This is a genomic window from Thermoproteus sp. CP80 (assembly GCF_002077075.2).
Taxonomy (GTDB): Archaea; Thermoproteota; Thermoprotei; order Thermoproteales; family Thermoproteaceae; genus Thermoproteus.
On the sequence record NZ_LCWM02000008.1, the window covers coordinates 1 to 46375 of the forward strand.

Below are 46375 nucleotides of genomic sequence, written 5' to 3' on the forward strand. Positions count from 1 at the left end.
GCGTTGCGCCTTTATGCCGAACTGGACTTGGTACTTCGTGCCCCAGCGCGTCTGGCGGTATCTGGTCTCCGGGATTATCACGGCGTGGGACATGCCGGCGATTATGCGGTTCCTGGCGGCGAGGCGTCGCCTCGTCGCGGCGGGATCCCTCAGGAGGTGCTCGGCCACCACGGCGGCCTCCTCCGCCAGATCGAAGAGCAGATGGGCGTCGCGGCTGAGCGCGCTCGGTCCGTCGAGTAGATGCGGCAGCACTCCCACCACGGCTCCGCCAGCCCTAGCGGCAGCCTCCGCGGCCTCTCTGTCCACGCCGGCCGCAAGCCCCGTCACCACCGTATGTCCGCGCCCGGCGAGCAAGGCTGCGATACTCCGTGTGGCCTCCCTCCCTTGGTCAGTGGGATCCCTCGTGCCGACCACCGCGATGGGGCTCCTCAACACTTTGTCCAACGGCTTGCCTGCGCGGAAGAGGACTAGGGGCGGGTAGACCTCGCCGTATCCGTAGCTCAATAGGTTGGGCGGATACTCCGGGGCGTCCATGGGCACGGGAACTATGCCCAGCCTCTCGGCCTTGGCATACGGACGTACCTCGTTTACTGCATTCAGCTCCTCAGCGAGTATTTCGACCAGCTTTCTGCCTTCTCTGACCGACCGGGCTATCCCTAGGGTGGTGGCCCCCCGCCTCGTTAGGATCTGCCGCTCCCAGAGCGCGGCCAGCCGCGCGGCTTCTCGCGGATGCGCGTCGTCGTAATTGCCGTGATCCTCCCAGATCTTGGGCACAGCGCACGTGAAGGCCCTCCTCAGAGCGTCTCTGGCCACGACGGCCGCGTAGATCCTCTTGGCGCCGGCGCCTCTGAGGGTTCTGGCCAGCGCCTCGATGGTCGTGCCTGTGGTCCTGACGTCGTCTATTATCACCACCAGCGAGTCTGGAGGGAGCCGGACCCTCGCCCTAAGGAATTTCATATATTCGGCCGATCTGCTTTCGAGGTCGCGCCCCGCGCGTATGGCTCCAGCCTTGACTGGCGCCGTCTTCTCCACCGCCTCTTCCAGCTTTACGTCGTACAGCCCTCTGAGCCTTGCGCGTACGGCTTCGGCAAGCTCCAAGGCTTGGTTGTGGCCGGCCTTCTCCTCTGGATGCTTGGGCACCGGCACGAGCAGAACCTCGCCAGCCCGGCGGAGGTCGCCATCCCACTCCCTCTTGATGGCCTCTGCCAAGAGACATCCCAGCGGCTCTGCGTACTGTGGATCCCTCTTCAGATTGAGTATCCACTCTGTGAGCGTATTGCGGAATTTCCCCCAGGCGTCTACGCCGTAGTAGAGGCCCGCCGCTAGGAAGCCATCCACAGACTTGAGGCCGTTGAAGGGATCGCTCGCACATGGGTGGTAGGGCTCCTCCCTTATCCAGCCGATGTATCTGCCCAGCACGACGGAATCGCCTCTCCACTTGACGTGGAGGAAATACCAGCGGCAGATCCAACACTCGGCGGGCTCCACAACTATCCATGCGCCTTAAAATTAGCTGAGGCGGCCACTAAACTCATGTTATTTATCGGTATTACGCGGCGCATGCAGACGTTTCTGGCAGATGCGCGGGGCTGAAAAGCTTATCTAGGCCGTCGTTCCGTGGTCTATGGACTGCATATTCTGCAAGATAGTCAAGGGCGAGGCTCCCGCGTGGCGTGTGTATGAAGACGACGACGTGGTGGTGGTGCTCGACAGATATCCGGCGTCCTACGGACACCTCCTCGTGGTGACCAAGGCCCACCACGAGAGCGTGATAGATACCCCCGACGATCTAGTCGTCAAGTCGTTCTCGGTGGCCGCCCGATTCGCGAGGATCTGGAAGGGGCTGGGCGCCAAGGGCGTCAACATAGTGACGAACGCAGGGAGGGAGGCCGGCCAAGTCATATTCCACTACCACGTCCACGTGATACCTAGGTGGGGCGACAAGCTGCTGTGGCACGGGAGGGATGAGATCAGGGAGGAGACCGCGAGGGAGGTAGTCGAAAAGCTGAAATCGGCCTTGGGGGCTCAAAAATAGGCGGGCGGAGGCTACGGCTTCTGTCCCTCCTTCTTCTTGCTCTTACACGGCATGTACAGATCTCGGCGGCTCTTTTTAAGGACGGACCTCGAAACAGATATAATTTCGGGCACACAGGACGGCAGATTTTATATTTGCGCCCAGTTAGGCATGTGGAGGAGTGGATCCAGCTCCTCGAGGAGGCCCGGGAGATCAGAAGGAGGGGGGCCGATTGGCACTTCATAAATAGCCTGCCGCCTAAGTTGAGGCTCGCCTTGACGTACTTCGTGGAGGTCGGCGATATCTATGTCGCCTCCAGGATAGCCGGGATGAAGGTGGGCGAGTTCGACGAGCTCCGGAGAAAGGCTAAGGTGCCGATGGTGTGACCGAGGCGATAGCCGACACCTCCTTCCTGATAGACTGGGCCAGATACAGCAGGCGGGATCTTCTGTGGAGGCTTTTCGACGTCGTGCACCTCCCCGAGTCTGTCCTGGCGGAGATCTACAGCGAGGGGACGCTCGCCTGGATAGTCGACGGCCTAGCCTCGCGGAGGATGGCGCTTTTCACCGAGACGGAGGACGTGGTCGATCTAGCCAGAAGGATCGTTTCGCTGTCTCGAGCTCTGCCCGCCAGAGGCGTCGATCTGCCGGAGGCCGTCTGCCTCGCCGCCGGGCTGAAGTTCGGATACGTCGTCTTGACGGAGAACGGGGGAGCCGTCATGGCGCCCAGCTTCCTCAACGAGCTCAGCCCGGTTAAAGTCATGAGGGCGCTCGACGTGCTTCACGCCCTCGCGCAGGCGGGCCATATAGGACTGAGGGAGGAGGTGGCTAGGTACCAGGTCGAGACTGGACATAGATTTGCCAAAAGGGATTTAAGGAGGCTGGGGCTCGAGTGATGTGGATAGGGAGTTCTGGATGGAGCTCCTCGAGGAGGCCCGGGAGATCAGAAGGAGGGAGGCGGACTGGGCCTATATAGATATGCAGCCGCCTCGCCTAAGGGCTGCGTTGAGGTACTACGTAGAGACCGGCGACTTCAGAACCGCGGCGAGGCTGGCCGGGCTAGGCGTCGAGGAGTTCCTCGAGAGGGCGAGGGAGGCCAAGATACCGCTGGTCTTATAGCGGCGTTGTTGCGGCCGAAAGCCCCGCATCCGGGGCGGGGAGGGATCTTTAAATCGAGCATACACGCGGTTGGCCCCCGACGGGGCGTAGGGCCCGCGGCGTCGGTCGGGCGGCTCCATGACCCGGCCCGAGCCGTTGAAGGCAGGGCGAAGGCCCGACGGGGCGCCTTGGAGAGCCCTTCGGGACGGGGAGGGGGTCAGTCGAGGCCGCTGCCGGCGAATATCTCGTCGAACACGGCGGCGACCATCCTCTGGACCTTTCTTGAGGCCCTCCCGGCGTTTCGGAAGGTCTCCGCCATCTCGTTCAGCACGGCGACCTGCAGGGGTAGCTTGTCGGCGAACTGGGGCGCCATCCTCACCACGTACTGGCCCTCCCACTGGAGTAGGAGGGCCGCCTGGACCACCTCGGAGTAGTTTATGACGCCGTCTACGTCGAAGGGCGGGAGCCTCGGGCCGCGCCGCCCCTTCCTGTTGGAGAGATACATCAGGGCTATGTACCCCTGCAGAGCCACCAAGGTCTTGACTATCTCCTTGCTGGACGCGGCCGAGACCACGTCGTAGACGATCCTCGCGGCCCTCGGGCCGACCGCCTCCGCGACCGCCTCCACGTCGCCGGGCCTAGCCAGAGGGGGCCTTCCGTACAGCCAGACCACCTCGACGCCGTACGTGGCGGCCTCCTCGTGGAGGCGGGCCAGGTCCTCGACCGTGGGCGGCGGGGGCAGCACTATCCTCCTCACGTTCAGCAGGTCCGCTACCAACACGGGCCTGTAGATGTCGTCGGGAAGCGGCAGGACCAGGGCGGAGGGCGGCTCCGCCAGCTCTAGGTCCAGCTCCGCCGCGTGGAGATACGGCGATTTGTCCAGCCGGAGCCTGCTCAGATCCAGGACGTGGGGGATGCCGAGGCCCCGCGCGGCCTCCAGCACGGCCCCCGCCTTGGCGCCCCTCCTCACATATACGGCTATATCCACGACAACGCCGTCCCCCATATATAAATTGGTTCGCGGCGGCGCGCCGGGGGCTACACCTCGTGCGGGAACACCACCTCGTCGCCCTCCATGAAGGCGAGGACGTCCTGCCCTCCGGCCCTCCTCGCGAGGAATTTGTACACGTTGTGTGTTGGGTACGGGAGCGCGACCGCAAGCGCCTTGGCCCTCGCGCCGACATCTAGAGGCGCCCCGCACCTCAGCTTCTCCCAGGGCCACGTGGTCGCCATCCTGAGGAGGTCCCTCTCGTCCAGATCCCACCCCCTGGTCCTCCCGTAGGCGTGGAGGAACTTGACCTCGGCCCACACGTCGGGCTCGTTGACGAAGGCGTTGTCGGTGCCCAGCAGGGGCTTCAGCGGCATCAACGACGGGACGTCGGGGAGCCTCCCCACGAAGTACGCGTTGGCCCTCGGGTTTATCACCACGGCCTTCTCCCTAGGTATCCTCTCCACCTCGTCGGCCGTGGCGTACACCAGATGCACCAGCACGTCGGCGTCCAGCACCCTCAGCGCCAGGTCCAGGTCGCCCGCCTCGTGGCAGTCCTCGGTCTCCGAGACGTGGGTCGAGACCAGCCGGTGTCTCCTCCTCAGCTCTCTGAGGTACTCCGGCGGGTGGTCCAGAGGCGAGGCCACCTGCACGTAGGGGTGGTCCGGCATGTCGCCGTGGGCCTCCTGGAACACCAAGGCGTCCACGCCGTACCTCCTGAAGGCCGCCTCCACGTCCCCCGCGGCGTATTCGGCGTAGGCCACGACGCAACCGACGCCGTACCTCCTCGCCCTCCTCGCGAAGGCCTCCAGCGGCCTTATGTGCCTCCCCCTCGCGACCAGCCTCCTCAGGAGGTGGTACTTCACGCCATGGGGCCAGCCGACCAGGTCGTCTATGTAGTAGTCGTCGCGGTCCGCCATGGCGACGTCGAGAGGATGGACATGCGCGTCGACCAGCTGGGGCATCAAGACCGCGTTGCCTAGATTGAGCGAGACCTGGCCCGAGTACCTCCCGATGCCCACGATCTTCCCCTCGTCGTTCAGCTCCACCACGCCGTCCTCCACCACGTCCAGATCGACCCCCCAAAGGACGTACCTAGCCCTCACGACCACCACAGAGCCTTGCCCAGAGGCCCTTTAAAGCAGTTTGCGTCGAGCGGCTCGATCGATGGGCGGCGCCCTATCGAGGACGATCGGGCGTGGGGCCGAGCCGCGACCTCGATCGACGGCCGGATGGCCGGCGGCCTCGGCCGGCAGCGCGTGAAAGAATTTAAGCGGGGAGCTACGGCCGTCGATGATCGCGTATCTCGTCGCCTACGACGGGGCCCTGTTCCACGGCTTCACCGGCCACGAGCGGTCCGTGGAGCCGGCTCTGGCCAAGGCCCTGGGCCCTCTGGCCGGCAGAGGCTCTCGCACGGACCCCGGCGTGTCAGCCCTCGGCAACGTCGTGGCGGCTAGATGCTCGAAGCCTCTGGGCCAGATAAACGCCGAGCTGCCGAGGGGGGTGTGGGTCTGGGGACGGGCCGAGGTGCCCGAGGACTTCAACCCCAGGAGGGCGCGCGCCAGGACCTACGTCTACTTCGCTCCCTATAGGGGGGAGGACGTCGGGCTCGTGAGGGAGGCGGCCGCCCTCTTCGTGGGCACCCGCAACTACCGGAATTTCGCCAAGGGGGTTCGCGACGCCGTGACGACCATATACTCCGTGGACGTGGAGGACAGGGGGACGTACATAGAGATCACGTTCAGGGGGAGGGGCTTCAGGAACAAGATGCTGCGGAAGATAGCCTGGGCCCTGCTGGCCGTAGGCCGCGGCGTCTTGAACATGGACGACGTGCGCCGTCTGCTCGAGGGGGCTGGCGGCGGCCCCGTCCCCAGCGCGCCCGCCGAAGGCCTCGTGCTGCTCTCCATAGACTACGGCATAGATTTCTCCATCGACCGGAGCATCTTGACCAAAATATATAGGTATTTCTTGAATAAGTATTATATATACCTCTCATTGAGTAGAGTATATGAAAAAATTACTGAAGAGACCTTGAAGTGGTTGTAGCGCGGGAAGATAGCTTTTAAATATACATCGCATATCAGTGGCGTGGAGCCCTACTGCAACTTCGACGTGGCTGTGGAGAACGCGAGGGAGCTTCTGGAGGGCGCCCTCTCGGAGTACTACTGGGATATGCCCAGGCGGGAGCTGGATGCCGTTGTGGACATAGCCCTCAGGGACTTCCTCCACTACCTCGCCTACAAGTCGGGCATCTATACGGCGCAGAGGTTCAGGGAGGACAAGGCGCGCCTGAGGCTCTGCGTCTATATAACCGACCGTTGGCCCAAAATTGCCGAGCTGGCCTCCGAGTGGGTGGTGATGTGGTCGGCCAAGTGGCGCCAGAGAGTCCGCTTGGTCTTCAGCGACGAGGAGTTCAAGAGGGCCACCGCCGAGGGCGAGCCCTTCAAGCCCCACAAGAACCTGGACGAGTTCCTCTCCAAGGTGGACCGCCTCGACCTCCAGCTCTTCACGGTCTCCAGCCTGATCAGAGCCGGCGAGCTGGCCGGGCTGGACCAGATAGCGGACTACATAATCAGGGAGGAGGCGAACTACCTACTGGATCTCTACGGGCCCGAGAAGGCCCTCGAGAAATACAGAGAGGGCGCGTTGGCCGAGAGGATCCTCAAGAGAGTGAGGGGACTCGGCAAGACGTCGGAACCTCTCCTGGTGATACGGGTGGACCTAAGGGCTTGGTAGCAAGCCCGCCGGAGGCCGGCGCCGGACATCCGCGGAGCTCCTCGCCGCGGTTCTGTCAAGCCCCGGCAACCGCCGCCATCGACGCCTATTCGCCGGGTCGGAGACGCGGGGGCGGGTCCGACTCGACCCCGTTGGGGATCAGCCCACCGAGATGGCCGTGGAGTGGTATATATAGGCCGGCTCCCTGGGCTCCACCGCCTTAACGACCATCTTGATCCACCCGCCCCCCGTGTAGATGAACCCGGCGAAGCTGGTGAAGACGGGGACTCTGGCCGCGGCTACGGCCGAGACCGCCGCCCTCAACTCCTCGGCCGAGATGGGCGCCTCCGACGATACGGCGAGCCTCACCCTGCGGGCCTCGTACGCCCTGTCGATCCTCCTCAGCAGCACTGCTCTGGCCCTCCCCCCGAGGGCGGGGTAGACGTCGGCCGTCACCGACACGCCGGACCTCATGGATCTATCCACCTCGACTATCCTGGCGCCGCTGGCGCCATCCGGGCTCTCGATCCTCACGGCGTCGCCCACCTTGAGGCCCAACGCCTGAGCCACGTCGCCGGACACCGCCGCCCTAAACCCAACTCCCTCCATCTCGCCGCGCAATCTCACGAGGGCGTACACGCCGTGCTTTACTCATGTATATATAAGTTTAATGCATATGGGAGAGGCCCATAAGTTTTTAACCACACATGATAGCCGTGGTTTCAGTCAGGACAGAGAAACTGACCAAAAGGTATGGCGATATATACGCCGTCAGAGACGTGGATCTGGAGGTGAGGGACGGCGAGATATTCGCCGTGCTGGGGCCCTCGGGATGCGGAAAGACGACGCTCCTCCGCCTAATCGCCGGCTTGGAGGAGCCGAGCAGCGGCAGAATATACTTCGACGGAAGGGACGTGACGGATCTGCCGACGCAGAAGAGGAACACGGCCGTCGTGCCCCAGACCTGGGCCCTCTGGCCCCATATGACGGTCTTCGACAACGTGGCCTACGGCCTCAAGCTCAGAAAACTGCCTAGGGCCGAGATAGGGGCCCGCGTAAGGCGGATGCTCGAACTGGTCGGCTTGTCCGGACTGGAGAGGAGGAGGCCCTACGAGCTTTCTGGAGGTCAGCAACAGCGCGTGGCGCTCGCCAGAGCCCTCGTGGTGGAGCCCTCGCTGCTTCTCCTCGACGAGCCTCTGGCCAACCTAGACGCGAAGCTCAGGCTGGAGTTGCGGGGGGAGGTCAGGAGGATCGCGAAGGAGCTCTCGATAACGACCATATACGTGACTCACGACCAGGAGGAGGCGTTCGCCGTGGCGGACAGAGTCGCCGTGATGAACGCAGGCTCCGTGAGGCAAGTCGGATCGCCCGAGGAGATCTACAGAAGACCTGCCGACGTGTTCGTCGCATCCTTCATAGGGAGGGCCAGGGCGGTGCACGGCGTTGTGGTCGACCGCAGCGGGGCGATGGTGACCGTCGACGTGGGGTTCCCCATCAACGCCGAGGCGGTTCAAGATCTGGCCGTGGGCGAGCGCGCCGTGGTTGTGGTCAGGCAAGGCTCTATACACATGGTGCAGGACGGAGGGATAGCTTGCAGGGTCGTCGACGCTAGGTTCCTGGGCGGCACGTACCACGTGGACCTCGACTGCGGAGGGGTGAGGTTGCCGGCGGAGTCCGACTCAGCGCCGAGGCCGGGCGAGCTCGTGAGGGTGGCCATAAAGGGGGCCCTCGCGTATAGACCATGAGGCAGAGGTTCGTCTCCGCGGCGCTGGCCGCGGGCTTGGCCTTCCTCCTGGCCTTTCTGGTATCGCCCATCGCCTACATCTTCTACTATATCTACACCCAGCTGGCGGCTGTCGCGCCTCTGCTGGCAAGCCCCTATTACTTCGACGTATCTCCAGCCGCGTTCCAGAACGCCTTCCAGATAGAGAGGGCCGGCTCCGTCTACCGCCTGGTGCTAAACGGCCCCGATATGGGCGTCATAGCGAACAGCTTGTGGGTGGGGCTCACGGTGGCTCTGGCCGACACGTTGCTGGGGCTCGCCATAGCGTTCGCCCTGGCCAAGTACGAGTTCAGGGGGAGGACGGCGCTGGGGATCGTCGCGGCCGCCCCGTTGATAGTTGTGCCGTTCGTCACCGCCTACGTGATACGCATATTCCTCAACCCGCTCTGGGGCACCTTAAACTGGGCGATCTCGTCTCTCGGCATCCCTCTGAGAGTCGAGATAAGAGGCCTCGCCGCGGTGGCCCTCGCCCAGATGTTCCTGTATCTGCCCATAGCATATCTAAACATATACACGGCCGTATCGAGGGTGGACCCCACCTTGGAGGAGGTGGCGAACAACCTCGGCGCCAGCGGGTCGAGGGCCGCCAGAGATATAGTCCTGCGCCTCGCTACGCCCGGCATAGCCGCCGCGTTCACCCTAGTATTCATTATGTCTATAGACGATATAGCCGCACCTATAATATTTCAGGACTATCCAGAAGCCCGCAAACTGATGTCATACCAAATATATCAGTATTTCATTAGCTCTATAAGCGGCCAGATAAGCCCGGCGACGGCGTTGCTCGCCTTGATACTGCTCGCGGTGTCCCTCGCGGCTTTCCTCGCGGTCAGGCGCTACGTGGGATTGAGCCAATACGCCATGCTCGTAAGGCAACTGAGACCTAGATCCTATAGGCCAGGCCCGGGCGGATACGCCTTGATAGCTCTATCCTTCCTGGTGGTGATCGCGGCCGCCGCACCTCTGGCGGGAGCGCTCGTGCTGGTCTTCGCAGATAGGTGGGCCAGCTCCCCGTTGCCCTCGGGCCTCTCGCCGTCGCTCGGCCTCGACAGGCTAGAGACCGTGTTGACAAACCCGTACTACGTTAGAGGCATAGAGAACACCGTAGTGTACTCCTTGACGGCCACTGCGGCCGTCGTCGTGATGGGAATACTGATATCGGTGGCGGCCGCCAGATTCCGCGGCAGGGCAGCCGGCGTCTTGGACGCCTTGGCCACAGCGCCGATAGCCATACCGGGTCTCGTGGTCGCGTACTCCTACTTCTTGGCTTTGCTTCCGCTCTCCGGCTGGCTGGCGGGCTGCTGTCCGGATATAGCACATATAATAAACCCGCTCGACAACCCCGCGACAGCCATAGTGATTGGGTACTCCGTCAGGAAGCTCCCCTTCGCCGTGAGGAGCATGTACGCCGGCTTGCAGCAACTGCATATATCTACCGAGGAGGTTTCTCTAAACCTAGGCGCAAGCTACGGCAGAACTCTTGCGAGCGTAGTCCTCCCCTTGATTAGGAATAACGTAATAAGCGGCGCCCTAATCGCCTTTGTGTATATGACCAGCGAGGTCTCTCTAGGCGTCACGCTGGGGTCCCTGAAGGGTCTAGGATACGACCACGCGATGCCCATAACCGCCGTGATGAGCGTCGACATACAGGGAAGCGTGAACGGCCTATTCTACGCCGCCGCGCTCGGCCTCATACTGGCGCTCATACAGATAGCTGCTATCCTCCTCGTCACTAGAGTGCTCAAGACGAGATACGGCTTTATAGTCTAGCCTCAGACACTGCTTAAGCACAATATTTAAAAACTCGGGTATTTCATTTAATTATGTCGAAAACCCTCTATATCACGATAGCCATAGTAATTATCATAATAGCGGCCATAGCTGTCTATTACAGCCAGACGGCCGGACGGCCGCAGCCGAGCCAGCCCACGTCCCAGCCGCCCCCGACGACCGCCACGGCGACCGCCCAGCCGACGTCCACGACAGTCCAGCAATGCCCCCAGCTGGTCATCTTGACGCGCCACCCCACCGCCATCCTCAACGTGACGAGGACCCTATTCCTCAGTAGCGATGTGGCCAAGAGGTACGGCATAAAGGACCTCGTCTTCAAGAACCCGCCTGCCTCCCAGTGGGAGGCCTTGATCAAACAGGGCGGGGTGGACGTGGCCTGGGGAGGCGGCCCCACGCTCTTCAACGTGTTGTACCAAGACGGATTCCTACTGCCCCTACAGGGCAGCGAGGTGAAGGCCGCGTTGTCCCAAGTGCCGGACACCGTGGCGGGCATGCCGCTGAAGCTCAAGGGGCCGGACGGGAGCGTGTACTGGGTTGCCTGGGCCATATCCAGCTTCGGGATAACCGTCAATTTGGACTTCCTCAACAAGACCGGCTTGCCCATCCCCCGCGATTGGTCCGACCTGGCATCCTTCACGTTCGGGAAGGCCCTCCTGCAGGGCTATCCGGCCACCTCCATAGGCGATATATCTAGGTCCACCAGCTCCACCAGGATGGCCGAGATAATACTACAGGCATACGGCTGGGATAGAGGGTGGCGCATCATCACGTTGACCGCCGCCAACGGCAAGGTCTGGAGCTCCAGCGAGGACGCCAGGGACGCCATAATACGCGGCGACTCCGGCGCTGGTTGGACCATAGACTTCTACGGCTACATAGCCCAGCTACAGAACCCCCACACCAGGTACATAATCCCGCCCAACACGACGGTCAACGGAGACCCCATAGCCGTGGTTAACGCCACTAAGTGCAGACAAGCCGCCGAGGCCTTCGTGGCTTGGGTCATCACGGACGGCCAGCGCATGGTCTTCGACAAAAGCATAAACAGACTGCCCTCGAACCCCAACGCGTTCAACACCCCCGAGGGTCAAGGCAGGCCCGACTTGAAGGCGGTCTACCAGCAGCTACAGGGACTCCACGCCATGGCCTTCAACGACTCCCTGGCCATGAGCTACGAACAGGCCATAATATATTACTTCGTGGCGACCATAGTCCAGGAGCAGGGCGATCTGCAGAACGCGTGGAAGGCCCTTCTGCAGGCCTACTACAGCGGAAAGATAAATGCAACCACGGCGCAGAGGCTGGCGGCCGAGTTGGGGGCCCCGCTCCAGTTCAAGGTGAACGGCACCACCTACGTCTTTACGCAAGAATACGCCCAGAGCATAAACAGCCGTATAGCTAAGGACGCGGCGTTCAGGGACCAGATGATCGCCATATGGCGCGACGCGGCCCGCGATAAATACCTGGCTGTCCTGAACGAGATAAATTCCTTATCCTAGTTTTTCATAAAACTTAAAAGACGTACGTATCGCGTATTTCATGAAGACCTCAACAATAATAGCGGTCGTGGTCGTCGTGGTCGTGCTGATCGCGGCCATCGCCTATCTAGCCTATTCCGGAGGGGGAGGCGCCGCGACTACTACTTCCCCGCCCACGGCCTCCACGGCGACTTCCTCCTCCACGTCGCCCGCCGCCTCGGCCACATCGACGGCGGGAGGCCCCACGTTGACCATAGGGGTTACCGACAAGGTCACCGAGCTGGATCCCGCGATGGCCTACGACTTCTTCACGTGGGAGATCTTCTACAACACCATGTCGGGCCTCGTCATGTATAAGCCAGGCACCACCGAGCTGGTCCCTGCCCTAGCCACAAGCTGGGAGGTGAGGGACAACGGCACCGTGTGGATATTCCACCTGAGGCACGACGCCAAGTTCTGCGACGGCACCCCCGTGACGGCCCAGAACGTTGTATGGTCCATACAGAGAGTCATGAAGATAAACGGCGATCCCGCCTGGCTTGTCACGTACTTCGTGATGAACGTTACAGCGCTCGACAACTACACGGTCGAGTTCGTCCTGAAGAGGCCGGTGGCGTACTTCCTGGCGCTTCTCGCGACTCCGCCGTATTTCCCCGTCAGTCCTAGATACAACCCCAGCCAAGTCGACGCAGATCAGACGGCGGGCGGCGCCGGGCCCTACTGCATCTCCAAGTTCGTGAGGGACCAGACCATAGTGCTGACGGCCAATCCCTACTGGTACGGCCCCCAGCCCTACTACAAGACCGTGGTCATTAGATTCTACAGCGACTCCTCGGCGCTGAGGCTTGCGCTCCAGAGCGGCGAGATCGACATAGCTTGGCGCACCCTCAGCCCGCCCGACCTCCAGGCCCTGAAGTCGAGCGGCAAGTTCCAAGTGATAGAGGTCCCGAGCATGTTCATCCGCTACATGGTGATAAACACCAAGATGATAAACAGCACCTTGGTCAGACAGGCGCTGGCCGCGGCGGTGTGCAGATCCCAGATAATCAACGTGGTGTTCAACGGCACCATGTCGCCGCTCTATACCATGATACCGGCCGGCATGTGGGGCGCCGTCCCCGTCTTCAAGCAGATGTACGGCGACTGCAACACCACCTTGGCCCAACAGCTGCTGCAGAAGGCCGGCTACTCTCCCTCCAACAAGCTCGTCATAGATCTCTGGTACACCCCGTCCCATTACGGCAGCACCGAGCAGGACGTGGCCGCCTTGTTGAAGCAACAGCTGGAGGCCACGGGCATGATGGCGGTCAATATAAGATCCGCCGAGTGGAGCACCTACACCGACTACGCCAGGAAGGGCGCCATGGAGGTCTATCTGCTCGGCTGGTATCCGGACTACCTGGACCCCGACGACTACATGGTGCCTTTCTTCAGGACGGGCGCCAACTCGTGGCTGGGCAACGGCTACTCCAACCCGACTCTAGACAAGTTGCTCGACGAGGCGTCCGTGCTCGTGAACCAGACCGCGAGGGCGCAGATATACGCCGAGGCCCAGAACATCGTGGCGCAGGACGCCCCCATAGTGCCGTTGTTCCAAGGCAAGCTGTTCATAGTGGCCAAGCCCGGCATCAAGGTGACGGTGGACCCCACGATGATATTGAGGTACTGGCTGATCTCCGCCTCCTAAAATCAAAGTTTTTTCCTCAGCCCGAACCTATCCGCAAGGCCTTCCCCCAGCAGGGAGAAGCCCAGGGCTGCTAGCACTATCATCAAGCCGGGCGTCAAGAGCCACCAGGCCCCGTTCAATATATACGACTTCGCGGCCGATAGGTCGGCCCCCCAGTCCGGGGTCGGCGGCACGACGGTGTAGCCGAAGAAGGCCAGAGCCGCCTCGGTGAGGATTGCGTCGGCTAGGTTTATGGTGGCTATCACGACTATGGTCAACGTCAATACAGGCAACACATGCCTCACCACTATATGCGTCGTCGAGGCGCCCAAGGCCCGCGCGGCCTCTATGTACTGGAACGTCTTGATTACCTGCGTCTCGTTGCGGGCGAGTCTGTAGTACGTGGGGATGTAGACGAAGCCTATGGCCAGGGCTGCGTTCAGCGGGCTAGGGCCGAGCACGGCGGCGATGGCCATGGCCATGAGGAGGCCCGGAAAGGCGTATAGGCTGTCCATGGTCATCGTCAGAAGTCTGTCCAGCCACCTCCCCGTATAGCCGGAGAACATCCCCAGTAGGACCCCCGCGATGGACGAGATCAAGGTGGCCAGGAGGGCCACCCCCAACGGAACTCTCCCTCCGTACATCAGCCTCGCGAGCACGTCTCTGCCGAGGTAGTCGGTCCCCAGCGGGTGTGCGGGGCTGGGCGGCAGCAACGGCCTGTCTGTCGACAGGGTGGGGCTGGTTCCTATCAGGAGCGGCGGTATCGCTATGAATATCAAGATGGCGGCCACCACGGCGGCTCCTACGTACAGCTTCACTGCCATACCCCCCTCCGCAATCTGGGATCCACCGCCAGGTTCACTAGATCCACCGCTATGTTGATGAAGACCACTATAAGGACGTAGAATATCACCACGCCCTGCACGGTCGGGTAGTCCAGATACTGGATCCTTTCCAGCAATAGAGTGCCGAGGCCTGGCCACGAGAAGGTGGTCTCCGTCAACACGGCGCCCTGTAGGAGCAACGCCAGCTGGAGGCCCATCATGGTTATCGTCGGGACCAACGCCGCTCTGTACGCCCTCATGAGCACGCGCCAGCGGGGCAACCCGGCCGCCCTGTACGTCGTTATGAAGTCCTCCTCCAACGTCTTGACCATGTTGTTCCTTATGAACCTCGTGAAGACCCCGGATATAACTATCCCCAGCGTTATCGAGGGGAGCGCTAGATGCTTCAATGCGCTGACCAGCGCGGGCCAGTCGCCCGAGATGGCGGCGTCGACGACGTAGAGGCCGGTGATGTGAGGCGGCTCTAGGCCCGGCGTAATTCTGCCGCCTATGGGGAGCCACCTCAGATATACGCCGAAGATCAGCTGAAGGGCCAGCCCGAAGAATGGGATGAACAATATATACGCTATTATGGCGTATAGGCGCACCGCCTCGTCCACATTGCGTCTGAAATAGGCGGCTAGGAACGCCAGCGCGTGGCCGATCGCTATGCTGACCAGAAAGGAAAACACGGCCAGCTCGACTGTGGCGGGGAACCTATCCATTATGTCTGCTATCACAGGCCTGTTGTCTATGAAGCTCCTGCCGAGATCTCCCGTGAAGACTCCCCTTATATAGTCCAGATACTGCACGTATAGAGGCTTGTTGAGGCCGGTCTGCTCCATCAGCTGCTGGATATATTCGGGCGGCGCCTTCTGGCCCACCATCGCCTCTATCGGGTTGCCCGGTATGACCCTCAATATCAAGAACACGACGGTCAGCAGAATCAACATGGTCGGCAGGGCTAAGGCCAGCCTCAGCAAGATATACCTCAACGGGCTCATGTCCTCAAGAGCCAACAAGCCGCTCTATGGCCCGGCCCCACATCGACCATCGGCGGCTCCTCCCTCCTGCATATATCCATGGCGTGTCCACATCTGGGGTGGAAGCGGCAGCCGGGAGGCGGCCTTATCAGGCTGGGCACCCTCCCGGGTATAGAGCTGAGGGCTCTATCTTGTCTCAACGTGGGGGTCGATTCGAGCAGGGCGCCTGTGTACGGATGTCTCGGCGAGGTCAAGACCGCGTCGGAAGGCCCTATCTCCACGATCTTGCCTGCGTACATGACGGCGATCCTATCCGCTATCTCGGAGGCCAGAGCTAGGTCGTGGGTGATCAATATCATGGAGACATCCCCCCTCAGGCTCTTCAACAGGGAGATCACGTTGGCTTGGGTTATCACGTCCAGGGCCGACGTAGGCTCGTCGAGAATTACTACTAAAGGCCGCAGTATCAATGCCAGCGCGATCATGACCCTCTGCTTCATCCCGCCGGAAAGCTCGAAGGGATACATGTCCAGGACCGAGACGGGGAGACCCACGGACTTTATCGCCTCGGCGGCCGCCGCAAGCCCCCTCCTCTTGTCGAGATCCGGCCTATGTTCTCTGACTATCCTGTATATGAAGTCCCCTATGGTCGAGACGGGGTCGATGGCGTTCATCGAGGCTTGGAAAACCATGGATATGCGCTTCCACCTCACGTCGCGCCTCAACGCCTCCTCGTCCATGGAGACGATGTCGAACTCGGCGCCGCCGTCATGTAGCAATATCCTCCCGTCGTAGAGGACGGCGTTTTCGGGCAGTAGGCGCATAATGGCGTAGCCCAGGGAGGACTTGCCGCTGCCCGACTCCCCCACGACGGCCAAGACCTCCCCCCTATCCAGCTCGAGGGAGACCCCGTCGACTGCCTTGACCACGTCCTTGCCCATGCCGTAATAGAGCCTGAGCCCCTCCACGACCAACACCGGAGGCATAGGTCTAGACCGCCAGCCTTTTTATAAGCTTGGGCGGAGGATGTTCTATATTTATAGGCGCAAGATCGTACATGGACTTCTCGGTGCCCGTGGGGAGATTCCGCGATTTGGAGGACGCCACTTTAATAATCAGGCCGGAGGGAGCCACAGCGGTGGGCAGGGGGCCGGGCGGATACGACGAGGTCCCCGTCGGCCTCGAGGAGGCGCGGGCCTACGCGGCGCCGTACGTCGAGGCCTACGACGAGTTCCTGAGGAAGGTGGCCGAGGCTCTGGGGACGAGCTACGAGCCGCCGGATAGGTCGAACATAGCCAAGTGGCTCGAGGGCCACGTGAAGGCGGTCGAGGCTCTGGGGGCCAGATGGGCCAAGGTCGTGGACTCGGTGGGGCCCTTCGCGTTCAGGAGAGCGGTCCCCAAGGTCTATATACCCTACATGGGCTCAAGCATAACCGCCACCTACCTCCTCTACCCCTTCGAGGGCGCGGTGGTGGCCGCCGACAATAAGGGGAGGACCATGGCTATAGGCAGCGTGGTGGTGGAGTGGGGCGGCGTGGCCGTCTACAGAGGCGGACTTAGGACTCTGCCCGGCGCCGTGGTGCTGGCCCAGGCCGAGCCGCGCCTCGCGCCTCCCCTAGAGGCTATCGCGAGGGCCGTCTCCAAGCTCGTGGAGTCCGCCGCGGCCGTAAGGCCTCAGCCCTAGCGAGTATATGGCCGCGAGAAGCCTAAAGACGGGCGTCCCGCAGGGCGCCCGGCCTACTTTAACGGCGACGCTACGCCTCTCTGTATCTTATAGATGACGTGGGCGAACTTGACGTAGTCAGGGTTCGACTCGGCCATCAGTACGGCCGCCCCCGCGGTCTCGATAAACTCTCGCACTATTAGAGATACGTCGTCCCTCATCTTCGGCGAAAGTCCCTCGAACACCTCATCCAACAGAGCCGCCTTCGTGCCCACGGCCATGGCCCTGGCCAGCGCCACCAGCTTCTGCTGTCCGCCCGACAGCTCGCCCGCCCTGCGCCTCGCCAGCTCCTTGAGGATCGGCATCAGGCCGTAGACCAGCTCCAACCTGTCCCTGGGGAGCCCGAGCGCCGACACCGCGAGCTCTAAATTCTCGGCTACGGTCAGGCTGGGGAAGAGCCTTCTGTCCTCGGGGCTGTAGCCGAGCCCCAGCATGGCCCGCTCCCGTGGGCCCATGGCCGTAGCGTCCACGCCGCCTACCTGGACCCTTCCGCCGTGCCTCAGGAGGCCCATGATGGCCCTCAGAGTCGTCGTCTTGCCCGCACCGTTGGGCCCCACGAGAGCCGCTGCAGATTTCGCCGGAACCTCTAGGGTCACGTCCCTCACCACCTGCGACCCGGCCAGAGACACCGAGAGCCTTTCCGTCTTGATCATACCGCCATCCTCCTCACCTCGCCTGGGGGAACCACGGCGGTTATTCTGCCCGAATGCATGACGGCGACTCTGTCGGCGAACGCCTCGACGATGTCCAGATCGTGTTCTACGATGACCAGCGACACTCCCTTGAGCCGCCCCACTACGAACTCCATGAGCTCGAACTTGTTCTCCTCGGCAACAGAGCTGGTGGGCTCGTCCAACAGGAGCACCTTCGGCCTGGCGACCACCGCCAGAGCTATATCGAGTATCTTCTTCTCGCCCTCGGACAACGAGCCGACGGGCAAGTCCCTCTTCTCCCAGAGGCCGAACCGCTCTAGGGCGTCCCTCACGTCCTCCTCGTCCACGGGCCTTAGGCTGAAGCCCCTCAGGGCCGAAACCGCTATGGCCGCGTTCTGGCGCACCGTGAGGCCTTGATATAGCGAAGGCAACTGGAACGACCTCGCGATGCCTAGCTTAACCCTGGCGTGGAGCGGCTTGTTCGTCACGCGGATGCCCTTGAAGTATATATCGCCCGAGTCCGGCTTGAGAAGGCCCGAGAGGAGGTTTATCAACGTGGTCTTCCCCGATCCGTTGGGCCCCACCACGGCCAGCCTCTCGCCCTCCTCCACGTCCATGGAGACCCCGTCGACGGCCTTGACGCCTCCGAAGCTCTTGCGGAGGCTCACCGCCGATAGTATAGACGCCATGCCGCCAGTATCGCCAGAAGGAGGCCTCCGACTACGAGCTCCGGATAGGCGAACTGCAGGGAGTAGAGCTCCACCGCTTGATACAGGGCGGCCGAGGCGACGAAGCCCCACGTCCAGGGCAGAAAAGACGCAATCAGTCCGCCTACCACCATCTTGCCCGAGGTGACCCAATAGGCGAAGTCGGGCGACACGTGGCTTGTGGAGTACCCCACGATCAGGCCCCCGAGGCCTGCCGCTATCGACGCCAGGACCGAGGAGATGAGGATGTGCCTCCCCACGTCGGCCCCAAGCGCCGACGTTCTGAGCTCGTTTATTTTGATGCCCGCCGCCACGTGCCCCGCGTAGGACCTCCCGAAGACCTCGCCCAAGGCGGCCCACGCCGCGGCCAGCAGGGCGGCTAAGGCCAAGAGGCCGGCCGTCCCAATACGGACGCCGAGGAGCCGCGGGTCGGGCATGTACAGCCCGTCGCTCCCGCCCGTCACCGTGTAGAACTTCACGAGCACTCCGTAGAGCACCATCGAGAGCGAGAGGCTCAACAGAGAGTAGTAAATACCTCTCGTCTTGATCCCCACCGCCCCGTTGAGGGCCCCCCAGGCGCCCGCGGCGCCGACGGCCGCGAGGAGGTGCACCGCGAGGTCCGCCGTGTGGAGGTACCTGTACATAAGGCCGGCCGCGTAGGCGCCGAGGGCGTAGCTGGCCCCTATGCCGAAGTTCACAAGTCCGTACCTCAGCAGAAGCCACGCGCCGAACACGGCGAGGCTCCAGCCCAAGATATACACGGCGGCGAACCTCAGAAAGGGCCCTCCGAAGTAGGCCGCCGTAGCCGCCGTAATTATGGCGATGGGGCTAAGCCAGCCTCGCATGTCTGGCGAAGAGGCCCGAGGGCCTCGTCAAGAGCACCGCTATGACCACGAGGTATATGGCCACAAGCTCCAGCTGGGGGTACAGGAAGACTGCCGCCGTCCTCACGGCGGATATGACGGCCGACGCCGCGACGACTCCGAGCAGATCGCCGATTCCCCCCACGACCAGCGAGGCGAACGCGTAGACGAGGATCTGGCCCGAGAGCCCCAAGGTGAAGGCTTGCCACATGGACGACGCGGCGCCGGAGGCCGCCGTTATTAAGATGCCTAGGGCCGACGCTGAGAGGCCCACCTCCCTGACGTTTATCCCGAGGGCCGACGCCATTTCTGCGTCGTCCCTCACGGCCCTCATGTATAAGCCAGCCCTAGTCCTCGCCAGGAGCAGATACATAAGGGCCAGAAGCGCGGCCGCGACGGCCCCGCCCCAGAGATAGGAATACGGCACTTGTTGCCCCAGGACCTCGACCGAGCCCAAGCCGTCCGCGAGGCTCGCGGTCGTATAGTCGCCGTTGCCGAATACGAGCTTGAAGAGGCCCTCCCCTATCAACAGGAGGGCGTAGGTCGCGAACAGCTGCTCGAGTTCCGTCCTCCCGAGGGCCTTGACGTAGAGATAGAAGAGGGGGCCGAAGGCCAGCGAGGCGGCGGCCGCCGCGGCTATGCCGAAGGCCAGGCCTATCTGCCACGCGAAGACGGACGCGAGATAGCCCCCGAGCACGAAGAAGGTGCCCTGAGCTAGGTTTAATATCCTGGTCACGCCGTAGGTGAAGGCCATGCCTAGAGATGTCATCAAGATGTTCAGGAAGAAGACGTAGAAAGATATGAGGAAAGATATGGCGAACCCCGCCATGTCACAGAGATTTGATCCACTGCGTGCTGGGAACTCCGACGGGCGGGTTGACCTCCGCCGGATACATGAACTTGAACTTTTCAAGATCGCCGCCCTTGGACACGCCCACGACTGCCCCCTCCATGGCGTTGTGGTTAGGCGCCATGATTATGTACTGGCCGGGCGCCGGATAGGCGAGCCTCTCGAAGGCGTGTATCACGGCCGAGAGATCCGGCCAGGCCACGTTCTCCACGGCGGCCGCGGTCTCTATGGCGTATTTGACGCCCAACACGGCGTTGGCCATGTGGTAGGCCGGGTAGGACGGCGCGGACCCGAACCTAGACTGGTACGCGTTCACGAAGTCCCTGTTGACGTAGTAGGCCCTGGGGTCCGGGAAGGCGTGGTAGTCAGGGCCCTCCACGATCTGGCCGTCCGGCATGCCTTGGGAGAGGCCGAACTCGCCCCTGGCGAACGCGACCTTGACCTTCTGGAAGAGGCCTCTGGCGGACGCCTGCTTGATGAAGTTGACCAAGTCGGGGCCCCAGAACGATGTATGCAACAGATCGGGCGCGAGGTCCAAGATCTTGGATATCTGGGCGGAGTAGTCCGACGTGAAGAGCGGCGTGAAGAGCTCCCCGACTATCTGCACGTCGGGCTTCATCGCTAGCAGGGCGTTCTTGAAGTCGTCCCACTCGTCGTGGCCGTAGGCGTAGTCTTGATTGAGACCTGCCACGGTCTTCACGTCTGGCATGACCTCCAGGACGTATTTAGCCAGCGAGACGCCGTCCGTGACAGTGGTGCCGCCGGTCCTGAAGGCCACCCTCTTCATCATGCCCTGATCCACCAGCTGCTTCGTGGCGCAGTCGAAGAAAACCGTCAGGGTCGTCCCGATGTCCTCAGCCACGGGCGCCACGGCGAGACAGTCGGCGCTCGATATAAGCCCTATATACGCGTCGACGCCCACCTGTTGCACGAGCTCTTTATACACGGCGACCATCTTGTCGGGCCCCCCGCTCTCGTCCCTCACGACCAGCTGTATCTGGGCGCCCAAGATGCCTCCCGCCTTGTTTATCTCGTCTACCAGCAACTGCGCGGCGTTCAGCGCAGGCACGCCGAATATCGAGGCGGGCCCGGTCTGGAACGTCACAACGCCCAGCTTGAAGACCTCCTTTCCCTGGCCCGTCTGCGTCGCTGAGGAGGATGTCGGCGGCGATAGGGAGATGGTCGTCCCGCTCTGGCTAGCCGCGCTGGGTCTCCCCGATATTATAGAGGCCAAGCCGGCGCCGAGGCCGAGGCCTACCACAAACGAGGCCCCTATCTTTAACGCATCTCTCCGCGATACCATGCAAGATCCCAATGTGGCTATTATAAAAATATTGTCTCTAATTATATATAAATAATATTATAATTATTCAACACGATATAAGTATATAGAGTTATTCCATCCATTGCAGCCCCCGCGCCGCCGTCAACCGCGCGAGGAGCCGCGGAAGCGGCTGGAGTTGGAATCGGAACGCTGGCTTTCAGCCGCCTCCGGCCGCGGCGTCCCAGCTCCGAGCGACCCAAGGAGAGTTAAACAGCCGTCTGCCGCCGAGTCGTCGGCATCTAGTTTTTCCCAAACACGTCCTCCGCCGTCAATACCCGGGGGTCGCTAGGCCCTCTTCTGGCCGCCACGTAGTAATCCCCCTCACGGCCCCCCAGCTTTCTCCTTAAGTCCTCGATGATCTCCTCCACGTCGTCTTGACCCAAGTCGCTCCACTTGACTTCGACCGCCGTGATGTGTCCATCTTCTACGCACACTATGTCCACCTCAACGTCTTTCTGCCAATATCTGCCGCATCTGCCCAACCTCCTTATTAAACCTGTCCTGCGGAGATGGGGCAAGGCCCGGCGTATTATCTCCTCGTAGGCCGCCGCCATATATCCATCTAGGTCTAGGCGCGGCGGATTTCCCAGCTCTATCCACTCTCTCTGGGGATATACGAATCGGATCCAAAACTTCATGTATAGATCCGAAACGACGTAGATAGGTCTAGCCTTGCCCAACACGGGGACCTCCCGCCGTATGACCTCCAGCTTCTCGAGGACGTGGAGGTACTTGGCGAGGGTTTGAGCGCTGATATGCGCCCTGTCGGCGATTTCCGAATACGTGGTCGCCCCCTCCTCTATGGTTCTGACGATGTTGAAGTAGACGTAGGGCTCCCTCACCTCATGTCGTAGGAGGTTCTCCGCCTCTTCGTAGAGGGGACCCCACCGCGAAAAGAGAAACGCGATGTTCTCACCCAGCCCCCTATCTCTGTCGAATAACGCAAGGTAGTGGGGGATTCCGTTGGAGACCGCGTACGCCGCCGCGAGTTCGGGCGCGTCGTATTTGGGCAGGAAGTACCTCGTGTAGGGCGGAGCCAGGGGGCCCAGCCTTATCTGCGCGGTTTTCCTGCCGAAGAGGCCCCCGCCGTATGAAACCGCCCTCTCGGCGACTGCGTGTGTGGACGTGAGCAGGATCAAAAACACCTGGCTATCGCCGAGGTATTCATCCCATCCGCTCTGCAGCGCAGAGAGGACGCCGGGGTCTTCGTCGAGCCAGTACCCAAATTCGTCCACCACAAGTACGAAGCGCCCGGCGTCTCTCAACGCGGCGAAGATGGAATCCCAGTGCGGCTTGACGTAACGCCCGAGCGCCGCGCTGAGGGCCTCGGCGAGGCGGGCGAGCTCGTCGGCGAGAGGCCGCCTCTGGGCGTAGAAATACAGCCCCCTCCTCCCCTCTAGAAACCTCTTCACAAGCCAAGTCTTGCCCACCCTCCTACGGCCGTACAGCAACACGAGCTGGGGCCTCCCGGATTCGTACAGCCTCTGGAGAAACGAGAGCTCCTCCTCTCTGTCCACAAACATAGAAGATTGTAATCTGCAGTATTTTAATCTTGCAGATCAAAATATTTAATAGATGGGGCGGCCCGAGCCTCCGGGAGGCGGGGAGGCGGCGGATTGCGGACGCTCCCGTTTAAATAGGCGAACATCTGTTAGCTCTGACCCCCGATCTGAAGAGCGAGGCTTGTCATTCGCCTCTCGTAAACGGCTTCATTTCCGGCGTCGTGCCGATCGGCGTCGCCATACATCTTCGGCATATTGGGTCTCGGCGCTACGTTCGCCACTATTCCCTACCTATCGCTGTTTATGTCGGGCCGCGGGCTCAGCCGCGGCGTATGCGGGCGCGAGGACGACCGTTAAGCACGTCAAGGGGAGGACCTTGAGGCGGATATTCGGCCTCGTGATAGTGGTCATGACTCTGTATAAACTGGTGACGCTCCTCTGACATGGGCGTGCTGAGGCTGGGCGAGGTGGCTAGGAGGCTGGCCGAGGTCGGCGTGTGTAGGGACCCGCCGAGACCCCCCGTGGAGGAGATCTCCCCGCCGCCTGTGGCGGTGGAGAAGATGGCGGAGGTGCTCGCGGTCTTGGCCGAGCCCAACAGGCTCAAGATCCTGTATCTACTGCGGCAGAGCCCCATGCCCGTCTGTTTCCTCTCCTACATACTGGGGCTCGACAGGACCTTGGTGTCGCACCACCTAGCCAACTACTAAACAATTCAAGAACCTTCGTTAGATGAGGTTGACAAACAAAGGGTAAAAGGAGGGGAAAAAGGGTTTTGTGGGGGTAAGGGGGTTTTAATTTAGGACCCAGATGGGGGCGAAGGTGGCGTTTCTGAGCTCCAGCCCAAGTAGGGCGGCGATGGTGGAGCCCACCTGCGGCGAATAGGCCTCGAAGCCCTTTAACTGTCTCACTTCGACGCCCTTGCCCCATATGCCGATGATGGAGCGGAGCTCCTTCCAGCTCCCCAGGCCGTCGTGGCAGCCGGTGACGGAGTAGACGAAGGGTATGGGAGTGTTTACCACGTTGTCTCTAGTGGCGCTTTTGTCGTAGGCGCAGTAGCCCGGCTTCACGGCTATGGCTATGTCGCCTATGCGCGACTGGAGCTTTGCGGGTCCGTCGAGGAAGAGCGACGAGAAGTCGTGGCCGTAGATGGTCGCCAAAGGCCCGGCGGCTTGGCCGGTCCTGGCGACGACGAGCGCGAAGGGCCACTCGCCGGTGGCTGGGTCGCGGATGGAGAGCAATACCTCCATTACCCTCTCCACCACTCTGCTGTAGGTGGCGGGGTCTGCCTTGTACTTGGGGTTGATGTAGATGTAGCCGCCGTCGTAGTAGGCCACTGAGCGGGAGAAGTCGGGGTTGCCCTTTTCGTCTGTGACCAGGAGGCCGGCGCGCCTAAGGGCGGTGTTTATGGCGACGCAGCCCCTTACGCCCCACTGGCCGTGGTCGCCCACCACGATCAACACGTCGCCGTTATTCATCTCTTTCATAAATTCGCCGATCCACTGGTCTATCCTAGCCCACATGCCGAGGTAGGTCCTCCTGGCCCACTCGGCGATGCTGGCGTTGCTGTACGGCATGGACGGATCCATGAGGCCGAGTATGGCGTGCTCCACCGGGTCGGGCGTCACGTCGTAGCCCGTCATCAGCTGGAACTCCACGTTCTTGAGCACGAAGAGGTTGGTGCGCCAGTAGTAGTCCACGGTGTAGTTCACAATCTCGGCGTATGTCTTGAGGTCGATCCAGCCCCTCCCCACGTCGCTGGTGAGGCCGTGATAGACGTCTATGTAGCCCTTCTCAACCACCTCCTCCCAGTACTTCCTCTTGAGGTCCTCAGGCCCCATGAACCAGGGTATGGGGGCGTTGTAGACGAGGGCGTTGCCGCGGTATATCCTCACGTCGTTGGGGGCCAGGGAGAGGGCCTTGACCATGAAGGCCGCCAGGTACGTGGTGCCCTTCTCCGTCACGTTCACCACGACGGAGGCCCAGCCGCCCTCAGGCACCTCGGCGATCTTCTTGTTGCCTTGATACAAGACGAGCACCCTGGCGCCGCCTCCAGTCGACTGCACCTCGCCCACCAGCACGGTGTCTGCGATAGGTATGTAGAGCTTGCCTCCCGTGTAGTTGATCCTAGTGCCTATTCCGGAGGTGCTGTAGAGCTGAGAGCCTGCGAAGCCTACGCCGGGCGTGTAGGCCTTCGTCGTGTATATGATCACGATCTTGTTCTTGTCGGCGTCGCTGAGCCTCGCCTGCCAGGTGGGGACGTAGCCGTGGATGAAGTTGGAGATGGCCACTCTGTAGCCTTTGCGCAGAGCCGCCTCCCAGATGGTGTCCGCCGCAATGAGCCGGCCCCAGTAGCCCGGCTCAGACTTGCCGCCCTCGAAGGGGGACTTGGGGTAGGCAACGTCGGAGAAGGCGCCGTGGATGCCGGACGGCGCCCCGGTCAGAAAGGCGGCGTGGTTGGGGACGGTCTCGGCCGGGAAGATGGGAGACAACTCGCCGTACGCGCCCTCAGCCGCGATCTTGCCCATGTTCTTGAGGAAGCCGTCTCTGGCAAGCGGCCAGACATCCATGGCCCTAGCGGCGTCTATACTGATCAAAATGACTCTTCTAACCTCAGACCTCTGGGGCTGAGCCTGGAGCTGGAGCCTCGGCGCCTCCGGCGTCGTGGTGGCGGTTACGGAAGTCGGCGCCTCCGTGGCGGGCGAGGCGCCGGTCGCGGCGGGAGACTGCGTCTCTGGGACATGCGTAGAGGTGGACGACGTCTGTTGCGGTCCAGTGGCGAGGTAGATGGCTACCAACGCCGCCGCTAACACCACTGCCAACATTAGTACTGCAGCCTTGCTTCTTAGGATTTTGATCGGATTCATGGACGGCGTTGCACAGACGTCTTAAGAGTATTATTCATATTATGAAATAATGAATTTGGAGACGCTTGGTCAGGGCGTGCGAAGGCAGACATAATATGAACTACGCATGACAGCCCGCGTGGGTATGCATATGTATCCACCTGGTTCTATGCGCATGGTCTGACTCCCCGGCGGCCGCTCTTCTCGTCAGACGCTGGCCTGCGCATCGCCCTGTAGCGAGACAACTGTAAGAGGGTCTGCGCAAGGCGCCCGTCATGCGTCATGGCGATTGGAGAATCGCCGCATGAGGACTTATAGTCGCGAGACGCCGACGGCGGCGAGGAGATCCCGGCGGTGAAGGCGCCCCGTCTCTCTAGGTAGGTGCCCCGTGTAGAATGGGGACTAAACCAGCTATGAAAGCCCCAGCTGATAAGCCGCCTGCCGAGGCGTCACTACAGCCTAGTTGCATGTTGTCCTCGGCCACCAAGACTTGTCCGTCTGCCTTCTTTACATCTTGATATGTGGTTGGGTTAAGACGGTCATCTGTGTGTAATCACCAGTCCCCCGCCTTTATGGCCTCCCCTCCGCCAACGCCTCGATAGTGGTGGAGTGGGCATCCTCTTGCAAAGCGGTTTGTTTTCTTCGTTGCGGGTGGCCTCCAGCACGGCCACGTCCACGCCGGCGCCCGGCCGCTGCAGAGGCTCGCACCGCGGCGCCGTGTCGCCGGAGAACAACACGTCGACTCCGGCACTTAGCCGGTGGGCGTACGCCTCCTTGGCCGTGTGGTGGCAAGCCTCGGCGACCTCCACCCTAAGCCCCGGCAGGTCCAGGAGGACGCCGGAAGAGACTCTGCGAAACGTTGTCTTGTAGGGTGTCGAGACGGTCTCGGCCACGAAGTGAGATGTCACGAGCTTGACCACCTTCTTTACATGTGGTGGGGTGTATATGCGCAACGGCTTCCTACAGCCGTGCCGGCGGCGTCTATGGCCGTCTTTGCCGTAAATCCGTGGCAGACGGTGTCTGCGGCGGAGGTGCTCGCGGTCTTGGCGAGCCCAATAGGCTCAAGACCTTGTATCTTCTACGCCAGGGCCCCACCTCTTTATATATACTCTGCCGAGACTCTGCGCCAACTTGGCCACGGCCTCCAGCTGCTCTCCGGAAGGGTTACAATACTCTCTACACCACGATGGATCTCTGGGCATCGTCGTGGGCGGGCCTAGGAGCGGGTTCACCACAACGGCGACCTCGCCTGGCCCCAGTGCCTCGCGTACCTCCGCCAGGTATCTTTCGTAGGCCTCCAGCGGGAATCTGGCCACCGGAATCCTCAGCTCGAGCGGTATTTTGCTCGACGTGACGGCTCGCAGAGATGTCAAGAACGTCCTCCACAGAGCCTTCGAGTTGGGGACGCCGTAGATCTCGGGCGGTATCTTTGCGTCCGTGGCCACGTGGTCAACCAGCCCCCTTTCTATCAACGAGCTTAAAGGTTTATAAAGCGTGGCGTTTGTATTGAGGCTGGTGGAGACTCTCAGCCTTCTGGCCCTCTCAAATATCTCCTCAACGGCGGCCTTCTGTATAAGCGGCTCGCCCCCGGTTACGTGGACGTAGTCGACGAAACCCCTTGCCCTTTCGAGCTCTTCGGCGACGGCGTCGAGGTCGAGGAGCCGACAGTCGATGCGCTCCGCAACTTTCCAGTTATGACAAAAGGGGCATTTGAGGTTGCAACCGCAAAACCATACCGTGAACGTCACGGCGCCGTGTACGTCCACCGTAGATATGCCTTTCCAGCCGGCGGAGAGCGCGGCGGGCATTACAAGGCGCTGTAGTGTTTCCTAAGCCAGAACTCACGTCGACGCGCCGGGTTCCAGTTCTTCAGAGGGCGGTAGTAGCCGATAATCCGGCTCCACACCTCCACCTCCTCATATCCGCAGTGGGGGCATCTAGCGTAGAGGCCCGTGAAGGTTCTGCCGCATTTGGGGCAGTGGGTCTGCGCTGGCGTGAAGCTCCAGTAGACCAGATCCGTGGCCACCAGCCTCTTTGCCAGCTTCGCCAAGGCCTCGGGGTCTGGCTCCTCGCCGAGGAATACGTGCATCATGACGCCGCCTGTGAACTCTTTCTGCACCTTGGCCTCTATCTCCACCCTATCCCAGAGCTCCATGGGCGCGTAGTAGGGCGCTACACTCGTGCTGTAGATGGGCTCTTCGGGGAGGTATTCGGCTATCTCCGGATAGGCCCTTAAGTCCTTCTGAGCCAGCTTGTGCGCAGCGGACTCGCCTGGCACCTCCTCCACGTTCCAAGGTACGCCGTCCTCCCTAGCCCACTCCCTCGCGCGTTCAACCGCAAACGCCACCATCCTCCTCATGAGATCCGCAGCCTCTAGCCAGTCCTTCCTCGAGCCCTCCGTCCATAGATCGGGCCTTCTTAAGTAAATCGCCGCTGCCTCGGGCAGACCAATTATGCCGACAGTATTGAAGTGGCTCGCCGGAAACTCCGGTATGTACCGCCTTACGAATGAATAGAGCTCCGTCTTGAGCAAGCGGATATAGAGCTCTCTAAGCCACGTGAGGCCGCGTCTTATCAACTCCAGCGCCTCTCCGTATTTCTCCCAAAACTCTGCATCGTCTCTCGCCGCCATGGCCAGCCTGGGCAAATTGACGTCTATAACGCCTACAGATCCAGTCACGTCCGGGATCGCCCACACGCCGCCGAACCTCTGCTTCTCTAAACTACTTAGGGCCTCTTCATGGCTGAGTTCTAGGTTCTTCTTAAGGTCTATGCGAGTTATCTTGGAGCCCGCCCTAAGCAACTCGTTACGGTCTATATTAATTCTGCAACACATGGCGAACGACGCGTCTGGATCCACAACTCTGGTGTTTAGCCAGTAGAAGCTACCTCGCTTAGCCGCCGTGGTGAACACCGCCTCGAATATCTCGGGATCCTCCCAAAGCCAAGTAGCTGTGGCCATGAGCGTCGGTATCGGAAAGGTGAAGGGCCTCCCCGACGCGTCGCCCTCCGACAACACATCGGCAAGTGACCTGAGAAATAGTTTCGCTTCCTTTTCATATACGCCCAACGGCTCCGCCTCTCTCCCGTCGTAGACAGCCACGTCCCCCTCCAACATCTTACTCGGCGCATCCATCGTCACGGTGAAGTTCGTGAAGGGGGTCTGGAACCCCATCCTGCTTGGGTAATTCAGATTATACACGAGGCGTTGCACGCCTTGTCTAACCTCTCTGTAGCCAAGCCCGTCCCCCCTTATGAAGGGGCCCGCATACCACTCGACGCTTGAGAACGCCTGTGCCCCTGTGAAGTAGTGCTGGGCCGTAATTAGGAAGTTGGCTACGTGGTCTACGTATGTATCGAAATGCCTTGCAGGTCTCGACGAGACGACCGGAGTCGACAGGCCGTATCTCAACAGCCTGGCTACGGAGTGCCCCGAGCAGTAGGGCAAGTAGAGAGACTCAGGGAGCTTGTGTATATACACCAGCCCGTCCTCCTGCGCCATGTAGAGCTCCCGGGGGAGGAGCTCCCTCACGTGCTCGCCCAAACTCCTCTCCAAGACGTAGGTGAAATACCCCGTGGGGCCCACGTAGCGATTCGCGTTCTCCCTCGCCTCGGGGGAGTCCTGGCCTAGATATTCCTCCATGTCTCTCCAGGTCCCCCTCGGCTCTTGATGGGCTCCTAATAACGGCCCCCGATGGAGGGCCTTCTCTTCCTGAATCTCCGTTTTCGACTTCATGGGTGGGATAAATCTCCCACAAAAATACTCAACGTTTATTTTCCTACAGGGGACCAGCTAAAAACTTTTGGCCCTCTAAGTTGAAATAATGGGCACAGCCCCGCTGGCCCTCTCGCACGTTCGATATTAGATGAGAAGAGGGTTGGCCGTCTCCAACATCGCTTCAAGCGCATCTAGGGCAACCTCCCGCAATCTCCAAGGCTCTCGTGCAGCGAAAATAGAAGTGGAATCCTCCTCTTAATGGTGTAGCGGTAGTTGAAACGAGCACACTGATAAGATTGATTTTAAGATTAATCCATGGGTCTTGTCTATATAGGCGGCGTGGTTGAACACGGAGATGGACGCGTCGCGGCCAGGCTTCTGGTGGACTCCGGCGTCCGCGGTCTTGACGCGGAGCGTCTGGGAGGGCTTGGGGCTGAAGCCTATGGGCGAGATGGAGCTCGTGTCGGCCGACGGCACCGCGATAAGGAGGGCGATCTCCGAGGCGGTGCTGGAGCTGCCAGGCTACGGCGAGAGGCGCACGCCCGTGGTGCCGGGCGAAAGCGAGGACCTACTCGGCGCGGCGACATTAGAGATCTTCTGCCCAGTCCTCGACCTTCAGGAGGGAGCTACGGCCCATTAGGGCGTTGATGAAACCACCAAAAGGCCGCGCGGGACCCCCGGAGGCGGCGGTGACCTGATGGGCGTAACGCGCGCTCAGCCGACCAGTCTCGCCGACTTTATGGCGTAGTACCCCCATCCGGCGGGGCTCCAGCGGGTCTCGGCCTCGAGTATCTCCACCCTCCTGCCGCGGAGGAGGGGGCTCGCTACTACGTAGGTCTCGAACTCGCCGCCTTCCCCCACCGGCGAGAAGCCGTACCTCCTGCTGAGCTCCAACAGCCTCTCCGCCTCGCGCCTCCCGACCCTCACGCCGAGCCAGCTCTCGTCGAGGCCCATGGCCATGACGGCCACCATTATGAACTCCTCCGCAGACGCCTCAGCCAGAAGCAGTTCGCCCTGGTCTCTCCCCCAGAGCGGCGCCACGTGGGCCAGCCCGAGCCGCGCCGCAAGTCTATCCACCCTCTCCTTCTGGTATCTAGAGGCCACGGCGCCCGTGACAACGCCCTCCACCCCGCACTCCCTCTTGAACCTAGCCAACGCGCCCCCCAGCTCCTCGACCTCCCTCTCCTTGGCGCCCGACACCTCCACGAGGTAGTGGGGAATCCCCATGGCCTCCCCGTGCAGGAGGGCCCAGCGGGCGTTCACGGCGTGGAACATGTAGGAGTCGCCTCTGGCGGGCTCGGCCGTCAGCAGGCACTTCACCACGTGGCCCTCCTCCACCGCCTTCGCCACGGCGTAGTGGCTGTCCTTGCCGCCTGTGTACAGCGCCATCAGATCCACGGCCCCCGCGGCCTCCAAACTTAAAATATTTACCACCGCCGTCGACGTGGAGTGCCCCTACTTCGTGGAGCCCGGCCTGGCGGGCAGCTGCATGGTCACTAGGCGCGATCTGGAGAGGATAGCCGGGGCCGGGATAAGGCACGTGATCACCTTGGCCGAGGACTGGGAGTTGCGGGAATACGGCGGATGGGGCGGCGCGGACGAGCTCAGAGCCGCCCTCGCGCTTCTGGGGATAAAGTGGCTCCACTGGCCGACGCCCGACGGGAGGCCGCCCGCCGACCTGCAGGCGCTGGCCAGAATCACGGCCTCTCTGGCGAGACTCGGCGGCGTCTTGATCCACTGCGTCGGCGGCGTCGGGAGGACCCCCACGGCGCTTGCGGCCTACCTAATATATAGGGGCATGGATGCTCACGAGGCGTTGAGGAAGGTCTCGGAGGCGGTTCCGGCGATATCGATCAGCGAGGAGCAGTACTACGCGCTCCTGGAGCTCGAGGCGCAGCTGAGGGGGTAGATCCTCGTCTCCCGCCTAGTTGGGGCTTGGGCTCAGCCTTGGCCAAGACGCCGATGGGGCCGGGCGAGGGCCGCTTCCCGAGAGGCGGAACCCCCGCCCCCTAAGGCGGAGGTCAGATTAGGTGCGTCTTCACTCTGACCTCCTTCCTGTAAAGCCCAAATATACGTTTTGACTCGTAGTACTCACACCGTTCTGCCTCGAGGACAACCTGTAGAAGTTCCGGCTTAGGACGTTCTCCAAGTTTTACAAGCTCTTCGATAATATGCTGGAGCTTCTTCATGGGATATTGATTTATATCGCTGATGTGCTTTGTAATATTTAGTTCTATTTTTAAAATATTGATATCTATATCTGCAAGGCTTTCAAACATACAACATCACATAGGCCATGTGGACGAGAATTCTATACAGCGCGTTGATGAGCCACTCCTCTTCCGGCAACTTTCTCCTTCTGACTTCCTCTCTAACAAGTTCCCGCAACCTGTGCTCGACCTCCTCGGCATACCTCTCGGGAATTTCATAGCTCCTCAATAATGCCAGCAACTCTTTCTTGATCTCCCCGTCCCCGCCGTATATGAGTTGCTTAAGCTCATCCACACGGACCTCCCGCTTGATCATCTCCGGTCTGCTGAACCGGACACCTCTGGGAGATAACATGACGTCAACGGGGACAAAGCCCTTAACGTTGGCCCCGGCTATTGCCATGGGAAGAGCGTATTTGCCGATCGTGCCGTCGTAAATAGGCCTGTGCGGTGCGCCCAAGGCGCCGTCGTCGTTAGCATCAATTTTAAAATTGGCGCCTTCCTCTGCCCAATAGATGCCGAGGAACGATACGGAGCTTATTTCCTCTCTTACTTCTTTGCTCTCCAGGATGTTTTGTAAACCCATGAAATCCAGTATATCGGCTCGTTATAAGTATTCCTGTACTGCAGATTCCTGGCCGCCATTACGGCTTCTGCAACCACCTTACAATACGTTGGAGAGATATTCATTGCATGGCGCCTGAGGCCGAGAGCGAGGACGCGCCTCTCTTCGGCCCAGAGGTGGTGGCTGAGCTTCTCAACTGCATAAGGGGGCAGGAAGACAGTTTATTGCATAGACCGGCACGTTGCCCAAGTCTCGGCCGCGACTAGGATTTACGCAGAGCTCAAGAGGGCAACGCCGTAGCGGCAGGTTTCGCCGAAGGCGTCGAAAACCCCTGCCTTATTGCACGCAACAATAGTTCCAGAGGACGGGTAAGTCTCAGAGCTGAAAAAAGCATCTTAGAGCCCACTATTTCCTAAAAGATTCCTCTCGAGCTGGATAGAAGGTTCAAGGGCAAGGACCTTAAGCCTTTAAGGACCCCGCTATCCTCCCCCTGTCGCAGAGCACGACGAGCCCCCTCCCCCTCACGTTGGCCACCAGCGTGACGCCGAGCCTGCACGCGATCTCGACGCCGCTGTAGAGCGGGCCCCTTATGCTCACCACCACGGAGGCCCCCGCGGCCGCCGATCTGGCCACGACGTCGGAGGAGGCGCGCCCCGTGGTGAAGACCACGCCGCCTCTGACCCCCCTGCGTACGGCCTTGCCCACCAGCTTGAGGACGGCGGTATGTCTGCTCACGTCGTGGGCCACCAGCCACTCTCCGTTCAGCAACGCGGATGTGTGCATGGCCAGCGAGGGCTCCACCGACGGCATGGTGAACTTCCCGAACTCCGAGACTAGGGACCTCACCTCGTCCATGGTCAGCGAAACCTCGACGAGCTTGCGGCGTGGGTCCGCCTCGACTCCGCCGCACTCCTCGAGGCTCTTGGCGGGCCCGGCGGCGCCCCTTATATCCGCATATATGGCCCTCTCCCCGGTCTTTATCTCCACCACGTCGTCGAGGGAGTCTATGTAGCCCTCGGCGTACAGAAAGCCGACCGCGAGGTCCTCCAGGTCCGCCGGCGAGGCGACCAAGGTGGCGGCCAGCCTCCCGTTCACGTATATCTCGAAGAGCCGGTCCAGGGCTATCTTGACGCCCTCAATCTCCCGCCACATATCTGGCCAGAATCCTCAAGCCGTACTGGACCACCTCGTCGGGCTCCCCGTAGGCCTCGACGTGGACGTAGCCGCATTTACTGCACCTGTAGAAGAACACGCCCTCCAGCCCCTCCCTGAGGAAAACCTCGAAGTTCTCCCTGCCCTCGGCCCCGCAGTTGGGGCAGCGCCACCATCTATAGCGCCACGAGAAGCCGCAGACGCATTTAGCCGTCTTGGACGCGGTCTCGAAGAGAGGTCCCTGTTGCCTCCTTACGAGGAACAACACGGGCGTTCTGCCGCAGATGGGGCAGAAATCCCCCTCCCACTCGCCGAACTTATCGCGGTAGAGCTCGGCGAGCCTTCTCGACACGGCCAGACGCGCCAGCTCCCTATCCCCTGCAAGAGCCTCCGCCGAGGCCATATTCTCGACGCGTTCTATCAACGGAGGCTTAAGCTCGCCGACTATGGGCACGAAGGTGGAGAACGGACCCAGAAAAGATTCGACTTCCTTGGGCGCGTTGGCCAGCTCCTCCCTGCACTCGGCCTCGCCGCCGCAGACCGCCTCAAGAACCGCCTCCCTTGACATGCCTCAGATATCTGGGCATATGCCTCCTGGCCCACTCCAGCGGTATCCTCCCGTAGCTGAACATGGCGACCAGCAGAGGCCTGTTGGACGGGTGCAACACGGCGAATAGGTGGGCGAATATGAAGAGGAGGACCAGATAGAAGCCGAGGTCGTGCAGCAACAACAAGAGCCTGTAGGAGCCCTCGGTCAGCCCCAAATAGGTGCTGTAGACCATCAGGACCCCGCTGGCCGACAGCAGTACTATGCCTACGACCAGAACGACCGTCATATAGGCCACGAGGATGTTGTGCCTCTCGAGGGAGGACGCGACGTCGTCCGGCAGGGGCTTGCCCAGAATGTAGTGGTCTGCCAGGGCCCTCGCCTCCCTTATCTGGTCGCCCAAGGGCTTCCTCAACGCATCGAAGACGCGGATCCTCCTGAAGACGAGGAGGTATATGGCGTAGACGATCAGGAAGACGCCCCACACGTCGGCCAGAAATCTATGGGACGTCCGGGCCAGCTCCTCGCCCACGGAGGTCGGGTAGGGGCTTCCCAGAAAGGCGGCGAGGGGCGCCCCCACGGCGTAGCTAAGCCAGCTCATGAGCCCGGGGAACAGCAACATGGAGCCGGTGATGGCCAGCAGGGTTATCAACACGAGGTTTATCTGGTGCGATATCCTGTACCCCATCGAGGCCACCTCGACCTCCTCCTTTTCAGAGTTTACACTACTCATATTATAAATTAGAGTTTTAGTTTAAAAACTTATTGCTCCTTTTGCTTTTGTTGGGATTTTTGCTCCTCTATACGCGCCCTGCGCCAAGAGGCGAAGCCCACAGCCGTCAGGGCAACTGCTCCGACCAGCGCCAGCGGCGGGACTATCTCCTGCAAGACCTCCCTCGCCTCGTTCGTGGGAACCACGGCGTCGCTGGGGAAGTGTTGCTTTATCGCAAACGCCTTCCTGTCGGAAGAGACGTAGATCCATCTGACCTGCCCACCGACGTAGGGATTGAGGTTGAGGCCGTAGACGGTCCTGCCCTTCGCGGCCTCCGACTGGGCCATCTGGACTATCTGAGACGCCGGCCCGAAGGTGAACACGCCGGTGGGGCACACCTCGACGCAAGCCGGCTCTCTGCCGTTCTGAATCCTGTCGACGCAGAACGTGCACTTGTAGTACTTGCCGTCGGATCCCCTCCTCGGGACGTCGTAGGGGCAGGCGTTCTCGCAGAAGCCGCAACCTATGCACTGGTCCTTGTTGATAACCACGGCTCCCTCGGGCGTGACCGATATGGCGCCCGAGGGGCAGGCCCTCGCGCAGGGGGCAGCCGCGCAGTGGAGACATTGGGCGGGCAGAGGCGCCACGTCCACCTGCTCGAAGACCACCTCCCCGGCGGGCGTCGCGAGACCCTTCTTCGCGGCCCCCTCGTAGTAGAACACCACTTTCCAGTCCTGCGCGGTGAAGCTCTGCGGGTTCGTGAAGGTGGGGCTGAAGGTGGTCTTCACAGGCGCTAGGCCGTTCCAGTCCTTGCAAGCCAGCTGACACGCCCTACAGCCTATGCATTTGTCTATGTCTACAAGGACGGCGAATCCTTGATCGGCCGGAGGGAAGTTGACGGCCACCATGGTCACACGCTAGGGGCCTTTCTTATTACCGCGAGCCACGCCTTGGTTTCCTGTATCGTCGTGACGGGGTCCACCACGTCGGGCGATATGAAGTTCGCAGAAGGACCGGCGTCCGGTCCCTCGAAGCTCCAGGACCACAGTATGTTGACCACCGGCACGTCCTGCCCGTTGACTTCGAGGTAGGCCTCTCCGTCTGTGACGTACGCGCGCATCTTCAGGCCTCCGCGGGCCGTCCACAGCTCCACGTAGTCGCCCGTGCTCACGCCGAGCTGTTGGGCCAGCTTCCTCGGGATTTTGACGAAGGGACGGGGCACAAGCTCCACGAGGTCCGGTATACGGCGATTCATGGAGCCGCTGTGCCAGGTCTCCGTGAGGCGGTTGGTGGTCATGACCACAGTGATGCCCGTGATCCCCAACGGCTGTAGTTGGGCTTGCAGCTCATTCGGCTCCAAGGCGACGCCTACCATCTTGCCCTGCAATATGCTGGGCTCCTGCTCGAGGACCTCGATGTTGTAGGGGTTCAGCCAAGCCAGGGTCGGGTACTGGATCGCGAAGTCCACTATGGGCGCCTCGACGGGCTCGGCGTGTATGGGCCACTGGAACGTATAGCCCTTGTACCATCCGCCCATCTCTTGTATCACCTTCAAGGTAGCGGCCTTCAGATCCCCGAGCTGGCTGTAGTACTGCCTCAGGAGGCTCCTCATATTTTCGTAGGTCGGCTTGAACTGCCGCCATCCGACTCCTGGGTAGAATATCCTCTTCAGGAAGGCCGGGAAGGTCATGGTCTCCTCGTCCCAGTAGAGCGCGTCGTTGGCCCAGGGATACCTCATGCCTGTGGACGACGCGAAGGTCTCGAAATCGAGCACTTGGACTCCGCCGTCAGTCTCCACGACGAATTTGCCGGGGAACGAGAGCTGGCCAGTACGTATGAAGGTCATGAGGTCGACGCCTCCGAAGAGGTCCGCAACGCCGCTTAGCCTCCTCTTGAATGCCTTGGGCACGAAGAAGTTGTGGCCAGGCACGAACGCCGGCCTGTACTCGCCCGTGTACTCGTCTATTATCTCGCCCGTCTCGCCGGTCACAGTCCACTGCTTCCCGGCAGCCGTGACTACGTCGGGATGGCCCAGCGCTATCTGCAGAGAGTCGTAGTTGTACATGAACCTCACGTTCAGAGGCCAAGACCAGCCCCAGTTCTTGTACACCTTGAAGGTGGAGCTGAAGGTCCCGTCGATCTCGCCGGGGTTTCTCAAGGCGTTGTTGCGCCGCATCGTAGTGAAGGTATCCCTCACCGGGTCGTACATCCCTTGATATATCAACATAGTGTAGTTTATCTCCTTGTTTATTATACGCGGGTTAACCTCGGCCTCTATGTCCGATATGGGCTGCGCCGCGCCCACGCCTCCCGAGTAGTCCCAAGAGTAGTCGGGTCTAAGCGGCCTCTCGTAGACGAACACGATCTGCCCCATCTTCCTGAACTTCACCTCCTCGGACCTCACGCCGGCGGCCTCGCTGGGGAGCAGAATTGCGCCCTCTCTCCTGAGGTATTTATATAGGGTCGCGATGATCCAGTAGTCGGGCCTGGACTGGCCTCTCGGCGGCACCGCCCTCCACTGCCATTGGATCACCCTATTGCCGTCCGTCTTAGTGCCCTCCTTCTCGGCGAACGAGACGCCGGGCAGCACAACGTCGGCGAACCAAGCGGTTTCGGTCTCGAATATGTCGGAGACGACCAACAGCTGGAGGCTCGCGAGCGCCGCCATGGTGACCTTGATATTGGGGTCCGTCACCGCGGGGTTCTCGCCGAATATAAAGGCGGCCTTCACATCCCCCGTGAAGATCTTGCTGGGCAACGTCGTCTCGGAGGCGCCGGTGCCTATGGGTATGTCGCAGACAACCTTCCCGTTGACAGGGTCGTCCGGCGGCACCGTGCCGCAGTAGATGCCCCAGAGGAGCTCGAAGCGGCGCCATCCGTAGAAGTTGAAGACCTCCAGGGCCTTGGCTGCGTCGGCCTTGCCGCGCGAGGGCGCCGTCGTCGAGAAGCTCTTGAGGGCCCACTGGGGCACTTCCCAGTTCCAGGGATCCGGCATGCCCTGGAGCTTCCAGTCTTGGTACAGCCTGACCTCGAAGGGGCTTCCAGGCGGGGCGTGATAGCCCGGCAAAACGCCGAGCCCGCCGCCCTGGACGTCCGTGGCGCCTTGCACGTTGCTGTGGCCGCGGAACGGGTGAGTGCCGCCGCCGGGATACCCCACGTTGCCCAGCAGGAGCTGCACTATGGCCGCTGCCCTGATTATGCTGAGCACCGCATCGGTGTGCTGGGTCATGCCCATGGCCCATTGTATGACTCCGTGTTTCTTGTGGCTGGTCACCACGCCGCTGTTCTCTACGTATATCTGGGCCACCGTCCTCAACATATCGACGGGGACGCCGGTTATGTTCGAGACGGTCTGGGCGTCGTACTCGGACAGCATGGCCTTGAGGTCGTCGAGGTCGTCCTGGGTTATGTTCCACCTAGTCGACATGAGCCGTTGGAACTCGGGCAGTTGGTCTATGGGCGGGTTCCTCTCGAAGAAGGCGTAGTGGAGAATGTAGTTGAGTATCGCCGTGTCTGTGCCCGGGCGGAAGGGCACCCATATATCGCTGGCCTCCACCGTCCTGCTGTAGTTCGGGTTGAGGGCTATGAGGATGGTTCCCCTCTCCTTCTTGCCCTTCATGAAATAGTAGAAGGACAGGGGATGGGCCTCGGCGGGGTTGGAGAAGAAGAGGACGACGTCCGCCAACGCCACGTCCTCTATGCTGGCGGTCTCGGCCCCCCAGCCGTAGGTCAACGCCAAGGCCGTGACCGTGGAGGAGTGGCATTTGCGGTATTCCGAGTCGGTATTGGAGGTGCCCAAAAACGCCGCGAGTTTTATGGATAGGTAAGCCTCCTCATTGGTGAGTATGGAGGACCCCATCACCGCCACGGGGGTCTTGGCGCCTATGTAGTAGTAGCCGTCTTGTTGGGCCGGCGCCCCGGTGGAGCTACGCCAATCGTTGAGGATGGCGGCGAGTCTCCTTGCTATGTAGGAGAGTGCCTCGTCCCAAGAGACTTTCCGCCACTGCGGCGGGTACTTCTTGATCACCGCCACCAGCTCGTCCCAAGTCTTGGCGTTGAGGATCTCCTCGGCCGGCGGCTTGGGGCCCGTCCTTATCATTGGCGAGTCCAGCCTCTCGGTGCTGGTCGCCAGCTGGTACGCCACCTTTCCCTTGGGACAGAGAGCGCCCCAGTTTATGTAGGACTCAGGAGACCCCCTGGTCCAAATTATGTCGGAGCCGTTGGTGTAGAAATCTATGGAGCAGCCCATGGAGCAGAAGGTGCATATGGTCGGCGTCACACTGGCGTTTTTAAGGCCTGTCTTACCTCCTATCTCGCCAAGGGCCCACGACGTCTTTTGCTGTATGAGCGAGGACTGAGCGGAGGCCGGCAGGCCGAGGGCAAGAGCGGCTATGGCCGAGATCTTCAAGAACCCCCTCCTAGTGGTCGCCGCCGTCATATCTTGGCGGCGCCCCAGTTCTTGTCCCTCTTGCCGAACAGCTTCTTGGCCTTGAAACAGCTGTAGTCCGGCTCGCTCGCTATTAGGCCATAGAGCCCTCCGGCGCTTTCGCCGAAAAGCCTCAGCTCGGACTCGTATACGCCCAGAAAAGCCTCCCGTTGCTTCCTAATAATATCGAGGGCCCTCTCCTTATCCGAGCTCACGGAGGTGAGCTCACGCCGATATTTAACGCGTGTTCAGCCTGCCTCCGAATAGCGCTTTTATTATTTATCTCATCAATGATAATAGGTCTCGAAGAGGGGGCATCTATCCACGACATACCCGCCGCACAGCCCGCAGTATCCGACAAACCAAGTCGAGCCGTCCCCGTCTACGAATAGGACTCCGCGGTGCTCCGCGAAGGTCACCGCAGGGAACTTCTCAGCGATTATCTTCGCAACGATGGAGGAAACGCCGTTGGGCAATCTCCTTATCTTGTCCAACTCTACAGGCGGGCCCAAAAGTAGAAACAAACCTGCGAGCGGATCGTTGTCCAGCTTCTCGCCGTAGGGTCTCAGAAGCTCAAGAAACTCGCACACGCCCTCGCGTCGGTCTACCCCTAGGACGTTGGCCGCGGCCCTAGCCGCGGCTACGTTGCAGCCGAAAAGCTCCACGTACTTAACCAGTCCCTTCAAAGTGGGATATACGGAGCCGCCCTCTATACGTATATACCTCTCCCGCTCCAGACGCGATAACTCGTAGTAAATTGTCGAGTTCGGATGGGGGAGGCTTTTGGCTATGCTGTAGCGCGAAGAGCCCGGCGACTCGACAACAACCTTTATGAGGTCCCTATGGAGCGATGACGCGGACCCCCTCGGATCCATCACTATCTTCAACGATCTATCAAACATATATATCCTTTCTTTTGAGACGCGTACGGCTGGGCGACGGATACGTATCGACTGCTCGGCGGCTGTTACGGGCCGCGCCTCCGTGTACGATGTCGTGCGGTGGAGCTCATCCTGGGGCATCATCGACAGCCCTTTCTCGCGCGGCCCTCGGAGATATAGCCCACGACAAGGTCAGCGAGCTGTAGGCCCGGGACCTTGTGCGAGGGCTTGTTGACCGCCCGCGGGAACTTAGAGGCGTCCGCGAGGCCCGCGTCCAGCACGAAAATATCCGCATCCACGTCGGCTAAGAACCTCCAAAGGCGCCCCTCGAAATCCCTCTGGGAGACGTAGTGCGCCGCGAAGTATCTGACCTCGAAATCCCTCAGCAAGGCCTCGACGAGGTCCCTGCCCCCTCTCCTCTTGACGCGCCTCCACTTGAGCTCGCCGACGATCCCCAGCCTCCGCCTTATCCCGTCCACTATGTCGAGGCCCCAGTACATGTAGCTGCCCGTCACCTCAGCCGCCAGGCCGGCCACCACGACGCAGTTGCAGAAGGACTTAGTCCCCGACTCGTCGACGAAGACGACCCGCCTCATCGGAGCCGATCGACTAAAGCTTATAAACAGCTGGGCGATCTCTAGACAGATGTGGGCGGGGATGCGGCCCCGCAAGGGGCAGAAGCACCGCCTAAATGTTGTGCGGGCGGGGATGCGGCCCCGCAAGGGGCAGAAGCACCGCCTCAGCGACGCCGCCGCGCGGCCTTGTTTTTATATTGACCGTTCGATGGCCTCATGGATCCCCGAAAGCTGGCGGCCGAGTTCGACAAGAGGCCTCTACTCGTCTTCTGGGAGTCGACGAAGGCGTGTCCTCTGGCATGTAGGCACTGTAGGGCGGACGCCATACTTAAGCCTCTCCCTGGCGAGTTGACCACGTGGGAGGCCAAGGCGTTTCTCGAGCAGCTCGCGGATTTCGGCAGGCCTCCGCCCGAGCTGATAGTGACCGGCGGCGACCCCCTCATGAGGCTCGACGTGATGGAGCTCCTCGACTACGCCAAGGATCTGGGGATACCGGCCTCCCTCGCGCCCGCCGTCTCTAAAAACCTCTTCGAGGCGTTGCCGGAGCTGAGGGGACGGGTCAGAGGCGTCTCCATAAGCCTCGACGGGCTGAAGGAGGCGCACGAGGAGCTGAGGGGGATGCCGGGGATCTTCGAGTCGACTCTGGAGGCCGTAAAGGCGCTTGTGGGCGCCGGCATGAGGGTGCAGGTCAACACGGTGGTCTGGAGGAAGTCCTTCCCGCAGCTCCCCGACATATTCAAGCTCGTCTTCGACCTAGGGGTCAAGGTGTGGGAGGTGTTCTTCCTCATAGAGACGGGCCGCGCGGCGAGGTCTCTGGACATATCGCCCCAGGAGTACGAGGACGCCGTCCAGTTCCTGGTGGACGCGTCGCGCTACGGCGTCCAGATAAGGACCGTGGAGGCGCCTTTCTACCGCCGCGCCAAGATGCAGAGGGCCTCGGGCCTCTCCTACAGCTCCCCCACCTACGAGAAGCTGGCGGCGAGGCTGAGGGAGCTCATGGGCGAGCCGGCGAGGCCTCTAGACCCGGCCGTGGTCCCCACCAGGGACGGCCACGGCATAATCTTCGTGGCGCACGACGGCACCGTCTACCCGAGCGGCTTCCTGCCGTATCCCCTCGGCAACGTCCGCAAGGAGTCCATAGTGAGGATATACCGCGAACATCCGCTCCTGGTCAAGATGAGGAGGGGCGAGCTCGGCGGACGGTGCGGCGTCTGCGAGTACAAGGAGGTCTGCGGAGGCTCCAGAGCGAGGGCCTTCGCCGCGTTCAGAGACCCCCTGGCGGAGGACCCCGCCTGCATCTACACGCCAAGGGGCGCGCGTAACAGCGCGTAGGAGATAATACACTAAGCACTATATGGTGCTTAGTTTCCCTTATGTTTAATTCTTTAATAACAGAACCACCAGGTGTCCATGGAATCGATAATGTTCGCGACGACCACGACGAAGCCGCAGCCCCTCTGGAACGGCGTATATTTCAACACCAACACGATAATACCTTGGCCGGTCGTGCTGATATTCGTGGCCCTCTACTTCGTCCTGCTGGCGTGGGCCTGGCGGCCCAAGGAGGGGAGGGCCTTCGGCAAGTTCAGAACGGTCGACTTCGTCTACGTGGCCCTCGTGGCGGCGCTTTTACTGGTCTACAACTTCTTCATCAGCCCCCTGATACCGAAAATAGGCTCCATCACCACATATTTCTACTATCCGCTGATCGGAGAGATATTCTTAATACAGCTGGCCGCCGCCCTGTCGGGCAGGCCCGGCGTCGCCGGGCTCACGATGTTTATATACACGCTGCTGAGCGACATCGTCCACTACGGCTTCGGCGGCGAGCCCTTCTGGTTTATCTACGAGATGACGGCCTACGCCGGCCTCACGGACCTTTGGCTCATCTACAGAGGCGAGGCGATCTTCACGCCCTACCTGAGGCCGCCTAAAGTTCTGGCGACCGACGGAGGCGAGGCGCAGACGGGCGGCGAGGAGGCGGCGCCGCCGAGGAGGCGGTGGATCATCTTCGTGGACGGGATCATCAGCGGTGCCTGGGCCAGCTTGGCCTATCCCTTCTGGTGGAGAGGCTTCTGGGGCACCTTCGTCACGGGCTACGTAACTTCGGTGCAGTTCTGGGCCGTCACGAGCGCCGCCGCGCTGGGCGCCGGCATCGTGATGGGCGCCGTACTCGCCCCGCTGGTTTACTATATTAAGCAGGTGGCCGCCTAACGCCTGATGAAGGTAATCGAACTGAACAACGTTTTTGTCAGATATATAGAGCCCTACCGGCTCGCCCTGAGGGAGGTCACTCTGGAGATCGAGGAGGGGGAGTTCGTGTTGTTGGTGGGCAGGACGGGCTCCGGCAAATCCACGTTGATCAACGCTATAAACGGCGTGATACCCAACATAATTAAGGCGGATGTGCGCGGGAGGATCTCGGTGTTTGGAAAGGACCCGAGGACCGCCCCTGTGTATAAGACCGCGGTTGACGTGGGCACCGTATACCAGGTGCCGGAGAGCCAGATATTCGCGCTGGTCGTCGAGGACGACGTGGCCTTCGGCTTGGAGAACAGAGCCGTGCCGCCCGAGGAGATGAGGGCGAGGGTCCAGGAGTCCCTCGAGCTGGTGGGCCTCTGGCGCAAGAGGGGCCATCCGACCTTCCTGCTCAGCGGCGGCGAGAAGCAGAGGCTGGCCATAGCGGCCATGCTGGCCTTGAGGCCGAGGGTCCTCATACTGGACGAGCCCACGTCCATGCTGGACGCGGTGGGGACCAAGGAGGTGTTCGAGCTGCTCGGCGAGCTGAACGAGCGGGGCATTACCATCATCGTGGCCGAGCACAAGGTGGAGAAGGTCCTGCCGATGGCCGACAGGGTGATAGCCCTGGACAACGGCACGGTGGCCCTCGACGAGGAGCCCCACAGAGCGGTCGCCAAGGGGCTCCAGAAATTCGGCGTGGAGGAGCCCCAGGTGGCCCAGCTCCACAGGCTGGTGAGGCCGGAGGACCCGGCCCCGCCCATAACCGTGGAGGAGTTCCTAAGGGCGAACAGAGGGCTGACGCTCGAGGTCGAGGAGGCCGAGCCCCCCGCGGGCGAGGGGTCCGTCAAGGCCCTGGGGGTGGTCTTCAGATATCCGGGCAACGAGGAGCCCACCCTGAAGGGGGTCGATATGGAGATCCCGCGGGGCTCGGTGGTGAGCGTGGTGGGCCCCAACGGGTCCGGCAAGAGCACCCTCATGTATCTGCTGGCGGGCATAAACAGGCCGACGAGCGGCGTCGTCGAGATCGAGGGGAAGAACCCCTTCGAGCTGTCGGGGCCCGAGAGGGTGAGGCTGGTGGGATATGCCTTCCAGGACCCCGACCAGATGCTCATGAACACCACGGTCGAGGCCGAGATAGCGATGACCCTGAGGCTCGCGGGAGTCAGGGGAAGGGCGCTGAGGAGCCTGGCCAGGCAGACGGCCAGGGACCTCGGAATAGAGGGCCTCCTCGGCAGGAGCCCCCACAGGCTGTCCGTGGGCCAGAGGAGGCTTGTGAGCCTCGCCGCCGTCCTTGCGGCGTCCCCGAGGGTGTTGATCCTCGACGAGCCGACGAGGGGGCTGGACAGGGAGACGGCCGAGGCGACCATGAAGTACGTCATCGAGATGCACCGCGAGAGGGAGATGACGGTGGTTCTGGTCAGCCACGACATGAGGCAGGTCGGGGACTACAGCCAGCTGGTCTACGTGATGTACGACGGCAGGGTGGCCTTCAGAGGAACCCCCGAGCAGGCCTTCGCTGAGGCCGAGAAGCACGTCGAGTGGGGCGTGGATCCGCCTCAAGTTTACTATGTGTCGAGGCACTACGGCAGGCCGGCTGCGACCCTCAAGAGGCTGAGGATCTCACCTGCCGTACAGGCCGACGAGCGAGCCTAGCCCGACGACGTAGGGGCCCGCGGCCCTCAGGACCTGTCTGGCGGGGGCGCCGGGAGGCACCTCCAGGGTTGTGTTGAGCGAAAGGACCAGCACGATGTATCTGTGCGGCCTGCCCGGGGGCGGGCAGGGGCCGCCGTAGCCCACCTCGCCGAAGTCGTTGACCGCCTGTAGCCCGTAGGCGGTGACCGCCGCGGGGGGCACGCCCTGCGGGAGCCCCGTCGAGTTGGGGCTGATGTTGTAGATGACCCAGTGTATGAACTCCCCGCCGGGCGCGTCTGGATCCACCATCTCGACCAGGAGCGACTTGGCCCCCTGCGGCACCCCGCTCCAGGCCAGCGGAGGCGAGATGTCGGCGCCGTCGCAGGTGTATTGGGCGGGTATCGCCGAGCCGTTGCCATATGCGGGAGAGTACACGCGGATCGTCGCCGCGGCGCCCACGGCGCCGCCCCCCTCTACGGCGGCCGGCCTCACGTGGTAAAGGGCCAAGATGGCCAGCGCCACGCTGGCCGCGACGGCAATTAGGGCGACGGCCGCTAGGGCCGACGGCCTCTTCGGGAGCCCCATGGCGCGATGCATCCACGTATATATGAGCCTTATCGCGCCTCGGCCGCATGCTATTTATTTAGCTGGGCTCGTTCCTGCGTGGAGCTGGCCCAGGCCTCCGGTGGCGTCCCGGCGTCGGATCTAGGCTTGATCCTATATAATCCTGCAGTTAATTGGGCCATATCGCTGATCTACCTGATATGGGGACCTGCGCTTGTTATATATCTAATCTTCAAGCTCATAGGCTTCAGGGGGTACATGTCTCTGTTCAGATATGCAGGCGGCGAAACCTTTCTCTACAGGCTGGACCCCAGGGTCAAGATACTGCTCTCGGTGGTCGTCACGACGGTCGCCGCCATGACCGTCTGGTGGATATCGGCGATCCTCTTCGTCGGCGTCATGGCCCTATACGCCTTCACGACGAACGTGAAGGAGAAGATGAGGATAGTGGCCCCCTTGGTGTTGGCCTCCTTTATAGGCACCGCCTGGGCCCAGTCCATGATAGCGCCGTATAGCTACCTCCTCTACGACTTCGGCGAGGTCCACTTCATATACGCCTTCCCCGGGGCGCTCTCGGCCCTCGGCATAACGCAGGCCAACGGCACCGCGTATGTGCCCTATCTGGGCTACGTCCAGAACCCCGTGGGCCTCACCTGGGAGGGCCTCATCTACGGCCTGCAGATAACCTTCAGATCCGTCGCGGCCATAGCGGCCGGCTTGTTGCTGGTGTTCACCACACAGCCCTCAGATATACTGACCTCCCTAGAGAAGTCGGGGCTCCCGGTGGAGCTGGGCTTCGCGTTGCTCCTGGCCGTCTCCTCGGTGCCCAAGGTCCTGGAGGCCTCCATGACCACGCTCAACGCCCTCAAGGCCAGGGGGGTCGACCTCAGGCCTAGAGGCGGAAGCCCGGCGGCCGTCGCCTCCGCTCTAGGCAATACCGTGAGGTACGTGTTGCTGGCGCTGGTGACCATCGTGGTCCTGACCCTCAGGGACGCCGTGCAGATAGCCATAGCGGCCGAGATAAGGGGCTTCAGGGCCAGCAGGAAGAGGACCTACTACCGCGAGATGAAGATGCGCCTGCCCGACTACGTGGGCATAGCTGTCCTGTTGGCTCTGCTCGCCGCCGGGATATATCTATCCGGGGTGCCGGGCCTCGGCGCTATACCCTACAACCCGTAGGCCTAGCCGCAGTTGCAGCCGCCGCCAGAGGCGCCGGCCAGCAGCCTATTCTCCTCGGCGAGCTTCCTCCAGCAGTCGGGACACAGCAGTACCGACCCCACGCCCTTGATGTAGCCCTCCAGCAACGCCGTGTCGGACCTCCCGCACATATGGCACCTATACATCGCTT

47 protein-coding genes are annotated in these 46375 nt (G+C 61.5%); 18 read left to right on the top strand and 29 right to left on the bottom strand.

The window, feature by feature from the left end:
- Positions 1–1488, bottom strand: a 1488-nt coding sequence (locus B7L68_RS02590; RefSeq protein WP_193432459.1) for a DNA-processing protein DprA, incomplete at its 3' end; no start/stop codon positions are given.
- A 136-nt stretch (positions 1489–1624) separates the two neighbouring features.
- Here B7L68_RS02590 and B7L68_RS02595 point away from each other — a divergent pair.
- The 4 genes from B7L68_RS02595 to B7L68_RS02610 all read left to right on the top strand — a co-directional run bounded on the left by B7L68_RS02595 (position 1625) and on the right by B7L68_RS02610 (position 3132).
- Positions 1625–2035, top strand: coding sequence for an HIT family protein (locus B7L68_RS02595; protein WP_081246135.1), 411 nt, complete (start codon positions 1625–1627; stop codon positions 2033–2035).
- A 152-nt stretch (positions 2036–2187) separates the two neighbouring features.
- A complete protein-coding gene (locus tag B7L68_RS02600) occupies positions 2188–2400 on the top strand; it encodes a hypothetical protein (RefSeq protein ID WP_081246136.1) in 213 nt (70 codons plus the stop codon).
- Complete coding sequence (locus B7L68_RS02605; RefSeq protein WP_081246137.1) at positions 2397–2909, top strand: DNA-binding protein; 513 nt, start codon at positions 2397–2399, stop codon at positions 2907–2909. The genes B7L68_RS02600 and B7L68_RS02605 overlap by 4 nt, the downstream gene beginning before the upstream one ends.
- A 19-nt stretch (positions 2910–2928) precedes the next feature.
- The gene (locus B7L68_RS02610) at positions 2929–3132 is read left to right on the top strand and encodes a hypothetical protein (RefSeq protein WP_081246181.1); all 204 of its coding nucleotides are present in this window, start codon (positions 2929–2931) and stop codon (positions 3130–3132) included.
- Between the two features lie 196 nt (positions 3133–3328).
- Here B7L68_RS02610 and B7L68_RS02615 read toward each other — a convergent pair whose 3' ends face one another.
- Positions 3329–4099, bottom strand: a complete 771-nt coding sequence (locus B7L68_RS02615; protein ID WP_101958002.1) for a hypothetical protein — start codon at positions 4097–4099, stop codon at positions 3329–3331.
- Positions 4100–4149: 50 nt separating this feature from the next.
- On the bottom strand, positions 4150–5214 hold the full coding sequence (locus B7L68_RS02620) for a chlorohydrolase (protein ID WP_369907389.1): 1065 nt from the start codon (positions 5212–5214) through the stop codon (positions 4150–4152).
- A gap of 178 nt (positions 5215–5392) precedes the next feature.
- On the opposite strand from B7L68_RS02620, the gene B7L68_RS02625 reads away from it, so the two are divergent.
- Together B7L68_RS02625 and B7L68_RS02630 are read left to right on the top strand one after the other, a co-directional pair.
- Complete coding sequence (locus tag B7L68_RS02625) at positions 5393–6145, top strand: tRNA pseudouridine(38-40) synthase TruA (RefSeq protein WP_081246139.1); 753 nt, start codon at positions 5393–5395, stop codon at positions 6143–6145.
- A 42-nt stretch (positions 6146–6187) separates the two neighbouring features.
- Positions 6188–6835 carry a hypothetical protein gene (locus B7L68_RS02630; RefSeq protein WP_081246140.1) on the top strand — a complete coding sequence of 216 codons (648 nt, stop codon included), beginning with the start codon at positions 6188–6190 and terminating at the stop codon, positions 6833–6835.
- A 138-nt stretch (positions 6836–6973) separates the two neighbouring features.
- Here the strand turns inward: B7L68_RS02630 and B7L68_RS02635 are convergent, their stop codons facing one another.
- Positions 6974–7453: a molybdopterin-binding protein gene (locus B7L68_RS02635; RefSeq protein WP_081246141.1), complete on the bottom strand. Its 480-nt coding sequence runs from the start codon at positions 7451–7453 to the stop codon at positions 6974–6976.
- 77 nt (positions 7454–7530) lie between these two features.
- Here B7L68_RS02635 and B7L68_RS02640 point away from each other — a divergent pair, with 77 nt between their 5' ends.
- The 4 genes from B7L68_RS02640 to B7L68_RS02655 are packed head-to-tail and all read left to right on the top strand — an operon-like array spanning position 7531 to position 13553.
- The gene (locus B7L68_RS02640) at positions 7531–8559 is read left to right on the top strand and encodes an ABC transporter ATP-binding protein (RefSeq protein WP_101958003.1); all 1029 of its coding nucleotides are present in this window, start codon (positions 7531–7533) and stop codon (positions 8557–8559) included.
- Positions 8556–10367 (top strand): iron ABC transporter permease, encoded by a 1812-nt coding sequence (locus tag B7L68_RS02645; protein ID WP_081246143.1) that lies wholly within the window; start codon positions 8556–8558, stop codon positions 10365–10367. Before B7L68_RS02640 ends, B7L68_RS02645 begins: the two co-directional genes overlap by 4 nt.
- Before the next feature lie 53 nt (positions 10368–10420).
- On the top strand, positions 10421–11887 hold the full coding sequence (locus B7L68_RS02650) for an ABC transporter substrate-binding protein (protein ID WP_081246144.1): 1467 nt from the start codon (positions 10421–10423) through the stop codon (positions 11885–11887).
- Positions 11888–11927: 40 nt separating this feature from the next.
- Positions 11928–13553: an ABC transporter substrate-binding protein gene (locus B7L68_RS02655; RefSeq protein WP_081246145.1), complete on the top strand. Its 1626-nt coding sequence runs from the start codon at positions 11928–11930 to the stop codon at positions 13551–13553.
- Positions 13554–13555: 2 nt separating this feature from the next.
- Here the strand turns inward: B7L68_RS02655 and B7L68_RS02660 are convergent, their stop codons facing one another.
- The 3 genes from B7L68_RS02660 to B7L68_RS02670 are packed head-to-tail and all read right to left on the bottom strand — an operon-like array spanning position 13556 to position 16325.
- Positions 13556–14356 carry an ABC transporter permease gene (locus B7L68_RS02660; protein WP_193432460.1) on the bottom strand — a complete coding sequence of 267 codons (801 nt, stop codon included), beginning with the start codon at positions 14354–14356 and terminating at the stop codon, positions 13556–13558.
- The gene (locus tag B7L68_RS02665; RefSeq protein WP_081246146.1) at positions 14347–15360 is read right to left on the bottom strand and encodes an ABC transporter permease; all 1014 of its coding nucleotides are present in this window, start codon (positions 15358–15360) and stop codon (positions 14347–14349) included. The genes B7L68_RS02660 and B7L68_RS02665 overlap by 10 nt, the downstream gene beginning before the upstream one ends.
- Positions 15357–16325: an ABC transporter ATP-binding protein gene (locus B7L68_RS02670; protein ID WP_081246147.1), complete on the bottom strand. Its 969-nt coding sequence runs from the start codon at positions 16323–16325 to the stop codon at positions 15357–15359. The genes B7L68_RS02665 and B7L68_RS02670 overlap by 4 nt, the downstream gene beginning before the upstream one ends.
- Positions 16326–16396: 71 nt before the next feature.
- On the opposite strand from B7L68_RS02670, the gene B7L68_RS02675 reads away from it, so the two are divergent.
- Positions 16397–17023: a hypothetical protein gene (locus B7L68_RS02675; RefSeq protein ID WP_081246148.1), complete on the top strand. Its 627-nt coding sequence runs from the start codon at positions 16397–16399 to the stop codon at positions 17021–17023.
- A 53-nt stretch (positions 17024–17076) separates the two neighbouring features.
- Here the strand turns inward: B7L68_RS02675 and B7L68_RS02680 are convergent, their stop codons facing one another.
- From B7L68_RS02680 to B7L68_RS02705, 6 genes are all read right to left on the bottom strand, one after another.
- Positions 17077–17715 carry an ABC transporter ATP-binding protein gene (locus B7L68_RS02680; RefSeq protein ID WP_081246149.1) on the bottom strand — a complete coding sequence of 213 codons (639 nt, stop codon included), beginning with the start codon at positions 17713–17715 and terminating at the stop codon, positions 17077–17079.
- Positions 17712–18404 (bottom strand): ABC transporter ATP-binding protein, encoded by a 693-nt coding sequence (locus B7L68_RS02685; RefSeq protein WP_081246150.1) that lies wholly within the window; start codon positions 18402–18404, stop codon positions 17712–17714. The genes B7L68_RS02680 and B7L68_RS02685 overlap by 4 nt, the downstream gene beginning before the upstream one ends.
- Entirely contained in the window at positions 18380–19267 is an 888-nt protein-coding gene (locus B7L68_RS02690) for a hypothetical protein (RefSeq protein WP_081246151.1), read from the bottom strand. Before B7L68_RS02690 ends, B7L68_RS02685 begins: the two co-directional genes overlap by 25 nt.
- Positions 19251–20114: a branched-chain amino acid ABC transporter permease gene (locus tag B7L68_RS02695; protein ID WP_081246152.1), complete on the bottom strand. Its 864-nt coding sequence runs from the start codon at positions 20112–20114 to the stop codon at positions 19251–19253. Before B7L68_RS02695 ends, B7L68_RS02690 begins: the two co-directional genes overlap by 17 nt.
- Before the next feature lies 1 nt (position 20115).
- The gene (locus B7L68_RS02700; protein WP_081246153.1) at positions 20116–21438 is read right to left on the bottom strand and encodes an ABC transporter substrate-binding protein; all 1323 of its coding nucleotides are present in this window, start codon (positions 21436–21438) and stop codon (positions 20116–20118) included.
- A 260-nt stretch (positions 21439–21698) separates the two neighbouring features.
- Entirely contained in the window at positions 21699–22982 is a 1284-nt protein-coding gene (locus B7L68_RS02705; protein ID WP_081246154.1) for an ATP-binding protein, read from the bottom strand.
- 422 nt (positions 22983–23404) lie between these two features.
- Between B7L68_RS02705 and B7L68_RS02710 the strand changes: the two genes are divergently transcribed.
- A complete protein-coding gene (locus tag B7L68_RS02710) occupies positions 23405–23668 on the top strand; it encodes a helix-turn-helix transcriptional regulator (protein ID WP_081246155.1) in 264 nt (87 codons plus the stop codon).
- An 84-nt stretch (positions 23669–23752) separates the two neighbouring features.
- Here the strand turns inward: B7L68_RS02710 and B7L68_RS02715 are convergent, their stop codons facing one another.
- The 4 genes from B7L68_RS02715 to B7L68_RS02730 all read right to left on the bottom strand — a co-directional run bounded on the left by B7L68_RS02715 (position 23753) and on the right by B7L68_RS02730 (position 29447).
- Positions 23753–25825, bottom strand: a complete 2073-nt coding sequence (locus B7L68_RS02715; protein ID WP_081246156.1) for an alkaline phosphatase family protein — start codon at positions 25823–25825, stop codon at positions 23753–23755.
- Positions 25826–26343: 518 nt separating this feature from the next.
- On the bottom strand, positions 26344–26757 hold the full coding sequence (locus B7L68_RS02720) for an MBL fold metallo-hydrolase (RefSeq protein WP_238136288.1): 414 nt from the start codon (positions 26755–26757) through the stop codon (positions 26344–26346).
- 108 nt (positions 26758–26865) lie between these two features.
- Positions 26866–27612 (bottom strand): anaerobic ribonucleoside-triphosphate reductase activating protein, encoded by a 747-nt coding sequence (locus B7L68_RS02725; RefSeq protein ID WP_081246158.1) that lies wholly within the window; start codon positions 27610–27612, stop codon positions 26866–26868.
- Positions 27612–29447: an anaerobic ribonucleoside triphosphate reductase gene (locus B7L68_RS02730; RefSeq protein ID WP_081246184.1), complete on the bottom strand. Its 1836-nt coding sequence runs from the start codon at positions 29445–29447 to the stop codon at positions 27612–27614. The genes B7L68_RS02725 and B7L68_RS02730 overlap by 1 nt, the downstream gene beginning before the upstream one ends.
- Before the next feature lie 430 nt (positions 29448–29877).
- Here B7L68_RS02730 and B7L68_RS02735 point away from each other — a divergent pair, with 430 nt between their 5' ends.
- Positions 29878–30162, top strand: coding sequence for a hypothetical protein (locus B7L68_RS02735; RefSeq protein WP_238136291.1), 285 nt, complete (start codon positions 29878–29880; stop codon positions 30160–30162).
- A gap of 74 nt (positions 30163–30236) precedes the next feature.
- Here B7L68_RS02735 and B7L68_RS02740 read toward each other — a convergent pair whose 3' ends face one another.
- Complete coding sequence (locus B7L68_RS02740; protein ID WP_369907390.1) at positions 30237–30911, bottom strand: diphthine--ammonia ligase; 675 nt, start codon at positions 30909–30911, stop codon at positions 30237–30239.
- Positions 30912–30966: 55 nt separating this feature from the next.
- Here B7L68_RS02740 and B7L68_RS02745 point away from each other — a divergent pair, with 55 nt between their 5' ends.
- Complete coding sequence (locus B7L68_RS02745; RefSeq protein WP_238136292.1) at positions 30967–31431, top strand: dual specificity protein phosphatase family protein; 465 nt, start codon at positions 30967–30969, stop codon at positions 31429–31431.
- Between the two features lie 112 nt (positions 31432–31543).
- On the opposite strand, the gene B7L68_RS08600 is transcribed toward B7L68_RS02745, so the two are convergent.
- From B7L68_RS08600 to B7L68_RS02795, 10 genes are all read right to left on the bottom strand, one after another.
- Positions 31544–31711 (bottom strand): hypothetical protein, encoded by a 168-nt coding sequence (locus B7L68_RS08600; protein WP_162008394.1) that lies wholly within the window; start codon positions 31709–31711, stop codon positions 31544–31546.
- 82 nt (positions 31712–31793) lie between these two features.
- On the bottom strand, positions 31794–32318 hold the full coding sequence (locus B7L68_RS02755; protein ID WP_081246161.1) for a hypothetical protein: 525 nt from the start codon (positions 32316–32318) through the stop codon (positions 31794–31796).
- Between the two features lie 438 nt (positions 32319–32756).
- Positions 32757–33449 (bottom strand): formate dehydrogenase accessory sulfurtransferase FdhD, encoded by a 693-nt coding sequence (locus tag B7L68_RS02760; protein WP_081246162.1) that lies wholly within the window; start codon positions 33447–33449, stop codon positions 32757–32759.
- Positions 33433–34017, bottom strand: coding sequence for a formate dehydrogenase (locus B7L68_RS02765; RefSeq protein WP_081246163.1), 585 nt, complete (start codon positions 34015–34017; stop codon positions 33433–33435). Before B7L68_RS02765 ends, B7L68_RS02760 begins: the two co-directional genes overlap by 17 nt.
- Positions 33995–34729, bottom strand: coding sequence for a cytochrome b/b6 domain-containing protein (locus tag B7L68_RS02770; RefSeq protein WP_081246164.1), 735 nt, complete (start codon positions 34727–34729; stop codon positions 33995–33997). The genes B7L68_RS02765 and B7L68_RS02770 overlap by 23 nt, the downstream gene beginning before the upstream one ends.
- Before the next feature lie 29 nt (positions 34730–34758).
- Positions 34759–35616, bottom strand: a complete 858-nt coding sequence (locus B7L68_RS02775; RefSeq protein WP_081246165.1) for a 4Fe-4S dicluster domain-containing protein — start codon at positions 35614–35616, stop codon at positions 34759–34761.
- A gap of 2 nt (positions 35617–35618) precedes the next feature.
- Positions 35619–39146, bottom strand: coding sequence for a molybdopterin-dependent oxidoreductase (locus B7L68_RS02780; protein ID WP_081246166.1), 3528 nt, complete (start codon positions 39144–39146; stop codon positions 35619–35621).
- Positions 39143–39349, bottom strand: a complete 207-nt coding sequence (locus B7L68_RS02785; RefSeq protein ID WP_081246167.1) for a hypothetical protein — start codon at positions 39347–39349, stop codon at positions 39143–39145. The genes B7L68_RS02780 and B7L68_RS02785 overlap by 4 nt, the downstream gene beginning before the upstream one ends.
- Positions 39350–39421: 72 nt before the next feature.
- Complete coding sequence (locus B7L68_RS02790; RefSeq protein WP_143615283.1) at positions 39422–40021, bottom strand: hypothetical protein; 600 nt, start codon at positions 40019–40021, stop codon at positions 39422–39424.
- Between the two features lie 134 nt (positions 40022–40155).
- The gene (locus tag B7L68_RS02795) at positions 40156–40611 is read right to left on the bottom strand and encodes a DUF3800 domain-containing protein (RefSeq protein WP_081246169.1); all 456 of its coding nucleotides are present in this window, start codon (positions 40609–40611) and stop codon (positions 40156–40158) included.
- 195 nt (positions 40612–40806) lie between these two features.
- Here B7L68_RS02795 and B7L68_RS02800 point away from each other — a divergent pair, with 195 nt between their 5' ends.
- The 3 genes from B7L68_RS02800 to B7L68_RS02810 all read left to right on the top strand — a co-directional run bounded on the left by B7L68_RS02800 (position 40807) and on the right by B7L68_RS02810 (position 44484).
- Complete coding sequence (locus B7L68_RS02800; protein ID WP_081246170.1) at positions 40807–41922, top strand: TIGR04053 family radical SAM/SPASM domain-containing protein; 1116 nt, start codon at positions 40807–40809, stop codon at positions 41920–41922.
- A gap of 78 nt (positions 41923–42000) precedes the next feature.
- The gene (locus B7L68_RS02805; protein ID WP_081246171.1) at positions 42001–42804 is read left to right on the top strand and encodes a hypothetical protein; all 804 of its coding nucleotides are present in this window, start codon (positions 42001–42003) and stop codon (positions 42802–42804) included.
- 6 nt (positions 42805–42810) lie between these two features.
- On the top strand, positions 42811–44484 hold the full coding sequence (locus B7L68_RS02810) for an ABC transporter ATP-binding protein (protein WP_081246172.1): 1674 nt from the start codon (positions 42811–42813) through the stop codon (positions 44482–44484).
- Here the strand turns inward: B7L68_RS02810 and B7L68_RS02815 are convergent.
- Complete coding sequence (locus tag B7L68_RS02815; protein ID WP_081246173.1) at positions 44452–45048, bottom strand: YbhB/YbcL family Raf kinase inhibitor-like protein; 597 nt, start codon at positions 45046–45048, stop codon at positions 44452–44454. The genes B7L68_RS02810 and B7L68_RS02815 overlap by 33 nt on opposite strands.
- A 78-nt stretch (positions 45049–45126) precedes the next feature.
- On the opposite strand from B7L68_RS02815, the gene B7L68_RS02820 reads away from it, so the two are divergent.
- The gene (locus B7L68_RS02820; protein ID WP_238136293.1) at positions 45127–46206 is read left to right on the top strand and encodes an energy-coupling factor transporter transmembrane protein EcfT; all 1080 of its coding nucleotides are present in this window, start codon (positions 45127–45129) and stop codon (positions 46204–46206) included.
- The last annotated feature ends 169 nt before the right edge of the window (positions 46207–46375 follow it).

Excerpts from the sequence above, each read along its gene's own strand:
- B7L68_RS02595 (WP_081246135.1), top strand. The coding sequence starts at position 1,625 with ATGGACTGCATATTCTGCAAGATAGTCAAGGGCGAGGCTCCCGCGTGG.
- B7L68_RS02610 (WP_081246181.1), top strand. The coding sequence starts at position 2,929 with ATGGAGCTCCTCGAGGAGGCCCGGGAGATCAGAAGGAGGGAGGCGGAC.
- B7L68_RS02625 (WP_081246139.1), top strand. The coding sequence starts at position 5,393 with ATGATCGCGTATCTCGTCGCCTACGACGGGGCCCTGTTCCACGGCTTC.
- B7L68_RS02645 (WP_081246143.1), top strand. The coding sequence starts at position 8,556 with ATGAGGCAGAGGTTCGTCTCCGCGGCGCTGGCCGCGGGCTTGGCCTTC.
- B7L68_RS02650 (WP_081246144.1), top strand. The coding sequence starts at position 10,421 with ATGTCGAAAACCCTCTATATCACGATAGCCATAGTAATTATCATAATA.
- B7L68_RS02655 (WP_081246145.1), top strand. The coding sequence starts at position 11,928 with ATGAAGACCTCAACAATAATAGCGGTCGTGGTCGTCGTGGTCGTGCTG.
- B7L68_RS02660 (WP_193432460.1), bottom strand. The coding sequence starts at position 14,356 with ATGGCAGTGAAGCTGTACGTAGGAGCCGCCGTGGTGGCCGCCATCTTG.
- B7L68_RS02665 (WP_081246146.1), bottom strand. The coding sequence starts at position 15,360 with ATGAGCCCGTTGAGGTATATCTTGCTGAGGCTGGCCTTAGCCCTGCCG.
- B7L68_RS02670 (WP_081246147.1), bottom strand. The coding sequence starts at position 16,325 with ATGCCTCCGGTGTTGGTCGTGGAGGGGCTCAGGCTCTATTACGGCATG.
- B7L68_RS02675 (WP_081246148.1), top strand. The coding sequence starts at position 16,397 with ATGGACTTCTCGGTGCCCGTGGGGAGATTCCGCGATTTGGAGGACGCC.
- B7L68_RS02680 (WP_081246149.1), bottom strand. The coding sequence starts at position 17,715 with ATGATCAAGACGGAAAGGCTCTCGGTGTCTCTGGCCGGGTCGCAGGTG.
- B7L68_RS02685 (WP_081246150.1), bottom strand. The coding sequence starts at position 18,404 with ATGGCGTCTATACTATCGGCGGTGAGCCTCCGCAAGAGCTTCGGAGGC.
- B7L68_RS02690 (WP_081246151.1), bottom strand. The coding sequence starts at position 19,267 with ATGCGAGGCTGGCTTAGCCCCATCGCCATAATTACGGCGGCTACGGCG.
- B7L68_RS02695 (WP_081246152.1), bottom strand. The coding sequence starts at position 20,114 with ATGGCGGGGTTCGCCATATCTTTCCTCATATCTTTCTACGTCTTCTTC.
- B7L68_RS02700 (WP_081246153.1), bottom strand. The coding sequence starts at position 21,438 with ATGGTATCGCGGAGAGATGCGTTAAAGATAGGGGCCTCGTTTGTGGTA.
- B7L68_RS02705 (WP_081246154.1), bottom strand. The coding sequence starts at position 22,982 with ATGTTTGTGGACAGAGAGGAGGAGCTCTCGTTTCTCCAGAGGCTGTAC.
- B7L68_RS02710 (WP_081246155.1), top strand. The coding sequence starts at position 23,405 with ATGGGCGTGCTGAGGCTGGGCGAGGTGGCTAGGAGGCTGGCCGAGGTC.
- B7L68_RS02715 (WP_081246156.1), bottom strand. The coding sequence starts at position 25,825 with ATGAATCCGATCAAAATCCTAAGAAGCAAGGCTGCAGTACTAATGTTG.
- B7L68_RS02725 (WP_081246158.1), bottom strand. The coding sequence starts at position 27,612 with ATGCCCGCCGCGCTCTCCGCCGGCTGGAAAGGCATATCTACGGTGGAC.
- B7L68_RS02730 (WP_081246184.1), bottom strand. The coding sequence starts at position 29,447 with ATGGAGGAATATCTAGGCCAGGACTCCCCCGAGGCGAGGGAGAACGCG.
- B7L68_RS02735 (WP_238136291.1), top strand. The coding sequence starts at position 29,878 with ATGGACGCGTCGCGGCCAGGCTTCTGGTGGACTCCGGCGTCCGCGGTC.
- B7L68_RS02740 (WP_369907390.1), bottom strand. The coding sequence starts at position 30,911 with ATGGCGCTGTACACAGGCGGCAAGGACAGCCACTACGCCGTGGCGAAG.
- B7L68_RS08600 (WP_162008394.1), bottom strand. The coding sequence starts at position 31,711 with ATGAAGAAGCTCCAGCATATTATCGAAGAGCTTGTAAAACTTGGAGAA.
- B7L68_RS02755 (WP_081246161.1), bottom strand. The coding sequence starts at position 32,318 with ATGGGTTTACAAAACATCCTGGAGAGCAAAGAAGTAAGAGAGGAAATA.
- B7L68_RS02760 (WP_081246162.1), bottom strand. The coding sequence starts at position 33,449 with ATGTGGCGGGAGATTGAGGGCGTCAAGATAGCCCTGGACCGGCTCTTC.
- B7L68_RS02765 (WP_081246163.1), bottom strand. The coding sequence starts at position 34,017 with ATGTCAAGGGAGGCGGTTCTTGAGGCGGTCTGCGGCGGCGAGGCCGAG.
- B7L68_RS02770 (WP_081246164.1), bottom strand. The coding sequence starts at position 34,729 with ATGAGTAGTGTAAACTCTGAAAAGGAGGAGGTCGAGGTGGCCTCGATG.
- B7L68_RS02775 (WP_081246165.1), bottom strand. The coding sequence starts at position 35,616 with ATGGTGGCCGTCAACTTCCCTCCGGCCGATCAAGGATTCGCCGTCCTT.
- B7L68_RS02780 (WP_081246166.1), bottom strand. The coding sequence starts at position 39,146 with ATGACGGCGGCGACCACTAGGAGGGGGTTCTTGAAGATCTCGGCCATA.
- B7L68_RS02795 (WP_081246169.1), bottom strand. The coding sequence starts at position 40,611 with ATGAGGCGGGTCGTCTTCGTCGACGAGTCGGGGACTAAGTCCTTCTGC.
- B7L68_RS02800 (WP_081246170.1), top strand. The coding sequence starts at position 40,807 with ATGGATCCCCGAAAGCTGGCGGCCGAGTTCGACAAGAGGCCTCTACTC.
- B7L68_RS02805 (WP_081246171.1), top strand. The coding sequence starts at position 42,001 with ATGGAATCGATAATGTTCGCGACGACCACGACGAAGCCGCAGCCCCTC.
- B7L68_RS02810 (WP_081246172.1), top strand. The coding sequence starts at position 42,811 with ATGAAGGTAATCGAACTGAACAACGTTTTTGTCAGATATATAGAGCCC.
- B7L68_RS02815 (WP_081246173.1), bottom strand. The coding sequence starts at position 45,048 with ATGGGGCTCCCGAAGAGGCCGTCGGCCCTAGCGGCCGTCGCCCTAATT.